We start from the raw sequence: 57,671 nt of genomic DNA on the forward strand, positions 1-57,671 counted from the left end.
GCCGCGTTGTCCGGGCTGCCGCACGTCGGCTCGGTGGCGAGCCGTCACGACGCGGATCGGGTGCGGCGCACCGTCGCCGAGCTGACGGCATTGATTCAGCGCCGGGAGGAACTCTTCGCGCAGCTCGGCATCTCGATGAACGAATTCCGGAGGCGCAAGGCGCAACTGGTGGATGCCGGCCCGGAACAGCGGGCTGCCGACCCGCTCGGTGGTGATCGGTTCGGTGACGCGTTCCTGGTGATCGATGGGTACGAGGCCGTCCGTCAGGACTACGAGGCGATCGAGCCGGGCATCACCGAGATCGCCGCTCGGGGATTGGCCTTCGGCGTGCATATCGTGCTGGCGGCAAGCCGCTGGACGACCTTCCGGCCCGCGCTGAAGGATCAGTTGGGCTGCTGTGTCGAACTCCGGCTCGGTGAGCCCGCCGATTCGATCCTGGGACGTCGCCAGGCGCTCGCGGTGCCGGCGGGTTCGCCCGGCCGAGGATTGACGCCGGACGGGTTGCACATGCTCATCGCTCTACCGCGCCTCGACACCGGTGCCGACCCGGCGGGATTGGCCGAGGGCATTGCCGCGGCGATCCGTGAGATCGGCGCTCGGTCGGGAGATCTGCGTGCCCCCGAGGTGCGCATGCTGCCCGTGTGGGTGACTCGCGAGGAGATGTTGCTCCGGGCCGGCGACAGGGTTCGGCGGGGCGATCCTGGCAAGGCGTGCCTGAGTTTCCCGATCGGTCTCGACGAGTCCGATCTGGCCCCGGTTCTCGTCGATTTCTCCGCGTCCCCGCACATGCTCGTCTTCGGCGATGTCGAATCGGGCAAGACGAATCTGCTGCGACTGCTCGTGCGAGGAATCTGCGGGTCGAACACCCCTGATCAGGCGAAGATCGTGCTGGTGGATCTGAGGCGGACCATGCTCGGAGAGGTGCAGTCGGAACATCTGTCCGGCTATGTGACGAGCGCACCGAACCTCGCCAAGATGCTGAACGAGCTGGTCTCGTTGCTCGGCAAGCGGTTCCCCGGAGAGAATGTGACACCGCAACAACTGCGTGACCGTTCCTGGTGGACCGGACCGGAGGTGTATGTGGTCATCGATGACTACGACCTGGTCGTCACCACCTCGGAGAATCCGGTGGCAGCGGTCCGAGAGCTGCTGCCGCACGGACGCGATATCGGCTTCCATCTGATCATCGCCCGGCGCAGCGGGGGAGCGGGCCGAGCCCTGTACGAACCGGTGCTCGCCTCGCTGCGGGACCTCGGCTCGACCGGCCTGATCATGAGTGGGAGCCGCGACGAAGGTGCGCTGCTCGCGTCGATCAAACCCACGCCCATGCCTCCTGGACGCGGCATGCTCATCGACCGCAGGCGTGTGGAACTCGTCCAGACCGCCTGGACACCACCATCCGAATAACGGGATGTGGCGGAACGGCTCTCAGAATCCTCGCCGCTCACGTGGTGCGAGCAGGCACAGCAGGGCGACGACCAATCCGCCACCCACCGCGTACAACCCCCAGGTACCGCTGAACAGGGTGTGGTAGTCGTTGCGGATCCGGCTGTCGAACGAGCTGTCCAGACGCCAGGCCAGCACACCGAGGGAGGCCAGGCCGACCAGGACACCCAGCCAGCCCAGCAGACGTGAGCCGAACAGGGTGGCCAGCAGGAGCACCGCGGCGACCGCCAGCAGAACCACCGCGAGCGAGGTCTGCAGGCTGACCGACTGGGCCTGGATCTGCTCGAGGCTGCGACCGGCGGGGAACCCGTCGCGTAGTTCGGTGAGTGGCACATGCCGGGCCTCGACCGTGCCGATGAGCGGCCCGAAGGTTCCCACCGCCACCGCGACAGCACAAACCAGCAGCAGGAGATGGACGAAAGTGCGCATACTCCAGGGTATTGCGAACCGGGTGATTTCGCCGCCAACTCGAGCAGGTCGACTCGGCGAGCAGCACGTGAACAGATGACGGATACGCCTGCTGCCCGACCGACAGCGCGTGCGGTGATCCCGTGAAATCCGACGCGCCCCGCCGGATGATCCGGCGGGGCGCGGCTCGTATTCGGTTGTGCGACAGTCTCAGCCGACGCCCACCGGCGACCGCAGCGCATGCGGTTCGATCGCGCCGCGAATCAATGCGCGCGCGTCGACCGTCTCGGCGCGGTACGGCAGTCGCGGCAGGGTCTCGGTCATCTTCGCCACCGGATCATCGATCATCTTCGGCGTGCCGAACAGGAAGGTCCACTCGTGCTCGTCGCTGACGTACGGCACGACCGTGGGGAACAGGTCGTGGAACCGGGCCCAGGAACGCTCGAGCGTCTCGTTGCGCCACATGGTCTGACAACCCGCCTGGACGGCCAGTACACCCCCCTCGGACAGCAGCGCGCGACATCGCTGGAGGAACTCGTCCTCGTACAACCGGTTGTGCTGTGCTTCCTCGACCCGCTCGTCGGGCAGATCGATGCAGATCAGGTCGTATCGCACACCCGCCGCCTCGGCCTCGGCCAGGAAGTCCCAGCCATCGGCGAAGTGCATCTTGATCGGGCCCGACCGCGCGACCGCCTCGGCCAGATCCGCCGGAGAATATCCGTACGGGAGGTGCTCGGCGCACAACTCCACCTCTTGCCGGTCGATATCGACGTGATCCACGATCGACGCGCCCGCGGCCACCGACATCTGCGAGGCGACGCCCTCGCCGGAACCGACGATCAGCACCCGATCCAGCTTCTCGGCCAGCGCGTACCCCGGGACCAGCATGGCCTCGTGATAGGTCAGCTGGGAGAACTCGGTGGATTGGCGGTCGTCGTCGGAGAACAGGCTCACGCCCTGCTCGGTGCGCGCGATCACCATGTGCTGGAACGGAGTTCGGGTGTCGACGATCACGTCGTGCAGATTCCACACCCGGGTCGTGCCGGGGCCGACCGGCTCATGGATACGCCGACCGCCGCGCCCGCGCCGGATCACCTCGGTGTGCACCGATGCGGGGGAAAGTTCCTGTTGCAGCAACTCCACCGCCGCGGTCGCGCCCGCCCCGATACTTCCGCAGGTGAACACGTCGACGAAGATGTCGCCGGATTCCGGATAGGTGTGAATGGACGCATGGGATTCGGACAGCAGCGCCAGCACCGTGACCCCCTGCGGGTCGAACTTCTTGTGCACCACTTCGCAGATGGTCACCCCCGCGGCGACCAACGATTTTCGAAGGGCTGCCTCGAGGCGTTCGAGATCGTCACAAAGGGCCGTGTCGACACCACCGAACTCGGCCAGCACATGCCAGCCGGTGAATTCTGCCGTCATTGCTGAACTCACTCTCGCTCAGCGCCCATGACATGAACAGTCAAAGGCGGAAAACCGTTGAAGGACACCGACGAATAGCTCGCCGTATATGCGCCGGCATCGAGGATCCGAACGGGATCGCCGGCTCGCAGCGTGGTCGGGAGAAGGACCCGCGTGCGTTGATAGAGTACGTCGTCCCCGTCGCAGGTCGGACCGGCAATCACCGCCTCGTCCGCTGCGTCTCCGTCTCGTGAGGTCACGATCCGGTAGGCGATGTACTCGTTCTCGGTCTCGGCCATTCCGTTGTAGCGGCCGATGTCGAGGTATACCCAGCGCCGCCCGTCCGGCGCGATGCGCACGTTGACGACCTCGGCGTGGATCACTCCGGCGCTGCCCACCAGGGCGCGGCCGGGCTCCACGACGACGTCGGTGTGCTCGGGAAGGTGGCGCGCGGCCGTCTCGGCGATCACCGCACCCAGCTCGGACAGCTCCGGCGCCGGATCGGCGTACGAAATCGGCAGTCCGCCACCGATGTTGACCGATCGCACCGGAATGTCCTTGACCGCCAACGCTTCCGTGATCGCGGCGGCCTGTTCGATGCCGATCCGCCAGGCGGACGGATCGAGCTGCTGCGAGCCGACGTGGAAGTAGGGGCCCACCGGCACGAGCCCGAGATCGCGGGCGCGTACCAGCAGTCGCACCGCTTCACCCGGTGCGCAGCCGAATTTCGTGCCGAACGGCGTGCGTGACTGCGGCGTCGAGGCCAGGAATCGGCACTCCACCTCCGCGCCCGGCGCGTACTCGCTGATCCGGGTCAGATCGTCCTCGGTGTCGAAGGCGTAGCGGCGCACGCCCGCGGCATAGGCCGCCGCGATATGGGCGGCCTTCTTGATCGGGTTGCCGTAGTTCAGCACCGCGGGATCCACGCCGAGCTCGAGGCACTGCTCGATCTCACCGATACTGGCGACATCGAACTCCGCGCCTTCGGCGGCGAGCAGCCGGATGATCTCCGGCATGGGAGATGCCTTGACCGCGAACCGAATTCGCGTCGGATGACGGTCCCCCAGGCCGCTCAGCGCGGATCGCAGCGCGCGGAAATTGTCGCGTACGCGGGAGAGGTCGATGACGAGGCAGGGCGACTCGGGCACGTGTGGACCGAACAATCTGAGGGAACTCTCTTTCTTCCGGGCAGCCTCCCACGGCGGACAGCGAGCGAGAGCGTATCAGCGGGAGGCGGTAGAAAACGAACTGGAGCGAGGACGCCTCGATCACCTGCGCGCGGGCGCGGCGGCGGGCTGTGCGGTACTCATCCCGCACTCACCGTGACCTCGTCGAACACCACCTCGCCGGCGGCATCGGAGGCGGGCAGATCGACCACGGCATCGATCGACCAGCCGTGGTCGCCGGCCGGGTCGGCGAGCACTTGGCGCACCCGCCACAGATCCGGCCGCTGTTCGATCTGGAACAGCCGCGGCCCGCGGGCTTCCGGACCGGTGCCGATCTCGTCGTACTCGGCGAAATAGGGGTCCAGCTCGGCTTCCCAGTCCGGGCCGTCGTCCAGGTCGTCCAGTGCCGCCCAACGGCCCAGGGCCGCGAGTTCCACGCGGCGGAACATGGCGTTGCGCACCAGAACCCGGAAGGCGCGCTCGTTCGCGGAGATCGGCCGGACCGTCTCCGAACCGAACGCCAGCTGCTCGGAATCGTTCTCCGCACCCGGGTTGGTGAGCTGCTCCCACTCGTCCAGCAGACTCGAATCGACCTGGCGCACAAGCTCACCCAGCCATTCGGTGAGATCCTCGAGCTCCTCGGTACGGGCGGATTCGGGTACCGTGCGGCGCAGCGCGCGATAGGCGTCGGCCAGATAGCGCAGTACCACGCCCTCGGAGCGAGCCAGCTCGTAGTTGCTCACCAGTTCGGCGAAAGTCAGTGAGCGCTCGATCATTTCGCGCACCACGGACTTGGGTGAGGGGGTGAACTCCGATACCCACGGATGGCCGCCGCGGTAGGTCTTGAAGGCGGGCTCGATCAGGTCGGCCAGCGGTTTGGGCCAGGTGACCTCTTCGAGCAGTTCCATCCGTTCGTCGTATTCGATGCCGTCGGCCTTCATCTCCGCGATGGCCTCGCCGCGCGCCTTGTGTTGCTGGGCCATCAGCAGCTGGCGCGGATCCTCGAGTGTCGACTCGATGATCGAGACCACGTCGAGGGTGTAGGTGGGCGAGGCGTCGTCCAGCAGATCCAGTGCGGCCAGGGCGAACGGCGAGAGCGGCTGATCGAGGGCGAAATCACGCTGCAGATCGACGGTCAGGCGTGCGCGCCGGCCGAGGGCATCGGGTTCGTCGAGTTGCTGCACGACTCCAGCATCGCGCAGGGCGCGGTACAGGCGAATGGCCTTGACGATATGTTTGCGCTGCGCCGGGCGGGGCTCGTGATTGTCCTCGAGCAGATGCCGCATCGCGTCGAAGCAGTTGCCGGGCCGGGCGATGACGTTGAGCAGCATCGCATTGGTGACCTGGAACCGCGACACCATCGGTTCGGGCTGGGCGGCGACCAATCGATCGAAGGTCTCCTCCGACCAGGACACGAAGCCCTCCGGCGGTTTGCGCAGCTGTACCCGGCGCTGTTTCTTGGGATCGTCGCCGGCCTTGGCGCGCAGACGCGCGTTCTCCACCTCGTGCTCGGGGGCCTGCACCACGACCGTGCCCATGGTGTCGTATCCGGCGCGGCCGGCGCGTCCGGCGATCTGATGGAACTCGCGGGATTTGAGCCGGCGCGTGCGCACCCCGTCGAATTTGGTCAGGCCGGTCAGCAGGACGGTGCGGATCGGCACGTTGATGCCGACGCCGAGAGTGTCGGTGCCGCACACCACTTTCAGCAGACCCTCCTGGGCCAGCCGCTCCACCAGGCGCCGATATTTCGGCAGCATTCCGGCGTGATGTACGCCGATCCCGTGCCGGATCAGCCGCGAGAGGGTTTTACCGAACCCGGTGGCGAACCGGAATCCGCCCAGCGCCTCGGCGATCGCCTCCTTCTCCGCCTTCGAGGCGAAGTTGACGCTGGTGAGCGCCTGGGCGCGTTCCAGAGCGGCGGCCTGGGTGAAGTGCACGACGTACACCGGCGCCTGACTCGTGGTGACCAGATCCTCCAGAGTTTCGGTGATCGGCGTGCGCACATACGAGAACATCAGGGGCACAGGGCGTTCCGTGCCGCTGACGATCGCGGTCGGGCGTCCGGTGCGGCGGTGCAGATCGTTCGCGAAGAAGTCGACCTCGCCCAGAGTGGCCGACATGAGCAGGAATTGAGCCCGCGGCAGTTCGAGTAGCGGCACCTGCCACGCCCAGCCGCGATCCGGATCGGCGTAGAAATGGAACTCGTCCATCACCACCTGGCCGACGTCGGCATTCGCACCCTCGCGCAGGGCCAGATTCGCCAAGATCTCCGCGGTCGCGCAGATGATCGGCGCATCCGGATTCACCGCGGCGTCACCGGTGACCATGCCGACCCGATCCGCGCCGAACACCTCGCACAGGGCGAAGAATTTCTCGCTGACCAGTGCCTTGATCGGCGCGGTGTAGTAGCTGCGCTGCCCGGTGTTCAACGCCGCGAAGTGCGCGCCGATGGCAACCATGGATTTACCGGAGCCGGTCGGGGTCGACAGGATCACGTTGGCCCCGGTCATCAACTCCAGCAGCGCCTCCTCCTGCGCCGGATACAGCGTCAGGCCCTGGTCGGAGGCCCAGCCGGAGAACGACTCGAACAGCCAATCGGGATCCACGTCGGGCACGGCACGGTCGGGGATCAGTTCGGACAGCTGCACTGTGCCCATTCTGCCTCCGCCCGCGTCCGCCACGCGCACGGCCCCCGAGGCGTGCCGTCGGGCCAGGACGCGGCGGTTATCCGCTCAGCGCAGGTCGCCGTTCTCGGGGGTGTCCGAATCGCCGAATCCGGACTGCTCGGCCAGGAAACGCTCGAATTCCGCGCCCAGTTCCTCACCGGTCGGCAGATCGGCATCGCTGGCCAGCAGGCTGGACTGCCGCTCCTGCGCGGTGACGAAACTGTCGTACTGCCGCTCGAGCGCCTGAACGACCGTCTCCACCTCGGTATTACCCGCGATGTGCTCGTTCACCTGCTCGCGCACCCGCGCCGCGGACTCGCCCAGCGCCGCCAGCGGCAGATCCAGGCCGGCGTTGTCGGCGACGTTCTCCAGCAGGGTCTGCGCGGCCTCGGGATAGGCGGTCTGCGCCAGATAGTGCGGGACGTGCACCGAGAATCCGATCGATTCGTGGCCGTGCTGGGCCATCCGGAACTCCAGCAGCGACGAGGCGCTGCCCGGCACCTGCAACTCGCCCGGCCAGCGCTGATGCTCACCGATCAGGTCGCGGTCGCTGGCATGTGCGGTGACGCCGAGCGGGCGGGTGTGCGGGATCGCCATCGGGATCGCGCTCAGCCCGATCGTGCGGCGCACGCCGAGCTGCTCGGCCAGCAACCGCACCGCGGTCACGAACTTCTCCCAGCGCAGGTCCGGTTCCAGCCCGGCCAGCAGCAGGAACGGGGTGCCCGCGGTGTCCTTCACGGCCCACAGCGTCAGCTCCGGCTCGGCGTAATCGGAGAAGTGGTCGGTCTTGAACGTCATCAGCGGACGGCGCGAGCGATAGTCCAGCAGCTCGTCCACATCGAAGGAGGCCACCAGTTCCGCCTCGAGACTCTCCCGCAGATGGGTGGTCGCCAGGCGTACCGCATGCCCCGCGTCGGTGAAGCCTTCCAAGCCGTGTACCAGCACCGGACCCGCGCCGTCGTCGGAAGACAGCTGCGGAGCGGGGAACTCCAGTTCGTACATTCGCGACTCGTAGTCCTCCATCGCTTACTCCTTCCTGGGTGGTCCGCCACAACCGGTCGGCGGCGGGGCGGTGGCGAACCGTGCGCCGCCTGCCGATGTGGTCTCCATCGGACCACCTTCCATTGTCCCTCATACCGTTCCGGGGCGACGCCGTCGGTCTCGCTTCGCGAGGCCATGCCTGCCTGACAACATGCCGCCGGGCGATCTCATTCCGCGATCGTGCGCCGGATCTCGGTTTCGTCGGATCGATCCGGCCGGGCTGCGTCACGATCGCGCACGCCCTCGGCGCGCCCCCGGCGTGGCGGCAGAGACCGGGTGCGAGCATTGGGCATAGTGTGCCGAGTGAACGTGCCGGAGGCTCCGGATCCGCGACCGCGCCGATTCGGGCGCGGCGGCGTCGCCGGGTGCGCGGCGCTGGGGTTGCTGCTGACCGCGTGCGGCTCGACGGTGTCCGGCCATCCCGATGTCGAATCGCCGCAGGCCACGGTGATCCGGCATATCTCCGCCGATCTCGGAGCGATGCTGCCGACCGCCGCACAGTTTCCCGACACGTACCCGCCCGTGGTGCTGTCCGGCCCGGATGCCCTCGGCGCCGATGCGGATCTGCGCGGCATTCCCTCCGGTGCGACGGTCGATCCGCCGGGCTGTGCGGACTCGGCCCCGTCCGATCCGCAGCGGATCGCGGCGACGGTCGGCACCGACGACGACACCCGCGCGAGCATCACCGTGGAGCTGATCCGTACCACCGACCCGCTCGAGCGTCTGCGCACCTTGCTGCAGCAGTGCGGGACGGTGCGCGCGCAGCACGGGCCGGTCACCAATACCGTTGTCACCCAACTGGATCCGGCCGCGCCGGTGAATGCCGACGATTCGCTCGCCTGGAGTCGCACGGTGAGTGGTCAACGGGGCGGTCCGGGACTGACCCGCTCGATGCGCACCCTCGCGGCGCAGATCGGCGATGTCCGAATCATCGCGACCTACCTGACCTTCGGCGACGACAAACCCGATATGACGGCGCTGGACCAGGTGTTCACCGCGACGGTGCAGGACGTCGGCCAGCGCTGACACGGCACGCGCCCAGCCTGCCCGTTCGGGACCGTAGCAGAAGGCTCCGACAGGAAATGGGTTCCGGGCGACCCCGCCGACGGTGTGGTGCACAGGTTCGGCAGTTCTCCCCAGGCCTGGTGAACGCCCAGGTCGCCGACGTTTCGCGGAACCGGCCGTAGGTCATCGTCGGATGCATGACGACCGCCATCGAACCCACACCGGCCGACGACGAGTTCGCCGGGACCCCGGCCGAACCACCCGCTGATCCCGCCCGGGGCGCGAATCGCGAGCGGCCCGCCCTGCGGGCCGACGATCCGTGCGAATGCATTGCCGCGGTACCCGCTCTGCTCGGATTCGTCCCGCGCCGATCGCTTGTGGTGTATCTGCTGCGCCGGCCGCCGGGCGGGGCCGGTCCGGCAGCGCTGAGTGCGGTGGCGCGCCACGACTTGGAGCCGCCCGGCCGTGGCGGCTGGGCGCGGCTGGCCACCCAGCTGACCGCACTGTGCGTGCGGGAGAACACCATCGCCGTGCTGGCGCTGATCGTCGACGATCGCGCCGGAGCACCCCATTCGGGCAAGCCGGGTGTGCGGTCGGGCCGACATCGCTACCTGGTGCGTGCCCTCGAACGGGCATTGGCCGCCGAGCACATCGCACTGGACGAGGTGTGGGCGGTTCGCGAACTCGCTGCCGGACAGCCGTGGTGGGCCGTTGTGGATCCCGAGGTCGGCGGGGTGCAATCCGATCCGGCCGCCTCGCCGATCGCCCTGGCCGAGGCGGTGGACGGCTATCGGATCAAGGCCTCGCGCGAGGATCTGGAAAGCCTGGTCGCCGTGGACGCACAGCTGTGCGAGGAAGTTCGGCCGGAGGTGGACCGGGCCGGAATACTGGCGGGGCAACGATTCCGGACCGCGATCTTCCGCGACGAGCTGGATCGCTACCGGCGGTCCCTGCTGAACCGGGTTCTCGATCGGGTGGCGGCACTGGCCTCCGAGGGCACCGTGGATGCCCGCGCTCTCGCGGAAACGGCTGTCGCACTGCGAGATCCGACCGTGCGTGACGCGGCGTTCGCGCTGGCGGGCGGCCATCGGGCCGAGGCCGCCGCGCGACTGTGGGCACAACTGTGCCGGGTGCTGACCGGGTCGGATCGAGCCGAGGCGGCCACCCTCTTCGGCTACAGCGCCTACACCCGGGGCGACGGCGTGCTCGCCGGAATCGCCCTGCGAGCAGCGCTGGAATCGGATCCCGACCACACCGTCGCCCGGTTGCTCGATACCGCGCTGGGTACGGGCATGCCGCCGCGCGAGGTTCGCAAACTGGCCTACAGCGGCCGCGCCAAGGCCGCCGAACTGGGGGTCGAGTTCGACCTGCGGGCCGATTGGCTACAGCCGTGAGGGGCGCGGGCGGGTCGGGTGCGGTGCTATCGGGCGCTGTGTGCGCGGTCGCCCAGCGACTGCAGGAAAGCCCAAGCGTCGGTGACGATCTCGTCGAGATCGTTGTGCTCCGGCTGCCAGCCCAACTCGGCGATGGCGCGCTCGCTCGACGCGATCAGGACCGCGGGATCACCCGCGCGACGCGCGGTGTCGACCGAGGCGATCTCCCGCCCGGTGACCCGCTCGCAGGCCGAGATGACCTGGCGCACAGAGAAACCCGTCCCGCTGCCGAGGTTGAAGATGCGATGCTCGCCCGGCTGGGACTGCGCGAGCGCCAGCAGATGGGCCTGCGCCAGATCCCGGATGTGGATGTAATCGCGCACCGCGGTGCCGTCGTCGGTCGGGTAGTCGGTGCCGAAGACCGAGATCGACTTCCGGTGGCCCAGCGCGGTCTGCAGTACGAGAGGGATGAGATGCGTTTCCACGACACGGTTCTCGCCGAGCCCGCCGTAGGCGCCGGCGACGTTGAAATAGCGCAGACTCGTCGCGGCGAGTCCGTGCGCCACCGCGTAGGAGGTGATGGCGTGGTCGATCGCGAGCTTGGACGCACCGTAGGGGTTGGTCGGCCGAGCCGGGGCGGCTTCGGTGATCGGCACCTGCTCGGGCTCGCCGTACACCGCTGCGGTGGAGGAGAACACCAGCCGTGGGGTTTCGGACCGGCGGATCGCCTCGAGCAGGGCGAGTGTCTTGACGACATTGCCGTGCCAGTACTTCTCCGGTTTCTGCACCGACTCACCGACCAGCGATTGCGCGGCGAAATGCAGGACACCGTCGAAGGATTCGGATTCGACGAGTTCCACGCCGACGGTGGCGATATCACCGTCGACGAATTTCGCACCGCTGGGCACGCCCTCGGCATTGCCGGTGGACAGATCGTCGACCACGACCACGTCGTGACCGTCCTCGATCAGGACCTGGGCGCAGACGCCGCCGACATAGCCCGCGCCTCCGGTGACCAGAAGTTTCATATTTCAGACCAGCCTCACCTGGATGGCATGCGCCATCTCGTCCGACAATTCGAATCCACCATGACCCGGCACCGAGATGACCACCACGCCCGGCCGGGTCTCGACGGTGACGCGGGCATCGGGCACCACGCCCACCTCGCGGAGCTGCCCGATGACCTCCGGATCGGTCTGGATGTGCTCGGACAGGCGCCGAACCACCACCGCGACGATCTGTCCGGGCGGCAGATCCGACAGCCGGATCAGCTTCTCCTCGGACGAACCCGCGGCGAGCACGCCCAACTCGTCCAGGCCCGGAATCGGGTTGCCGTACGGGGAAGTGGTGGGGTTGTCGAGTACCTCGACCAGACGGCGCTCGACGTCCTCGCTCATCACGTGTTCCCAGCGGCACGCTTCGGCGTGCACGTTCTGCCAGTCCAGTCCGATGACGTCCACCAGAAGCCGCTCGGCCAAGCGGTGCTTGCGCATCACCGCGACCGCCATGGACCGGCCCTTGTCGGTCAGCTCGAGGTGGCGGTCACCCGCGACCAGCAGCAGCCCGTCGCGTTCCATGCGGGCAACTGTCTGGCTCACCGTCGGGCCGCTCTGCTCGAGGCGTTCGGCGATGCGTGCGCGCAGCGGTGTGACACCCTCCTCCTCGAGGTCGTAAATGGTACGGAGATACATCTCCGTGGTGTCGACCAGATCCTTCACCTGTTACCCCTTCGTCGGCAAAGATTCTACCCACGCGCGGTCGCGGATTGGTGCGCGAGGATATTCGGCTTGTGCTGCGGAAACGCCGGGCTACCCGGGCACGGCCCGACAGCGGCGGAACCCGGCGCGCCGCACTGCCTAGCATTTGTACTGCATAGCAACGACAAAAAGGGGCCGTCCCTTCCCGTGTTCGGTTGTGGGTCACAGCACGGCGACCCGGCGCAGAGGTGCATTAGCGTGACATTCATGGCAAGCGCACTGCCCGACGACCCGGCGGTCGTGTGGACCGATCGGTTCCTGGATTACACCTGGACTCCGGAACATCCGATGAAACCAGCTCGGCTGCAATTCACCATGGCGCTCGCGCGCGGCCTCGGTCTGCTGGAGGGCGTCGAGACGCTCGCGCCCTCGACCGCGGACGAGACGGATCTGTTGCGGATCCACACACCCGCCTACCTGGACGCGGTCCGCCGCGCCGTGCCCGCCGCGCCGGGCGTCCCACCCCCGAGCACCGCACCGTACGGGTTGGGGACACAGGACAATCCGGTGTTCCCGCACATGCACGAGGCGGCGTCGGTGATCGTCGGCGGCACACTGGCCGCGGCGGGTGAGATCGCCGCGGGCCGCACCCGCCGGGCGGTGAGCATCGGCGGTGGTATGCATCACGCGATGGCCGACTCGGCCGCGGGGTTCTGCGTCTACAACGATGTGGCCGTGGCCATCTCGTGGTTGCTGGACCACGGTTTCGATCGCATCGCCTATGTCGATGTCGACGTCCATCACGGCGACGGCGTGCAGCGTGCCTTCTACGGCGATCCGCGGGTGCTGACCATCTCGATCCACCAGCATCCGGCGACCCTGTGGCCCAATACCGGCTGGCCCGACGAGACCGGCGCGGGTGCGGCCGAGGGCTCGGCGGTCAACCTCGCTCTGCTGCCCGGCACTCGGGACGCTCAGTGGCTACGTGGATTTCACGCCGTCGTGCCCGGCGCGCTGGCCGCCTTCCGGCCGCAGTTGTTGATCAGCCAATGCGGTGTCGACACCCACCGCGAGGACCCGCTGGCGGATCTGGAGCTCAGCGTCGACGGGCAGCGCGCGGCGTTCCGGGCGATGCGCGGGTGGGCCGACGAATATGCGCAGGGGCGCTGGCTCGCTGTCGGCGGTGGGGGGTACGGCCTGGTCCGGGTGGTGCCGCGGGCCTGGACCCATCTGTTGGCCGCGGTGCTGGACCGCGATATCGATCCGGCGACCGAGATCCCCGCGGACTGGTTCGCCCAGGTGCGCGCCTACGCGCCCGCGGTGGAACCGCCGCGCACCATGGGCGACGGGATCGCGCCGGACTTCACCCGTTGGGACGGTCCGGGCGGTGCACCCGATTCCGGTGACGCGCGCGCCGACCGGGCGCAGCGCGCGGTGGACACCGCCGTACTGGCCACGCGCCGGGCAGCGTTCCCGCTGCTGGGCCTGGATCCGGAGGACCCTCGTGACTGACACCGAGCACACCCCGCCCCCGCCCGCCTGGCTCGCCGAATTCGGGCCCGACACACCAGAGAGTCCGCCGCCCCCGCCGCAACACTGGCTCGCCGATGTGCTCGCCTCGGACGGCGGCGTGGTGCGGCTGCGCCCGATCACCCCCGACGATGCCGCGGCGATGGAGGAATTCCACGCGCGCCTGTCCGACCGGACCCGCTATCTGCGCTACTTCGGCCCTTATCCGCGGATGACACCCAAGGATCTTTACCGGACCACCCATGTGGACTATCACGATCGGGTCGGTCTGGCGATCGAGCTGGGTGAGGTGATCATCGCGGTCGGCCGCTACGAACTGCTCTCCGATCGGGAGGGGCCGCGCGCGGCGGAGGTGGCGTTCGTGGTCGCCGACGCACATCAGGGCCGCGGTCTGGGCTCGATTCTGCTCGAACATCTCGCGGGTGCGGCAGCGGAGAACGATATCGAGACCTTCGTCGCGGAAGTCCTCGCCGAGAACAACACGATGGTGACGGTCTTCCGGGACGCCGGATATCAGATGCAACGCAGCCGGGACGGGTCGGTCCTGCATCTGGAATTCGCCATCGATCCCACCGAAGCGCTGCTGTCGGTGCGCGATTCGCGCGAACGGGCCTCGGAGGCCCGCAGTGTCGGCAATCTGCTGCACCCGAAGTCGATCGCGGTCATCGGCGCCACGCCGTCCGCGGGCCGGGTCGGTGGTGCGGTGCTGGCGAATCTGCTGTCCGGGGTGTTCCAGGGCCCGGTCTTCCCGGTGAACCCGAATCGCAGCTCGGTGCGCGGCGTGCGGGCGTACAACACCGTGCGCGACATCCCGGACGAGGTGGATCTGGCCGTGGTCGCGGTGCCGTCCGCGGAGATCTCCGCCGTGCTCGACGACTGTATGGCCAAGGGAGTCAAGGGACTCGTGGTGCTGACCGCGGGTTTCTCCGAGACCGGTCCGGCGGGTTATGCCGCCGAACGCGATCTGGTTGCCGCGGCCCGCGGACACGGTATGCGGGTGGTGGGCCCGAGCGCGCTCGGCATCGCCAACACCGATCCGGCTGTTTCGCTGAACGCCACGCTGGCCTCGGTCATGCCGGGGCGCGGGCGGGTCGGATTCTTCTGCCAGTCCGGGCCGCTGGGCGCCGCGATCCTCGGTGAGGCCGCCGCGCGACGGCTCGGGTTGTCCACCTTCGTCTCGGCGGGTAACCGGGCCGATGTTTCCGGCAACGATCTGCTGCAGTACTGGGACAGCGACCCGGATACCGATGTGGTGCTGCTGTATCTGGAGACGTTCGGCAACCCGCGCAAGTTCTCCCGGATCGCGCGGCGGGTCGCGCGCACGAAACCCATCGTGGCCGTGAGCAGCGGCCGCAATGCCACCCGCACCACGCCGCCCTCCTCGCTGGAACGCTCGGTGGAGCGAGATCTGTTCGCGCAGGCGGGAATCGTGCAGGTCGATACGATCTCCGAACTGTTCGACTGCGCGATGCTGCTGGCCTATCAGCCGCTGCCCGCCGGGCCGCGACTCGCGGTGATCGGCAACAGCGCCGCCCTGGGTTGGCTGGCGGTGGACGCGGCCCGTGGCGCGGAGCTCGAGGTGCGTGATCCGGTGGATCTCGGGCCGCAGGCCGGACCCGAGGACTTCCTCACGGCTGTGGCGGCTGCCGTGGCCTCGGAACAAGTCGACGCGGTGATCGTGATCTTCGCACCGCCCGTGCCGACGGCAGTGCCCGCCTACGCCGAAGCGATTCGATCCGGTGCCGAATCCGCCGTCGCCAAGCCGGTGCTGACCACGTTCGTCGCCGATCACGGAATGCCGAATCTGCTCGCCACCAGAGGGACCGGAGGTGTGGTCAGGAGCGGGTCCATCCCGTCCTATCCGGACCCCGAGCGCGCGGCGCGGGCGCTGGGCCGCGTGCAGCGCTATGCCGAGTGGCGCAACACGCCCGTCTCGACGACCCGGCGGCCCGCGGGGCTGGATACCGAACGGGCGCGAAATCTGGTGGAGCAGTGGATGGTCCGCTCCCCCGAGGGGGACTGGCTCGGTGATCTCGAGGCGGTGCAGCTGCTGGACTGCTACGGCATCGGAATCGTCGAGTTCCGTGAGGTTCGCGATGCCGCGGCGGCGGAGGCGGCGGCCGAGGAACTCGGCTATCCGGTCGCGGCGAAGGCCACCGGTGAACTGTGGCGCAACCGTTCGGATCTCAACGGTGTGCGATTGGATCTGTGGCGGCCCTCGGCGGTGCAGCGTGCCTACGCCGACCTGGCCGAGGTGTCGAGCAATGCGGTCGTGCACATTCAGCGGATGGCCACCAAGGGAGTCGGCTGTGTGTTGCGCGTCCAGGACGATCCGTCATTCGGATCGGTGATCAGCTTCGGATTGTCCGGCACGATCATCGATCTGCTGGGCGACCGCGTCTATCGTGCCCTTCCGTTGTCGGAGGGGGAATCGATCGCACTCATCGATGCCCCGCGCGCCGCCCCGCTGCTGGAAGGCAGAACCGGAGTGTCGGGCAGGACCATCGGCGAACCGGTGGACAAGAGCGCACTATCCGAACTGGCGCAACGTATTTCGGCGATGTGCGACGATCTGCCGGAGGTACGCGAGCTGGCGGTCGAGCCGATTTTGGCCTCACCGGAGGGGGCCGCGGTGCTGTACGGCCGCGTCCGCATCGGGCCCGAGCCCAACCACTTCGATATCGGTCCGCGCCGCCTGGGATGAGTGCGGCGCCGACCGGGTGCCGGTGTGGTGATCAGGCCGGGCAGGTCAGGTCCTGACCGGCCTGCCGGATATCCGACGTCGAAGGTTCCGTCGCCGAGGGGGACGGAAACGAGCTGCGGAAGGTGAAGGCGTATTCGGTCGGGCCGTGCGCACGCAGGTGGGTGATGCGCTGCTCGGCCTCGGCCACGGTCGGCAGGTGGCCGGCCGGCACCCACCACAGTGCCTGATACGCCTCGGACATGGTCTCGAACCAGGTGCGGCGCTGACGCATGATCCGCACGTGGTCGCTGTGGTAGACGAATTCGGTCAGCGATGTCATCGAGGACCAGACGCTCATATTGACGATCAGCCGGTCGTCGTCGAGGAGCCGGATGGCGGTCGCGTCACCGTCCTCGGTCTGCAATCGCCAGACGAAACCGGGTGCGGCATCGGCGAGCGCGTTGATCTCGTCCAGAGCGGCGACGAAACCGGACAGGCGCGCGGAGGTGAGTGGTTCGAGCGGCAGGGCGATGTTCACTTGGGCGAGGTGATGGCCGGACATGACACGAGCGTAACTCGGAAGTGAGGATATCTTCTCAGTAATGGTGATTGTTCGATGCTCGGGGCCCGGCGACGTGGCGACGGTCGGGCAGTGGTCGATACTGGAGCGCATGCGCGAAGATCAGATCGAAACTGCCACTGCGCCGCTGCGGGACGATATCCGCTTCCTGGGAGCGATCCTGGGGGAGACGATCAGAGGTCACGAAGGGCCCGAGGTTTTCGATCTCATCGAACGGGTCCGGGTCGAGGCGTTCCGGGTCCGGCGATCGGAGGTGGAACGCAGCGCGGTCGCGGATATGGTGCGCGACACCGATATTCGTACCGCGCTTCCGTTGATCCGGGCGTTCAGCCACTTCCTGCTGCTGGCCAATCTGGCCGAGGATCTGCAACGCGACCGGCGTCGCGCGGTGCACGTGGCGGCCGGGGAGCCGCCGCAGGAGTCCAGCCTCGCGGCCACCTATCGCAAACTCGACGCCGCGCGCCCCGACGGCGCGCTGGTCGCCGATCTGCTCGACGATGCGGTGATGTCACCGGTCATCACCGCGCATCCGACCGAGACCCGCCGCCGGACCGTGTTCGACGTGCAGTCCCGCATCACCGATCTGATGCGGCAGCGACAGCGCTACACCGAGAGCGAACCGCAGTACGCGGAACTGGAGACCGGACTGCGCCGCCAGGTGCTCACCCTGTGGCGCAGCGCGCTGATTCGTCTGGCGCGCTTGCGGATCCAGGACGAGATCGAGGTCGGCCTGCGCTACTACGATCTGACGCTGCTCGAGGTGATGCCGCGGATCAACGCCGATGTGCGCGCCGCACTGCGCACCCGCTGGCCCGAGTATTCGCTGCTACGCCGCCCGATCCTGCGTCCGGGCTCGTGGATCGGCGGCGATCGGGACGGCAATCCGAACGTCACCGGCGAGGTGGTGCACCGCGCCACCCATCGTGCCGGCGCGGTTGCCCTCGGGCACTATCTGACCGAATTGGTCGGTCTGGAGAAGACGCTGTCGTTGTCGGCACGCCTGGCGGCGGTGACCGATGATCTCGCCCGCCTGGCCGAGACATCGTTCGACGATTCGCCGCAGCGCGCGGACGAGCCGTATCGCCGCGCCGTGCGCGGCATCCGAATTCGGCTGACCGCCACCGCACGTCGCGCTCTGGGCGAGATCCCCGCCGACGGCGTCGACCTCGACGTACTCGGCGTCGAGGTGGAGCCCTATGCCACCGCTCAGGATCTGCTGGACGATCTGGCCGTTGTGGACGTTTCGCTGCGCGCCTCCGGTGACGGCCTGCTCGCCGACGACCGGCTGGCCGCGCTGCGCGGTGCGGTCGAGACGTTCGGATTCCATCTGCAGGGCCTGGATATGCGGCAGAACTCCGAGACGCACGAGCAGGTGGTCGCCGAATTGCTGGCCTGGGCCGGAGTTCACGCCGATTATGCGAGCTTGCCCGAGGATCGTCGCGTGGAGTTGCTGGCGGCGGAACTCGGCACCCGCCGCCCGTTGCTGGGGCCGGGTGCACGGCTGAGCGATCTGGCCGCCAAGGAGCTGGGCGTGCTGCGCGCGGCCAAGGCCGCTCTGGACGATCTGGGACCGGACACCGTGCCCAACTACATCATCAGCATGTGCACCTCGGTCAGCGACCTGCTCGAGGCCGCGTTGCTGTTGAAGGAGGCAGGAATCCTCGATCCCGGCGATGCGAACTCCCCGCCGAGCAGTCCGGCGGGAGTGGTGCCGCTGTTCGAGACCATCGAGGATCTGCGTCAGGGTGCGCAGACCCTGGTCGCGGCGCTCGAGGTTCCGGCTTATCACCGGCTGGTGGCCGCCCGGGGTATGCGGCAGGAGGTCATGCTCGGTTACTCCGATTCCAACAAGGACGGCGGATATCTGGCCGCGAACTGGGCACTGTACCGGGCCGAGCTGGATCTGGTGGAGGCCGCGCGCAAGACCGGAATTCGGTTGCGGCTGTTCCACGGTCGTGGCGGCACGGTCGGTCGTGGCGGCGGTCGCAGCTACGACGCCATCCTCGCGCAGCCGGCCGGGGCGGTGCGCGGTTCGCTGCGGCTCACCGAACAGGGGGAGGTGATTTCCACCAAGTACGCCGAGCAGGGCGCGGCCTACCGCAACCTGGAAGCGCTGGTCGCGGGCACGTTGGAGTCGACGCTGCTGGATGTGGAGGGCTTGGGGGCCGACGCCGAACCGGCCTACGAGCTGTTCGACGAACTCGCCGAGCTGGCCCGGCAGGCGTATGCGCGGCTGGTGCACGAGACGCCCGGTTTCGTGGAGTACTTCCGCGCCTCGACGCCGATCGCCGAGGTCGGAGATCTCAATCTGGGCAGTCGCCCCGCCTCGCGCAAGCCGACCAGCTCGGTCGGCGATCTGCGGGCGATCCCGTGGGTGATGGCGTGGAGTCAGTCGCGGGTGATGCTGCCGGGCTGGTACGGCACCGGCACCGCGATCGAGCAGTGGGCGGGCGAGGACCCCGAGCGGATGGCGGTCCTGGCCGATCTGTACCGCCGCTGGCCGTTCTTCCGGACGGTCATGTCGAACCTCGCCCAGGTGATGGCCAAGGCCGATCTGGACATCGCCGCCCACTATGCCGAACTGGTCGAGGACGAGGCGTTGCGCGAGAACATCTTCGGCATGATCCGGGACGAATTCGACCGCACCGTTCGCATGCACGCGGCCGTCACCGGCAGCGACCACCTGCTGGCCGACAACCCCGCCCTGGCCGAATCCATCCGCAACCGTTTCCCCTATCTCGAACCGCTCAACCAGATGCAGGTCGAACTGCTGCGCCGCCGTCGCGCCGGAGACGATTCCGAACTCGTCGAACGCGGCATCCTGCTCACGATGAACGGCCTCGCCACAGCGCTGCGTAATTCGGGGTAGTGGCTCGTCGCGGGCGGCCACCCTCGGCTCGCCCGCGATATGCGTGATGGACGTGCCGAGGATCATCGCGCGATCAGCCGATGTCGGCGTAATCCCTTGCCGCGCTGCAAAGTACGGACTTCGGTGCTGATCCGCATCGGAATCCTGTGCCGCACTGCGTGATCCGTGGTGTCGGCGACGTTTGCGGATGCTTCGTCGGTCAGTGGCTCGAACCGTGTTACATGGATGCCGATAGGTAGGTTATTTCCTATGTTTGACAGGTAGGAAATAACCTACCTATAGTGGCGAGCATGGCTCAGCAGGTCGATTATGCGAATGCGGATCGGGTGTTCGCGGCGCTGGCGAACCCCACCCGGCGGGAGATTCTGGAAATGCTGCTCGACGGTGAACGGACCGTGCAGATCATCGCCGAGCGGTTCGAGATGACCCGGCCGAGCGTGTCCGAGCATCTGCGGGTGCTGCGTGAGTGCGGGCTCGTCGGTGAGGACAAGCGCGGTCGCTATCGCTACTACCGCGTCGAACCCGAACCATTGCACGAGTTGCAGACCTGGCTGAGCCCGTTCGAGCGCTACTGGCGTGCGCGGCTGAGTGCCCTGGGTGATGTGCTCGACGCCATGCCCGACGACCCCGATGACACCGAGGAGTGACCGTGAGCGACACCGCCACCGCGATAGAACTGGACCACTACTACCCGCACCCGCCCGAGAAGGTGTGGCGCGCGCTCACCACGCCGAAACTGATGGCGCGGTGGATGATGGAACCGATCGGCTTCGAGCCGGTGGCGGGCAACATCTTCGAGATGAAGACCCGCCCGATGCCCGGCCAGAACTTTTCCGGCCACATTCGTGGCGAGGTGCTCGAGGCCGCCGCGCCCGAACTGCTCCGCATGACCTGGAACGACGCGCAGATGGACACCCCGACCGGCTGGATCATCAGCTGGCAATTGCGCCCGGAAGGTCACGGCACCCGAATCCTGTTCAGCCACAGCGGCTTCGACCCCGACAACCCGCTCATGCAACGCGCCCGCTCCATCATGAGCCCAGGCTGGGCCGCCATGCTCGACAGCCTGGAAACCGTGCTCGCCGAAGCGAATTGAGTACCGGAGCCGAGCGATGACGATGGCCCGGGATCGTCCTGTCCGCTCGCGCGCATGTGCGAGCGCGCGGTCTCGGTGCGCCGCATCCTCGCGATCGGACGATCCTCGGCCGCGGCGGCACTTCACCTGCGCGATTTGTCGTGCCCGGGAGCGGTTGCGGGTGAGGCAGGGCTAAGCGTTCAGGACCCCGACACCGGGACGATATCGGCAACGATGCGGTGGATCGTTCCGTCCGGGATATCGAAGGTCTCGGTAATGTCGACCGTGACCAGGCGCTGCCCGGCCAGACCCGAATCCAGGTGGTATCGCGCGGTCACCACATTGCCCGCAGTGCTCAGCCGGACGTCGTAGATGCGCTGAACGAGCTGATACTGCGGGCCGCTGTCCAGATCGTGCGTGAGTTGCGGGCCGGAGTAGCCGGTCTGGATACCGGCCTCCACCCGCGTGCAGTCGGGTGCGAACGGCACGTCGGCGGCATTGTGCGAGGTCAGCGCGTCGAGGTAGGCCATCGCGATCGTCTCGCGCTGGTTGGCAGGTGCGGCGGTGGCGCTCGGCGCGGTGGCCAGTGCGGCCAGCAGCGGCAGCGCCAGAATTGAAACCCGTTTCAATTGCATGGAGTGATCGTAGGAGATCGTGCCGCGCTGGAACAGCCGAGATCGCTCAGCTCTCGCGCACCTCGACACCGCGCCAGAATGCGACGTAGTTTTTGATGTTCTCGGCTGCGGGGAGTGGCTCGGGGTAGTACCAGGCCGCGTCGGGGTTCTTCGTGCCATCGACCGCGACCGTGTAGTAGCTGGCCTCGCCCTTCCATCCGCAGATGGTGTGCTTCTCGGATGCCTCGAAGAACTGCCGATCGATCGAATCGGGCGGGAAGTAGTGGTTGCCCTCGACCACGATGGTGGCGTCGCTGTCGGCGAGTTGCTGTCCGTTCCAGATGGCTTTGGTCATGGAACCCATTGTGCCGCAACCGATCATCAATTCAACCGATCTTTTGTTTCAACCGATCGGCGATTACAGCGCCGGCCGGTTCGCGCAAGTACCCGGAGGGGTGGGACGCGCGTCGCCGACCGGCGCTTCGGGTGACCGGATCGGGGCCGGTCACCGCGGTGGAGCTGGGCCGGATTCCGGACGGCCCAGCGTCTGGGGGGATCTAGCTGGCGTAGGCGCGCAGGCGGTCGGCCCGCTCACCCTTGCGGAGCTTGGCCATCACCTCGCGCTCGATCTGCCGAACGCGCTCGCGGGACAGGCCGAACAACTTGCCGATCTGGTCCAGGGTGCGGGGCTGACCGTCGTCCAGGCCGAAGCGCAGACGGATGACCTGCTGCTCACGCTCGTCCAGGGTGGCCAGCACGCTGCGGACGTCGTTGTGCATGATCCCGGCGATGACGGCGCTCTCGGCGGAGGTGGCCTCGGAATCCTCGATGAAATCACCGAGGGGAGCCTCCTCGTCGTTGCCGACGGGCATGTCCAGGCTTACCGGATCGCGGCTGTGGTCCAGCAGATCGGCGATCTTCTCGACCGGAATGCCCGATTCGTTGGCCAGTTCCTCGTCGGTGGCCTCGCGGCCGAGCTGCTGATGCAGTTCGCGCTTGATCCGAGCGAGCTTGTTGACCTGCTCGACCAGGTGGACGGGCAGCCGGATGGTGCGGCTCTGATCGGCCATACCGCGGGTGATGGCCTGCCGGATCCACCAGGTGGCGTAGGTGGAGAACTTGAATCCCTTGGCGTAGTCGAACTTCTCCATCGCCCGGATGAGACCCAGGTTGCCCTCCTGGATCAGGTCCAGCAGCGGCATGCCGCGACCGGTGTAGCGCTTGGCCAGCGAAACCACCAGGCGCAGGTTGGCCTCGAGCAGGTGCTGGCGGGCGGCCTGGCCGTCCCGGACCAGAACCGCGAGGTCGCGCTTGCGGGTGGCGGCCATCCGCTTACCGGTCTCCAACAGGTGTTGGGCGTAGAGGCCCGCCTCGATGCGCTTGGCCAGCTCGACCTCGTCGGCGGCCGTGAGCAGCGCAGTCTTGCCGATCCCATTCAGGTACACGCGTACCAGGTCGGCTGCGGGGCTCGTGGCGTCGAGGTCCTGATCGCTGGCGCGCAGCCCAGTGGTGGCGGGGCTTGTCATGACTTGCCTCCTGTCGGTGGTGTCTCACTCCGATCAACGGACCCGACACTGGGAAAGTTCCCCGCCACCCCTGCGATAAACCGTGCTGAGCTGCGGCTTTCTCCGTACCCATCTGAGAAGTTCCTAAGAAGGAACCAGCCGGGGAACGCCGCGGGGGTGACGGATCACGCCGGGAAGATCAGGCCGTGCCGAACCAATCCGGTGACGATCGTCAGTGCGGTGGCACGGAATTCGGCTGTCGCCTCCGCGCCGGTGTGACCGACCGCTAGCAGATCGATCAGTTCGTGTAACGGCAGGCCGTCGACCCGCATTCCCGCGAGCAGGGCGGCGGTGGAGTCGTCCACCTCGTGCTGCCAGCGCGGACCGTTCCCGCGATGCAGCCGCGCGACCTGCTGCTCCCAGCCGTCCGGCCCGGCGAGGTAGACCCGCTCGAGCGCGGTCGCCGCATCCACCCCGAAACGCGCGGACCAGGCCAGATCCGGATCCGCCGCCACCGCACGCAACCACGCCGAACGTTCGAAGTAGGCGCTGGCCTCGGGGCCGAGCGGATCGTCGAAACCGTGCGTGAGGTCCTCGGCGAGCAGTTCGGTCGGTCCGTCGATCGCGCGCAGATAGACGAAGCCGAACCCGATGCCCTCGACGTCGGCGTCCTCGAAGGCGTCCAGCCATGCCTGGGCACGTTCCTGGGCGTCGCGATCGCGCGGATCCAGACCGGCGTCGCGCAGCCAGGTCCCCACGTAGAGGGCGGGATCGGCGACGTCGCGCTGCACGATCCAGGCGTCCACGCCGTGATCGGGCAGCCACGAGGACACCCGGGCGCGCCAGTCCGCACCACTGCGATGCACCCAGGAGGCCAGCATGGCCGCGGTGCCGCCCGGTGCGAGCAGTTCGGGCGCTCGCGAGACGACCAGTTCGCTGGCGCCGTCCAGGGCCAGACCCGAATCGCGATAGGTGTGTTCCACCCGGGCGGGACCGACCACGAACGGGGGATTGGCGACCACCTGGTCGAAGCGGCGTCCGGCGACCGGTTCGAACCAGCTGCCCTGCAGCAGTTCGATATCCAGTCCGTCGAGCGCGGCCGTGGCCTGGGCCAGCCACAGCGCTCGCGCGCTGACGTCGGTACCGGTCACCGTGCGCGCGTATCCGGCCGCGTGCACCGCCTGCACGCCGCATCCGGTGCCCAGATCCAGGACCGAGTCGACCGGATCGGTCGGGGTGGCGCGCAGCAGCGACAGCGACGCCTGGCCGACGCCCAGGACGTGATCGGCGCTCAGGGTGCGGCGCCGGACCGAATCGTCCAGATCCGAGAGCACCCAGCGGGTTCCGCCGCCGAGGTCCAGCGGGCGCAGGTCGAGGGCGGCCCGCACGTTGTCGCCGTCCCGCTCGAGCAGTCCGGCGGCCACCGCGCGGTCCAGATCCAGCGGTGCGAGCGCGGCCGCGACCTCGCGTTCGGGTTCCGGATCGCCGAGCAACAGCAGACGGACCAGCGTGCCCAGCTCGCCCGCATCGCGGACCGCGCGGCGCACCGGCACCGGCTCCGACCGGCCCAGGGCGGTGTGCGCGTCGTCGCCGAGCACCTCGAGCAGGGTGTCCGCGTCGTAGCGGGCGCGAGTGAGCGCGGTGCGCAGATCGGGTGCCAGCGCGGCCAGCGGTGAGACGACGGTCGTCGGGTTCGGGGGCATGACTGGCAACTCTGCCAGGATCGCCGTCGAACACCTGGTGGTGGGGCCGAGTGACCAGCGGGTTCACGGTGGGTGATGTATGTCACGACCGAGGCCCATCACAGATCTGCGCCGACCGGCATCTCATCTACGACCCGTCGATGACAGGAGGCTGGAGATGAAGGTCCTGGTGATAGGTGCCGGATATGCGGGCACGATCGCGGCGAATCGGCTCGCGCGCAAGGTCGCCGACGCCGAGATCACGGTGATCAATCCGCGGCCGGAATTCGTCGAGCGGGTGCGGCTGCATCAGCAGATCGCCGGTTCGGGAGCGGCCGCGACGCCGCTCACCGAGATGCTGCGCCCCGAAATCGAGACCCGGATCGGCACCGTCGACAAGATCGGCGACGGCAGCGTGCGACTGGACGACGGCGCGGATATCGCCTTCGACCATCTGTTCCTGGCCGTCGGCAGCACCGTCGAACCGCCGCCTGGCGCGATCGCGGTGGGGACGTGGGAGGGCGCGCGGACCGCGCGGACGAGACTGATCGGGCTCACCGCCGGAGGATCGGTGACCGTCGTCGGCGGCGGGCTGACCGGTATCGAGACCGCCGCCGAGGTCGCCGAGGCCCGGCCCGATCTGCGTGTGCGCCTGGTGGGACCGACGATCGGGGCGAGTCTGTCCGAAGGCGCGCGACGTCGGGTGCGTACGGGGTTGGCACGCCTCGGCGTGGACATCGTCGAGGACGCCGTCGAGAAGGTTCGCGAGGACGCCGTCGCGCTGCGCTCGGGCGTGGAACTCGCCTCGGCTCTGACGCTGTGGGCGATCGTGGCCGATGTGCCCGATCTGGCGGCGCGCAGCGGGTTGACCGTCCGCCCGGACGGCCGCGCGGTCGTGGACGACTACCTTCGAAGCGTGGACGATTCGCGCATCTTCGTGATCGGTGACTGTGCGGCGGTTCCGGGTGCGCGATTGGCCTGTGCCACAGCCGAACCGCAGGGCGCACACGCCGCGAACACGCTGGCCCGACTGGTGGCCGGACGCGCACCGCGGCCGTATTCCATGGGCTACAGCGGTCAGGGCCTGAGCCTGGGTCGCCGCGACGCGGTGATCCAGGTCGGCCGCCGCGACGATTCGCCGCGCCGGATGTTCCTGGCCGGACGAACCGGCGCGGTCATCAAGGAGAGCATCTGCCGTTTCGCGAAATACGGTTCGCGGACGGCGAATTACGCATGGCTGCCGGGACCGAAGTGAGTTCGCCGCTGGATGCGGACGCGGAGTTCACCGCGCATCGCCCCCTGCTGTTCTCGATCGCCTACGAGATCCTCGGCTCGGTCGGCGACGCGGAGGACGTCCTGCAGGACAGCTATCTGCGCTGGCGCACGGCCGATCTCACCGGGATCGGCAATCCGCGGGCCTATCTCGCGCAGGTCGTCACCCGGCAGGCGATGACGGCGTTGCGTTCCGCGGCTCGCCGCCGGGAGAGCTATGTGGGCCCGTGGCTGCCCGAACCGCTGGCCGCGGGCGGGCAGGATCCGCCCGAGGGCATCCGGCACGTGCTCAGCGGTGAGGCGGTCACCACCGCGATGCTGCTGATCCTCGAGACGCTCACCCCACTGCAACGCGCGGTGTTCGTCCTGCGGGAGGTGTTCGAATTCGGCTATGCCGAAATCGCTTCCGCGGTCGGCAGATCCGAACCCGCTGTGCGGCAGGTGAATCAGCGTGCCCGCGAGCACGTTCGCGCCCGGCGCGAATCGGTGTACGGCGCGGTCGCGGTCCCCGCCGACGCCGCCTCGGTCGCCGAACGGTTCTCGATCGCCGCCGCCACCGGCAACGTGCAGTCCCTGATGGACGTCCTCGCACCCGACGTGGTCTTCCTCGCCGACGGTGGCGGCGTCGTCAACGCGGCGCGGTGCCCGGTGCACGGTCCGGACAAGGTGGCTCGCCTGTTGATCGGGCTGATGACCAAGGGGCAGCGGATGGGCGAATTGGACATCCGCTTCGCGGTCTACAACGGGATGCCGGCCGTGGCTGCCTCGATCGACGGCGTACTGGACCAGGTGACCTCCATCGAGGTGCGCGGCGGTCTCGTCACGGCGGTCTACTGCGTCCGTAATCCGGAGAAGCTGGGAATGATCGTGAACTCGTAGGCACGGAGACCAAACCGGGGCGGGGACCTGTGCGAACTCCGGGTGTCCCCATCCTCGCGATGGGGTGCTCGGAGCGGCACCCAGCCGCGCCGTTTTCCGTGTCACCGGCCGAGATCCACACCCTCGAACCCCTCGGCCGGTGACCGGAAAAAATTCTCTCGCAAGGCCAAACTGGATCCGGTCGCATGTCGAACTCGAGGTATGCGACCGACTTGTGATACCGCGTCACCTGCAGAGACATTCACGCCCTCGGGACCGGCGTGCTGCCCGGAACGGGGCCGTGGTGCCTGAATACCCGAGCCGTCGCGATATCGCGGTGATCGGCAGTGGGGTCGCGGGTCTGACCGCGGCCCATGTGCTCGCCCGCCGCGACCGGGTGACCCTGTACGAGCGGGACGATCGACTCGGCGGCCATGCGCACACCCACGAGGTGGACCTCGCGCCCGGACAGCGGGTGTGCGTCGACTCCGGGTTCATCGTGCACAACGACCGCACCTATCCGACACTGCTGCGGCTGTTCGAGGAACTGGGTGTGCAGACCCGCGAGACGGATATGTCGATGTCGGTGCGCGCGGACGACGCCGGGCTGGAATACGCCGGGGCCAAAGGGCTTGCGGGACTGTTCGCCCGACCTCGCACGGTCGCCGACCCGCGCTATCTGCACATGCTGCGGGAGGTGCCCCGGTTTCATCGGGCCGCACGGGAGCTGTTGCAGCGCAACGATGCCGAGCTCACGCTTGCGGAATTCCTGCGGCGGCACGGGTTCGGCCGATACTTCACCGAATACTTCCTGACGCCGCTGGTGGCCGCGGTCTGGTCGTGTGATCCGCGGTTGTGTGCGCAGTACCCGGCGCAGTATCTGTTCCGTTTCCTCGAGCATCACGGCATGCTGACTGTGTACGGCTCGCCGGTCTGGCGCACCGTGGTGGGCGGATCCGCACGGTATGTGGCGAAGGTCGCTGCTCGGCTCGAAGAGATCCGCACCGGCACTCCGGTATTCACGGTAGCCGAGCAGCCCGACGGGGTGATCGTGACCGATTCCGCGGGCGCGCGTCGTTTCGACGCGGTCGTCGTCGCCACCCACCCCCGGCAGGCGCTGGCGATGCTGGATGCGCCGAGTCCTGCGGCCCGCTCGGTACTCGGCGCCATGCCGTACTCGGTGAATCACGCACAGTTGCACACCGACGAGTCCCTGCTGCCTCGCGCGCGGCGGGCCCGCGCGTCCTGGAACTATCTGGTGCCGCGCGGGAACGCGGGCGCAGCGGGGGTGATCGTCACCTACGACATCACCCGGTTGATGCGGCTGGACGATGTCGCCGACCGCAGATTCCTGGTCACCCTGGGCGGGGCGGGACTGGTCGATCCCGGCCGGGTGATCGCCGAGATGACCTACGAGCATCCGATCTACACCCCCGAATCCGTTGCGGCACAACGCCGTCTCCCGGAGCTGGACACCGACCGACTGGCCTTTGCCGGGGCATATCACGGGTGGGGGTTCCACGAGGACGGCGCCCGCTCGGGCCTGCGCGCCGCCGAGCGCATCGGCGGACGGTGGACGCGGCCGGGAGAGTCCGAATCGCAGCGGGTGGGCGTGCGATGACAACCTTCGGACCGCAGCTGTACTTCACGCGGATACATCACGCGCGCAGGGCGCCCGTACGCCACGAATTCGGCTATCGCGGGTACAGCTGGTTCTTCGATCTGGACGACCCGCCGCGTCTGCCGATTCCACTGCGGCCCTTCGCATATTTCCGCGCCGCGGATCACCTGCGAGGTCCTGGCGCGACACTGCGCGCTCGCGTCGAGGATCTCCTGGCCGAGCACGGCATCGACTGCGCGGGTGGGCCGATCACCGCGCTGATGAACGCCCGGGTGCTCGGGTATGTCTTCGATCCGCTGACCGTGTTCTGGTGTCACGGGCCGGATCGGCGGCTGCGGTGTGTGATCGCCGAGGTGCACAACACCTACGGCGAACGGCACGCCTACGTTCTGGAGGCCGACGACCGCGCCCGTGCCGAGATCGACAAACAGTTCCACGTCTCGCCGTTCAATCGGGTCGAGGGCCGCTATTCGGTGCGGCTGCCCGAACCCGACGAGGCGTTGTCGCTGCGGATCGTGCTGTCGCGGGACGGGCAACCACCGTTCCTGGCCTCGGTGACCGGCCATCGCGTGCCGGTGACGACCGGCACGGTACTGCGCGCGCACCTGCGCACCCCGTTCTCGCCGTGGCTGACCGCGATTCGCATCCGGCGCCAGGGCATCGCGTTGTGGCTTCGGGGAGTGCCGGTCCTGCCACGGCCGCACACCCCTTCGTATCGGAGGAATCTCTCGTGACCAGTCCCTGCCTCGACACTCCCGGCGCGGATCTGCTGCCTGCCGTGCCCACCGGGCGGCATTCGCGGCTGCGGGCCCGGGTGGCGGCACAACTGTTCCGGCGCGCGGTGGCCGGACTGCCGCTGCGGGTCGAATTCCCGGACGGTGTCGTGCTCGGCGCCGACTCCGACGGAGAACCGGTGCCGCGCATGATCATTCGCGATCCGGCGGCCTTCTTCGCGCGGTTGGGCGGCCAGGGCCTGATCGGATTCGGCGAGTCCTACACCGCGGGGGAGTGGACCGCCCCGGAGCCCGCGGCGGTTCTCACGGTGCTCGCCGTCCGTTTGACCCGGCTGATTCCCGCTGTGCTGCAACGTTTCCGGCGTGTGCTGCCCCGTCCGCCCGCGGCCGAGCTCGGTACGACGGCCAATGCGCGCGGCAATATCGAACATCACTATGACCTGTCCAACGACCTGTTCCGCCTCTTCCTCGACGAGACGATGACGTACTCCGCGGCACTGTTCGAGGACCCGGACGCCGCATCCTGGGATCTGCTGGCCGCCGCGCAACGCCGCAAGATCGATCGGCTGCTCGACGCCGCCGGGGTGCGCGCGGGTAGCCGGGTGCTCGAAATCGGTACCGGCTGGGGCGAATTGTGCCTGCGCGCCGCCGCGCGCGGCGCCGATGTGCATTCGGTGACGTTGTCGACCCGGCAACTGGACCTGGCCCGCAGGCGCGTCGCGGAGGCGGGATTCGCCGACTCGGTCCGCATCGACCTGTGCGACTACCGGGAGGTGGGCGGTGAATACGACGCGATCGTCTCGGTGGAGATGATCGAGGCCGTCGGATACCGGTACTGGCCGGTGTATTTCGACACCCTGTACGAGCGGCTGACCCCGGGCGGGCGAATCGGCCTGCAGGCCATCACCATGCCGCACGATCGCATGCTCGCGACCCGCACCACCTACACGTGGATTCAGAAGTACATCTTCCCCGGGGGGTTCCTGCCGTCGGTCGAGGCGATCGAGCGCCTCGCCCGCCGATCCGGCTTGCGGGTATGTGCGCGGGACGAGTTCGGCGCGCACTACGCGCAGACGCTGCGACTGTGGCGCGAGCGTTTCGACGCACACGCCACCGAGGCGACCGCACTCGGATTCGACAGCACGTTCCGGCGCGTGTGGCACTTCTATCTCGCCTATTCCGAGGCCGGATTCCGTTCCGGATACCTCGACGTCCAGCAGATCGTTCTCGACCGGCCCGAGGAGCAACCGTGACCGTCGCCGCTCATCTCGAATCCGCCCTGCGCCCGCTGCTGCGCGGCCCACTGCCGGTGCGTCTGCACGCCTGGGACGGCAGTGTCGCCGGGCCCGTCGACGCACCCCGCGTGATGCTGGAGAGTCCGCGAGCGTTGCGCCGAATCCTGTGGCACCCGGGCGAACTCGGCGCTGCCCAGGCGTATGTGACCGGCGAGCTCGACGTCGAGGGGGATCTGACCGAGGCGTTGAGCATCGCTTGGCGAACCGTGGCCGAACGCCGGATTCCGGGCGTGCGCGTGCGCGATGTGCTGCGCCTGGCCGTGGTGGTCGCGCGGGCCGGCGCGCTCGGCGCACCGCTGCCCGCACCCGCCACCCAGGCCCGGCTGCGTGGCCGCCGCAACGTGCCGGAGCGTGATCGAGCCGCGATCAGCCACCACTACGACAGCTCGAACGAATTCTATTCGCTGCTACTGGATCCCGCGATGGCGTACTCCTGCGCCTACTTCACCCGCGGTGTCCCGGGCACGCCGGACGATCCGGATTACGGCCTCGTCGAGGCGCAGCGGGACAAACTCGACCTGGTCTGCGACAAGCTCGAATTACGGCCCGGCGCACGGCTTCTGGACGTGGGCTGCGGCTGGGGTTCGCTGAGCCTGCACGCAGCCGAGAACTACGGGGCGCAGGTGCTGGCCGTCACGATCGCGCAGGCGCAGCGGGACTACCTCGAGGCCCGCATCGCCGATCGCGGACTGGGAGATCTGGTCCGGGTGCGCCTGCTGGACTACCGCGACCTCACCGAAACCGGCTTCGACGCGGTGGCCTCGCTGGAGATGGGCGAGCATGTGGGAGAACGCAATTACCCGCGCTACGCCCACGCGCTGCACGATGCCGCCGCGCCCGGCGCGCCGGTCCTGATCCAGCAGATGTCGCGGCGTGGCCGTCATCGCGGCGGTGGGCCGTTCATCGAATCCTTCATCGCACCCGATATGGCCATGCGACCGGTCGGCGACACCGTCGCCCGGCTGGAGGACGCCGGGCTGGAAGTGCGTGGGGTCCAGGCGATGCGCGAGCACTACGTGTGGACCGCGCACGCCTGGATGCGGCGGCTCGAGGAGCGCTGGGACGAGGCCGAGGCGCTGCTGGGTCCCGAGGGCGCGCGGACGTGGCGGTTGTATCTGGCAGGTGGCGCCCTCGCATTCGAACAGGGCCGCATGGGCGTGGATCAGATTCTCGCGCAACGTCCGGCGACGGTGCGCGCGGTGTGCGACGCGCCGGATCGGGCGGTGCTCGCGCCATGAGTTCGCTACCCGAAGTTCTGTTGTGGTCGGCGATCGCGCTGGCAGTTCTGCAAGGCACGACGTTCGCCGTGGCTCGCCGGGTGCGGCGGTACAACGTCGTGGACGTGGTGTGGGGTCCGGGTTTCGTGCTCGTCGCGGCGGTCGCCGCGCTGCTCGGTGACGGTCCGCTCGCGCGGCGGGTGCTGATGCTGGTGCTTGTGGCGGTGTGGGGACTGCGCCTGGGCTGGTACATCCAGCGCCGCACCGCCGGGCACGGCGAGGATCCCCGGTATGCGCAGCTGCTCGACCGGCACGGCCGCTCGACGTGGGCGGTGATCTCGCGGATCTTCCTGACTCAGGGTGTGGCGCAATGGATCGTGTCGCTGCCGGTCCAGGTCGCGGCCGCGTCCGGACCGGTGCGGGGCGCGGGGTGGATCGCGCTCGCGGCGGGCGTGCCGGTGTGGGCGGTCGGGCTGTTCTTCGAAGCGGTGGGCGACCGGCAGATGGCCCGCTTCCGGGCGGATCCGGACCGTCGCGGCGTCATGGACCATGGGCTGTGGGCGTGGACGCGGCATCCGAACTACTTCGGTGACTTCTGTGTGTGGTGGGGGTTGTGGCTGATCGGGGCCGCCGCGTGGCCGGGTGTGCTCACCGTGTTCGCGCCGCTGATCATGTCGTATCTGCTGATCTTCGGCACCGGCGCCCGGCTGCTCGAGCAGGCGATGGGGGACCGGCCCGGATATCGCGAATATCAGCGACGCACCGCCTATTTCTTTCCGCGCCCGCCCCGGCGAGATCCCGGGTCGGGTGGAGCGGCCCGCGCGGACGGCTCGACGTTCGGATGACAGTCCCGCGAACTCGGTTACGTCAGGGAGTAGTGTTCGACCTCGGGATGGATCGGCGCACCGGTCCGTCTGCGCTGTCCGGACCTGAGCCGTCACCGGGGTACCTCTACGTATGGAGACACATCGCTATGGCGGATGAACGTCGCATCTCTTCGGTCGGTGACGACCGCGGGAATGCGGACGACACCCGGTCGGCGAGTTGCCCGGTGAACCGGCCGGCCGCGGATCCGGAGATCGCGCGTCGGCTCGCCGAGTTGCTGCGGGGCATCGCGGGTGGCGACCGGGACGCGTTCACCCAGCTCTATCGTTCGACGCACGATCGCGTGTTCGGGCTGGCGCTGCGAATCCTGCGGCGGCCCACCGCCGCGGAGGAGATCACCCAGGAGATCTACCTGTACGTGTGGAACGACGCCGCGCGGTACGACCCCGCGCTGTCCAGTCCGATCGGATGGCTGATGATGCTCACCCATCGACGCGCGGTCGATCGGGTGCGGGTCGAATCCTCGGCTACCACAAGGGATCTCGCCTATGGACAGCGTGCGCTGGGTCGCGATCACGATATCGTCGCCGAGACGGTCGGTCAGCGCTCGGACGAGCGGGCGGTCGTGGAATGTCTCGGTACGCTCACCGACACCCAGCGTGAGACGGTCGCCCTGGCCTACTACGGCGGGCGGACCTACGCGGAGGTCGCCGACCATCTGGGTATTCCGTTGAATACCGTGAAAACCCGTATCCGGGACGGTCTGAAGCGGTTGCGCACCTGTTTGACAGGATCGGTGGCCGATGCCTGAGAGCCGACCCGACGACGATCTGCTGGATCTCGCCCACCCGTACGCATTGGACGCGCTGTCCGACGAGGACCGCATCGCGGTGGAGCGTCGGCTCGAACACGCCGACGAGGCCGGCGCCGCGGCGTTCCGGGCCGAGGTGCACGAGTTGCGCGAGACGTTGGCGGCGCTGACGATCGTCGACGCGGTTCCCGCGCCGCCCGATCTTGAGGCGAAGCTGCAGGCCGCTCTCGACGCCGGGGCCGATTCGAAGCGCCCGGAGAACCCAGCACCGGCCCGGCCGGTCACGCCGCTTCGTCCCCGCGGCTCCCGGCGGGTCCGGTGGCTCGCTGCGGCCGCCGCGGCCGTGGTGGTCCTCGCGGGTGTCGGGGCGGGAATCGCGGTGTACCGCAGCCACTCCCACGGTACCGGCGAGATCACCGCGGAGCAGGTCATGCAGCACGCGGACGCCCGCGCGAGCACGGTCGCGGTGGCGGGCGGCGGCACCATCACCGTCAGTGCGTCCCATGAGCTGGACGCGGCGGCGGTGTCCTTCGCCGCTGTGCCGCCCGCGCCCAGCAACCACACCTACCAACTCTGGTTGATCTCCCCGGCGGGCCGGATCAGTTCGGGCGGTGTCCTGGGAACGCTGCCGACGAACAGCGCACCCCTGCTCGTCCGGTACGGGGACGCCGGGAAGCTGGCCGTATCGGTCGAACCGGCCGGTGGGTCGCCCGCGCCGACGACCCAGCCGATCGTCGGAGTACCTCTCACCTGATCGCCGGGCACGGCGACCAAACCCGGCCGGGCTGCTGCACGAACCCCCGTGCGATGCCGTTCGCGAATGTCGGGTGCGTCCCGAACATTTCGTGGCGCATCCGAATTGGCCGATACGGAGCGTACGAGAGGGTCCGCACAGTGAGAGCACCGCGAATGATCTCCACGACACCGATGCGATGGTTGCTCGCCGTCGTACTGGCCGCCGCGGTACCGGCAGCGACGGCCGGTACCGCGAGCGCGTCACCCGGGCAGGCCCGCATCGTCTCGGTGCAGGACGTGGGCGACCGGGTACAGAACGTCACCGTCTTCTCCCCGGCGATGGACAAACCCGTCGTGTTGCAGGTGATCCGTGCCGCGGACACCGGTCGGCCGCGGCCGACGATGTACCTGCTGAACGGGTCCCAGGGCGGTCCGAACGGGAGCGGGTGGGACACCGAGACCGACGAGGTGAACTTCCTGCGCGGCAAGGACGTCAACGTGGTGAACCCGATCGGTGGCGCCAGCTCCTACTACACCGACTGGGTGCGCGATGATCCGGTCCTGGGCCGCAACAAGTGGCAGACCTTCCTGAACGACGAACTGCCGCCGGTCATCGAGCACTTCCTCGGCGCCGACGGCAACCGCACCCTGGCCGGGGTGTCGATGAGCGGCACGTCGGTGCTGAACCTGGCCATCGCCAAACCGGGCTTCTGGCGGAGTGTGGCCTCCTACAGCGGCTGCGCGCAGACCTCCGATCCAGTGGGGCAGGCGGCTGTGAAGGTCACGGTGGAGAACTGGGGTGGCGGACGCAGCGTGGAGAACATGTGGGGTCCGCTCGGCGGACCGCTGTGGCGGGCGAACGATCCGCTGCTGAACGCCGATCGGCTGCGCGGAACCGCCATCTATCTGAGCTCGGGCAACGGCGTTCCGGCCGCGCCGCACGACACCCCGGACGATCGCCGGGTACGCGAGGGCCGGATTCCGCTGCCGGTGCAGATCGCCTTCGGCGGGCCGATCGAGGCGACGATCCACTACTGCACGGTGAATCTGACCAACCGACTGCACCAGCTGAACATCCCTGTGACAGTGGATGATCGGCCCAACGGCACGCATTCCTGGGGCTACTGGGAGGACGAACTGCACCGCTCCTGGCCGTTCCTGGCGCAGACCATCGGCAGCCGGATCAGCTGACATCCACCAGAAACGGACTGCTCCGACCGATTCGTATCGGTCGGAGCAGTCCGTTCGGTCGATTCGGTCGAGCTAGGCTGCGGGAGTTTTCTCCGGTGCGGGACTTTCCCCGGCTGTCCGGCGGCCGAAGACGGCACGGAAATCGGTGCGCACCATCGGACGTCCGTTGAGCCAGATGCTGCCGGGCACCCGGCGGGTGACCTCTGCCCCGAACAGCGACATCGCCATGACCGCCACGTACACCACCACCGTGCACCACAGCGTGCCGATCGCATTGCCCATCGGGATGATCCACGGAGCGAGCAGCTGCAACGCGAACGGATGCAACAGGAAAACCCCGAACGACCGATCCGAGCCGTAGGACAGCATCCTGGCCTTGAGTGAGCCGGGTTGTTGATTCGCGGTTCCCCATGTGCCCAGCGTGTAGAGGGTCGCGATGATCAGGATGAAGAAGACGATCAGATGCGGCATGAAGATGTTGCTGGCTTGCCAGGGTGGCATCCCGCGCGTGGTGGAGCGCAGGAAGTCCCAGACCGAGAGAACTCCGGCAACGACCGCGCCGAGGACCAGCAGCGGTCCGAACCGTTTCACGGCTCGGTCGACAGCGGCCAGATGCCAGGCCGCGACCGCGCCGAGTACCACGTAGAACTGGTACGCGAACACCACGGCGTAGATGTGCGCCCAGATCGTGCCGGCGAATCCGGTGAACGTAGGGGGATGCATGGCCAGGTACAGGAAGCCCAGTTGCAGGGCCCCGCTGACCGCCAGCACCCAGCGGTGGTGCCCCTCGGTCGCGCGCAGCAGCTTCAGCAGCAGCGGGAACAGCAGATATACCTGCATGGTGACCAGCAGGAAGTACATCTGATACCACGCCTCGCCGGTCGCGATATCGATGACCAGGCGCCACAGCGCGTGCAGGACCGGTTCCTGGAAATTTCCCAGGAAGATCGAATAGGCCCAGTAGAACACCGACCAGACGACGTACGGGATACCGATCAGCATGAATCGCCGACGCCAGAAGGTGCGCGCGGAGAACGGTTTGTGAGCGGACTGATAGACCAGCACGAAGGCGGTCAGTGCGAAGAACGCCAGGCGGGTGAAGTGCAACAGCGTCTGCACCGCGTTGGACGCGACATTGTCCGGGACGGTCGCCCCGCTGGTCACGTGATCCAACACGACGCACGCGAAGGTCATGATCCGGAACAGGTCTACCTGATACAGGTACGGCCGCTTGGTTTTTCGAGGCTGTGCCGATTCCGGATCTTCCGGACTCGGATCGGCGATCGTGAGCGTCGCAGTGTTCACGGTGCCGCGATCGTCCTGCGTCATCTGCCTCCTCGTCTCCTCGCCGACCCTTGTTCGGCCGCGATTCATGCTGTCACTCGACGCTGTGAATCGCCTTCACGCAATCTCCGAAACACCTGCGCCGATTACGGTGTGGCCCAGTGGACTCCGGATGCGCCCCCGTCTCGCGCCATCGACGACTCGACCGGATACGGCATCCGGGAGATTGTCGGGATTTACCGTCGGTTCCGGCCGGAAGCGTAGCAGGTCATCAGGCGATCGGACACGTGTCGCGGTGACGATGGACACCACGATCGTTGCTCGGGCTAACTTTCGATAGCACCGGAAAATAGGTTTAGACGCACTTCACAGCGCATGTTCGCGGTGATCGGCCGATGCGACTCGCCCGGCGTGAATTCGGTCGGCGGAGGCGAGCGGGATGGGCTCGAACATGGCCGGTTCGTCCTCGGGGAACAGCGCGGTCGGGCCGTAGATCCAGTCGATGAACGAGTAGTCGTGTACCGCGCGGGCGCGAAGCAGGACGTTGCGACGCTCTCGCTGAATGCCGTCCAGATGCCACAGTTCACCCCAGGCGCGGGCGGTCAGTACCACCCGGCGGCAGTGTTCGGGACGGACCGCCGCATAGGCCGCGAGCGTGCGGGACCAGTCGACTGTGTGATCCGCCGCGCGCAGGCGTTTCGCGTGCTCGGCGAGCACCCAGCCGTCCTCGATCGCCATGATCGCGCCCTGGGCCATGTACTGCAGCGGGGGGTGGGCGGCGTCACCGAGCAGGGCGATCCGGCCCTGGACCCAGGTGCTGATCGGGTCGCGGTCGTACATCCGCCACCACTTGTCCCGCCACATGTGCGGCAACCCCTGCTGCACCGTGTCGCAGGTTCCCTCGAAGGCGGTGTCGAGTTCGTCCGGAGTGCCCCAGTCGTCGAGTCCGGCTCGCGCCCTGGGGGATTCGAAGACGGCGACCTGATTCAGCAGATCTCCGCCGCGCAGTCCGTAGTGCACGAAATGGCACCCCGGACCCACGTGCACGACCACCTCGGACAGGTCGACCGGGCGGCCCGCCTGCGCGACCGGCAGCGTCCCGCGGTAGGCGACGTACGCCGAGGACACCGGCCGATCGTCGAGGAACATCGCGCGGGCCACGGAGTGCAGTCCGTCGGCGGCGATGACGACGGGCGCCCTGTGCTCGACGCCGTCCTGCGTCGTTGCGGTGGCTGTGTCGGCGTCCTGGGTGTACGAGATGACCCGCTGCTCGGTCAGCAGTTCTACGCCTGTGTTCCGGCAGGCGTCCAGGAACAGCGCGTGCAGATCGCTGCGGTGGATGACCAGATACGGGAAGCCGTAGCGTCGTTCGAGGTCACGCAGATCCAGCGCGGTCAGCTCCCGCCCGTCGACCGCGTCGCGCATCACCATCCGGTCCGGTACGACGCCCAGGGTCTTCGCCGCATCCAGCAGGCCGTAGTCGTGCAGGATGCGCGTGCAGTTGGGTGCGAGCTGAATTCCCGCGCCGACCTCGCCGAATTCCTTGGCCTGCTCCAGAACTCGGATTCGAAGACCGAGCCGGGCCAGCGCGAAGGCGGTGCTCAGGCCGCCGATTCCGCCACCGATGATGACGACGTCGGGTGTGCTCGCGATGTCCGGGGTGCGCATGCGGTGGTCTCCTTACAACCAGGGGCCGAGGTCGGGGACCTCGGCGAGAGAGTGGGAACGTCCGGCGAGGTAGGCGGCGACCTCGGGCAGCGGCCCGTCCGGGATCGCGCGCAGTTCGCGTTTGGCGCTGATATCCGCCACCAGCGCGGTCAGGAACTCCTCGGGCAGATCGGCGAACCGCACGCCGGTGCCGAGGTCGACGGCGTGCACGCACACCTCGCGCGCCCGCAGCCACGGAATCTCGGTGGCCGGCACCGCACGGCCCTGCGCGGTGCGGACCTCGGTGTGCCATTGCGGCTCGGTGAGGGCGGCCATGGCGTCGGTCAGGCGCTGTGCCGACCGGGGCACCCAGGTTCGGAGTTCGGACGCGGAAAGTGTTGCGCCCGACTCGATATCGGCGGAGCGCTGGGCGGGGGAGGAGTACATCGGGGTCGGCTCGCCGGTCGCGGCCCAGTGCACCAGGTGGCCGAGCGCGTCCGCATTCGCGGCGACGTGCGCGAGGAGATGTTTGCGAGTCCAGCCGGGCAGGCCGCACGGCAGCGTCATCTCCCGCTCGTCCAGTGCGGCGAGCTGTTCGGTGAACAGCGCCGTCCCGAATGCGACCCAGCGCAGCGCATCCGCGTGCGTGCACATGGTCATGACTCCGCGACGATCCGGTTGGTGCACCGGCCCAGGCCCGCGATCTGCGTCACGACGGTCTCGCCGCCGGTGAGATACACCTTGGGATCGCGGGCGTGGCCCACCCCGGCGGGGGTGCCGGTGGCGATCAGATCGCCCGGATTCAGCCGGATGACCGTGGAGATGTACCGGACGAGGTGGACCGGGTCGAACAGCAGGGCGCCGGTGTCGTCGCGCTGCATGACCCGGTCGTCGACGAGGGTGGTCACCTCGAGCGCCGGGCGGACGCCGCCGACCTCGTCGGGTGTCACGAGGTAGGGCCCGACCGGGGTGGAGGAGTCCCAGATCTTGCCCTGGGACCATTCGACGGTGCGGAACTGCCAGTCCCGCACGGAGATGTCGTTCATCACGGTGAATCCCGCGATGGCCGCGGCGGCCTCGTCCTGGCTCGCCCGGCGCACCGGCTTGCCGATGACGACCACCAGTTCGACCTCCCAGTCCAGGGCGTCGGTCTCGGCGGGTTTGGCGATCGGGTCGTTCGGGCCGACGAGGGTGTCCGCGAACTTCGTGAACAGCGTCGGGTACTCGGGAAGCTCGCGGCCCATCTCGGCGATGTGGTTGGTGTAGTTGTGCCCGACGCAGATCACCTTGGACGGATCGGGTACGACCGGGGCGAGGTCGGCGTCCTGGACCGGCCAGGTCGTGCCGGTGGCCGCGGCGGCGACCGCGGCCCAGTCCTGCCGGGCCAGCAGCGCGCCGAGGTCCGGGTAGCCGAGATCGACCAGGACGTCGCCGTCGAGGCGGACCGCGCGGGTGCCGCCGTCAACGCGAAGGGTGGCGAGTTTCATCGGGTGATCTCCTGACGGTCGAGCCGGAGCGCCTCGAAGACGGGCGCGTCCGAGAAACGGAACAGATCCAGTGCGCCGGAATCGGAGTCGGTGCGGCCCGCTTCCGAGGTGGCGGAGAAGGGTTCCCACGAGGGGACGACGAACAGATCACCGCGGGTGACCGACCAGCTCGCATCGCCGACGCGGATCGTGCCCGAGCCGTCGAAGACTTGGTAGACCGACGATCCGGTCTCGCGAACCGGAGCGGTCTGCGCGCCGCGGGCGACCCGGTGGAACTCCGCGCGCAGGGTCGGCAGAACGTCGGAACCGTTGTGCGGGTTGGAGAATCGCACCGCGGCATGGCCGGGCTCGACGGTGCCGCCGTAGCCCTGCCGTTCGAGCAGCAGCTGATCGCTCAGCGCGGCATCGGTGTGCTCCCACTTGTAGGCCAGCAGCGGCGAGCCGGGGCCGACGGTGCCCACCGACAGCGGCCGCAGGCCCGGATGACCCCAGAGTCGTTCGGAGCGTGAGCGTTCCGGCGTGATCCGCTCGGCATCGCCGATCTGTTCGCGGCCGAACTGGAAGAACTGCGATTCGACGAGGTACTGGAACGGGATATCCAGCCCGTCGATCCAGGCCATCGGCTCGGTGGTCGCGTTGTGGTGCGCGTGCCAGTTCCAGCCCGCCTGCGGCAGGAAGTCGCCGCGACGCATCGGGACCGCGTCGCCCACGGGCGTATCGCCGGTGCCGCCGACGACGGTCCACACGCCCGAGCCCTCGACCACGAAGCGGAACGCGTGCTGGGTGTGCCGGTGTTCGGGGGCGTCCTCGCCGGGCATCAGGTACTGGATCGCGGCCCACAGCGTCGGCGTGGCGAACGGCCGCCCGCCCAGGCCCGGATTCGCCAGCGCGATCGCGCGACGTTCACCGCCGCGGCCCACCGGGACGATCTCACCGGCCTGTTCGGCCAGGCGCCGCAGGTTCTGCCATCGCCACACGTGCGGCGCCGCATGCGAATTCGGCCGTTCCGGCATCAGGTCGCCGATCTGCGTCCACAGCGGGACGAGCAGCTCCTGTTCGAAGCCGCGGTACAGCTCCTCGAGGGCGGGAGTCACCTCCGGCTGGTTCGGTGCTGCGACCGCCGGTACATGGACGGGGGTGTCGGTCGTGCTCATATTCCCACCCTGATCCTCGTAGCATCAGCAGAACACGAAATTCTGCACAACGGAACGGGGTGTCATGAGCACGGAACCGAAGACCCCACCGGCGTACGTGGTGACCAGTGCCGATCACGCCTTGCGGGCGGCGGTGATGCTCCAGCTGGAGGGCGGGCTGACGGTGAGCCGGGTCGCCGAGCGCCTGGGCGTCGCGCGTTCCACGGCGCACCGGCTGTTGCAGACGCTCGTCTACCGCGACTTCGCGGTCCAGGACGACCAGCGCGTCTATCACCCCGGGCCGGTGCTCCAGCTCGCCACGCACTCGCAGTCGCGGACCTCTCGGTTGCGGACCGCGGCCCTGCCGCATCTGCAGCGACTGGTCGACGTCGTGGGGGAGTCGGCGAATCTGACCATCCGCACCGGGGATACCACGCGATTCATCGCGAGTGTCGAATGCGCGCAGGCGCTGCGGGTGGGCTCGCGCGAGGGGATGGTGTTCCCGGCCCATCGCACCACCGCCGGTCTGGTGCTGCTCGCCGCCCTCGACCCGGCCGAGGTGGACGAGCTGTACGCCGGGCAGCGCTATGTCGAGCATCCGGACGAACAGCCCGACCTGCCGAGTCTGCGGGCCCAGCTCGCCCGGGTTCGCCGGGCCGGATTCGCGCTCAACAACGGGCTGTCCGAGCGCGGCGTGGTCGCGATCGGCGTGCCGGTCCGGGATGCCGACGGCACCGCGCTGGCCGGTCTATCGATCTCGATGCCGACCGTCCGCTACGACCGGCATCGGCTGCCGTCGCTCGTGGCCACGCTGCATCGGGCGGCCGGGGCCATCGAGGCGAGCGGCGGCCGAGAGAATATGCACTGAGTGCATGTACAGGCATGCAAAACATGTGTTTGATCGATGTGAATGCGGTCACTTCAATGGGCTTACCGATTGCCGACCCGAGGTGAACCCATGACCGTCTCGACCCCGCCCGTCTCCGATCTCGACCTGTTCGACGACGACGTGCTCATCGATCCGTACCCGTCGTACGCCGCATTGCGCGAGCTCGGACCCGTCGTCCATCTCCCGGCGAACGACGTGTACGCGCTCACCCGGTACCGGGTCATCCGCAGTGCCCTGATCGACTGGGAGAGTTTCTCCTCGGTCGGCGCGATCGGCTTCAACCCGACGGTCAACGAGGCGCTGTCCGGAACCTCCCTCGCCTCGGATCCGCCGGATCACACGCGATTGCGGGCCACCCTCACGGCGAATCTGTCGCCGCGGGCACTGCGCGGGTTGAAGAAGACCATCGACGCCAAGGCCGATGCGCTGGTCGCGGACCTGGCCGCCCGCGGATCCTTCGATGCCGTCGACGCCCTGGCTCGCGCGTTCCCGTTGCAGGTCGTCGCCGATCTGATCGGCTTCACCGGCCACGTTCGCGACAACATGCTGCGCTGGGGTCAGGCCGCGATGCAGGTCATCGGACCGATGAATCACCGTACGGCGGAAAGCTTCCCGATCGCGGGCGAGTTGTACGAGTGGTGCTCGACGGTCACCGCCGAGGATCTGACGCCCGGCTCGGTGGGTCGCGGCATCTTCGAGGCGCAGGAGCGCGGCGCGATCCCGCCCGGCGCCGCCGGATACATCATCCATCAGTATCTGGGCGCCGGCGTCGACACCACGATCGCGGCGATCGGCAATATCGTCGCCCTGTTCGCGGCGCATCCCGGGCAGCTCGCCCTGGTCCGGGCGAACCCGAAGCTCGTGCCCGGGGCGTTCAACGAGGCGCTGCGGTACTGGGCGCCGGTCCACGCCTGGGGGCGTCGCGCCACCGAGGACGTGGTGATCGACGACCTCGTGATTCCGGCGGGGGCGAAGGTCGCGATCCTGTTCGGCGCGGGAAACCGCGATCCGCGGCACTACGAGAATCCCGACGCGTTCCTGGTCGAGCGGGCGCCGACCGACCACCTGTCCTTCGGTTACGGTCCGCACGGCTGCGCCGGACAGGGGCTGGCCCGTCTCGAAGGACATGCCGTCGTCGAGGCGCTGGCCCGCCACGTCGGGCGGCTCGTCGTCGGCGACGAGGTGCGGATCCCGAGCAACATCACCCGCAGCATCGAGCAGTTGCCCGTGCGGGAGGTGCTGCCGGTATGAGGCTGGAGGTGGATCGATCACGTTGCGAGGGACACGGGCTGTGTGCGGGAGCAGCGCCGTCCCTGCTCGACCTCGACGACGACGGTGAGCCGGCCTTCCTTCGCGACGAAGGGGCGGACAGTGATGCGGAACAGGCCCGTGCCGCGGTCCGGGTCTGCCCGGTCGCGGCCCTGCGCCTGGTCTGAGCCGCACGGGTCGCCGCGTAGGGTTCGACGCGATGAGCGAAGCGGAAGCGGACCTCGCGCGGTCCGGGCTGGATCGGCTGGCCTCGGTCAACCTCAACCTGCTGGTGCCACTGCTCGCGGTGCTGGAGGAACGATCGGTGACCAGGGCTGCCGAGCGTGTCGGGCTGACCCAGTCCGCGATGAGTCACGCGGTGGGCCGGATGCGTCGCCTGTTCGATGACGACCTGCTCGTCCGGCAGGGCAACGGGTCCACGCTGACCCCGCGCGCGCTCGAGCTGATCGCACCGCTGCGGGCGGTGTTGCAGCAGACCGCCGACCTGGTCGATTTCCCCGGTTTCGATCCGGCGACCGATCGCCGCGTCATCACCGTCGCGATGACGACCAGTACGGCCTTCGTTCTGGGGCCGCGGCTGGGAACCCTGGTGGCCGAGCGTGCTCCGAACGCGACTCTGCGCCTGCGCACGATCGCCGTGCCGACCGAGTCCACTTTCACCGAACACGGCGTCGATGTCGTCCTGCTCTCCGAGGGATTCGCCGCACCCCATCCGCGCGAGCGGCTGTACGACGACCGGTGCGTGGTGGTGGCGTCGCCGCGGACATCCCCGGACGTGAGTGCGCTGGAACTGCTGACCACCGAGCCGCATATCGTCGTGGACAGCGAACGCCGCGTGTTCCCGTACGGTGTGCTCGACGAGCAGGGCGTCACTTACCGTGTCGGACAGCGGATCTCGGATTTCCTGCTGGTGCCGTACCTGGTCGCGCGAGTGGGCGGGGTAGCGCTGCTGCGTTTCCGGGTCGCGGCCGCGATGCGGACACTGCTCGAGTTGCGGATCGAGGAGTTCCCGTTCCCGATCCCCGGGCTCGGCATCGATATGGTCTGGAATCCGAATCTCGGTGACCAGCACTTCATCGCCTGGCTGCGCCAACTGCTGTTCGACGCGGCCAGGCCCTGACCGGGGAGTCAGTGCTGCCCGATCGAGCCGATCCAACTCTCGGTGAGCACATCCAGCATCTGTTCGCGCTCGACGCCCCAGTGTCCCGGAGTCCAGTGCCGCGCAACGTGATCCAGCTCGGTGATCGCGATGACGCTGCGGAAGTGGCGGGTTCCGGCGGGGAACCGGTCCGCCCGGTCCAGGCCGTCCTCGATATCGCCGATGGCCTCGTTCAGCCACTCGTCCAACAGTGCGCGGATCTCCGGATCGACGGCGGCCGCCTCGAAAGCCGTTGTGGTGTAAGGGCGGATCGCATCCCATCGCGCCGAGGTCGCGGTGAGCCAGGCGCGGATCCGCTCGGGTGAGCCGTCCTGCACCACGGCGACCAGTTCGCGTTCGGTCGATCCGTGCTCGGCGGAGGGGACCCGGTCGAGTTCGCGATTGAGCCGCTCGGCGATCAACGCCTTCATCAGATCGACCTTCGAGGGAAAGTACGCGTAGAAGGTCACCCGGGTCGTGCCCGCCGCGGAGGCGATGTCATCGACCGTCGTCGTCGCATATCCCTTGGACACGAACAGTTCCAGCCCGGCGTCGAGCAGGAGTTTGCGCGTCATCTCCTTCTGCGCTTCACGAAGCGTCGCCATCTCGCCAGGGTAGAGCACCTGGTCGGGATCTGTGCTCACCGGTCGTTCTGGATACTCCCCGATCGTACTCTTGACATGACGTTAAGAAATGTGACACCTTGCACATTCGAGCGGTGTCCGCTCTCACAACGGACCGGAGGATTCCGGGCAGTCGAACCGATCGCCCCCGGCTCATCGAAGAAAGAAAATCCGCAATGACGCAGATCAGTGCCCGTAAGCAGGGCTACACCGCCACGGTGGTCGCCGGCTGTTTCGCTGTACTACTCGCACAGGTGGCGTACTCGCTGCCCGGCGCGCTCAATGGCACTTTCCAACAGGAGTTCGGGACCACCGGCGCACAGCTGACCTGGGTCACGGCCGCCTTCGCGATCCCGATGGTCGTGCTCGAACTGACCACCGGCGTGATCGGCGATCTGTTCGGCCGCAAGCGACTACTGCAGGCAGGGGCTCTGCTGACCGTCGCCGGATCGGTGGTGAGCTACTTCGCCGGGACGGTCCAGGTGCTGTGGATCGGCCAGGTCGTGGCCGGGGTGGGCGCCGCGATCCTCTACCCGATCTCGCTGGCGATGCTGGCCGCGGTGAGCCCCTCGCCGCAGGCGCGCGCCAAGGTGATCGCCGTGTGGGCCGGATTCCTGTCGATCGGCGCCGCGATCTCCCCGCTGCTGGGCGGCTGGCTCGCCGGGGAGGGGAGTTGGCGGACGTCGTACCTGATAGTGGTCGCGGCGGCCGTGGTGTCGATCGTGCTGACCCAGCCGGCCGCCGATTCCGCTGCGCCGCAAGGCCGCAAGCTGGACATCCCCGGTCAGCTCACCCTCGCCCTCGGACTGGTGGCGATCCTGTTCGCCGCCACTCAGGGCTCCGAGGGCGGCTTTCTCCGGCCCGAGATCATCGGCGCGTTCGTCGCGGGCATCGTGCTGCTGGGTGCGTTCGTCGTCGTCGAGCTGCGGTCCGAGGCGCCGCTGTTGCATCTGCACATCTTCGCCAACCGCGCCTACGCCGTCGTCGCGATCGCCACGGTCGGGGGCATGTTCGCCTTCCTGGCGATCTGCTATTCGATGAGCATCCGGCTCGGCGCGGTCCAGCATCAGAGTGCGCTGAAGGTGGGGGTGTTGTTCCTGTTCATCCAGGGTCCGGCCTTTCTGCTGGCTCCGCTGGTATCGCAGCTGATCCGGAACTTCTCCCCGCGCTGGGTGCTGACCGTCGGATTCGCCCTGATCGCCGTCAGCGGCATCTGGAGTGCGAGTGTCGACATCCACGACATGAACTGGACGCGGTTCATCGCGCCGATGCTGGTGCTGGGCGTCGGCTTCGCGCTCACCGTCGGCTCGATCACGGCCGTCGCGATCAACTCCGTTCCGCTGCGGCTGGCCGGAATGGCCAGCGCCACCACGAATCTGTTGCGCGACTTCGGCTTCGCGCTCGGTCCGGTGCTCATCGCCGCATTCGCGGTGAGCCGTGCGAACGGCGAGATGACCGGCGGCCTGGGCCGGGCATTGGGCGCGTCCGGGCTTCCGCCGTCCTATACCGGCGTCGCCGGGGGCATCGCCCACGACGGCGGCGCGATGGCGATCAACTCCGTGCCGGTCGTTGCGGGCGCGCACCTGCCGCCGCTGCCCATGCCCGCGAGCCTGCGCGCGCTGGCGTTCGAATCCCTCGGCAGCGCATATAGTTTCGCGTTCCTGATCGCCGGACTGTGTGGCGCGGGAGCGGCTGTGCTCACCCTGGTCGGGCTGTTCGGCTCACACCGCGCGGAGGCTGACGAGCCGTCACCGCCCGACGCGGAGTTCGCGGCCACTCGCTGATCGGTGTACGTAAGTGCAGTTCAGTTTACGTCGCTTTGATTCACTTGACATGATGTAAGCTAATATGACACCGTTCACATCAGCGGCGTGACCGCATGACTTGCCCGGATTCGCCTGGAGGCCGACTGCGCCGGAGGGCGCGGGCAGCACAGCCACTCAGCAGGACGACGCGAGGTGTCGCGTCGGCATCGAAAGGAAGTAGCCAGTGGAGGACGTGAATGCCAACGGCGGCGTCGTGAACACCGTCCTGGGACCGGTTCCCGCGGGGGAAATCGGCGCCGTCGCGGTGCACGAGGCGCTGCTGTCGGTGGTGCCCGGGGCGGAGTACGCCTTCGACGTCACCATCGACCGCGCCGGGATCTTCGAGATCCTGGCGGCGAAACTGCGGGACTTCCGCGACTGCGGCGGCGGGACGATCGTCGATGTCACCGGCATGTTCCACGGCCGGGACGTGCGGCTGTACGAAACCCTCTCACGCGCCACCGGAGTACACATCGTGGCGTCGACGGGAATGGGTCCGGAGGCGATGCTCGGCGGGTATTTCCTGACGCCGCAGACGAATCCGCCGACGCCGTGGCCGGCCGAGAAGTTCGCCGACCTTTTCGGCGGGGAGGTCGCCGAGGGGATGGTGGTGCCTCGCGTCGAACGCCGCGGCGCGGCGGGGCTGGTGGCCACCGTGGCGACGCGCGCGGGGATGACCGCGACCGACGAGAGCCTGTTCCGCGGTGCGGCCCGCGCCGCGCGCGCCACCGGCGTCCCGGTGTCGATCCGTTTCGGGGCCGAGGCCACGCACGATCTCGCGGTCGTCCTGGACGAGGGGCTCGCGGCCGACCGCGTCGTGGTCGGCGGGCTCGACCGCAAGGACGCGGTCGCCGCGGGCGCGCCGCTCGAGATCGCGCGCCGCGGAGCCTACGTCGCCGTGGCCGACATCGGCACGCAGACCGGCGAATACATCACCGACCAGGAGCGCGCCACGGTGGTGCGCGAACTCGTGGACGCGGGTTTCGGCGATCGGATCCTGTTGTCCACCAACGCAATCGGCGTAGCCAAGGGCGGCCCCGGCCGTGACCTGCCGTACGGCCACGTCCTGACGGCGTTCGTCCCCCTGCTCACCGCGCAGGGGCTGTCCGCGCAGGACGTGCAGCAGATCCTCGTGGACAACCCGCGCGAACTGCTGACGGTGCGGTGACGCCGATGTCCATCGAATCCCGAATTTCCCGAAGGTGAGTGTCGTGTCGAGAGTGAACACCGTCCTGGGGCCGATCCCGCCCGAAGCGCTGGGGATCGTGGCCGTACACGAGCACATCGGATACGGCATGCCCGGTTCCGAACTGGACACCAAGTGGTGGAAGACGCCCGAACAGCGCTACGCGGAGACCGTGCCGAAACTGCGCGCGTTCCACGAGTACGGCGGCGGAACCTTCGTCGATGTCACCGGCATCTGCAACGGCCGCGACGTGGACTACTACAAATCGCTGTCCGCGAAGACCGGCGTGCACATCGTGGCCTGCACCGGCTTCGTCGGCGGTGACACCGCCCTGCCGTACTTCGCCGAGGCGAGCGTGGAATATCTGGCCGAGCACTTCGTGCACGAGATCACCGTCGGCATCGGCGATACCGGCAGCCGCGCCGGAGTGATCAAGGTCGGGGTGAGTCGCGGCGGCCGGATGACCGAGTTGGACAAGCGCATCTACCGCGCGGCTGCCCGTGCCGCGTTGAGCACCGGCGTGCCGATCCTGACCCATCTGGCCATCGACGCGGAGAATGCCATCGCGATCTTCCACGAGGAGGGGCTGCCGTTGGGGCGTGTGCTGTTCGGGCACGCCGACGACGGCGTCAACGCGGAGCAGACCCGCGACACCTGGATCGCCGAACAGGGCGGCCGGGTCGGCTTCGACACCTTCGGCTACGAGACCGAACTCGAGGATCCGCCGTTCTGGGCCCGCCCCCGCAAGGAACGTCTGGATCATTTCCTGCGCTTCATCGGGCAGCACCTGGACAAGGCACTCGCCTCGGCCGACGCCAATTGCAGTCCGCTCGGTTGGCCCGGGGTCAAGGGGCACACCGTGAACTACCTCTTCGAGGACCTCATCCCGGACCTGCGCGCGGCCGGTGTGGACCAATCCACCATCACCACGCTGTTCGTCGACAATCCCGCGGACTTCCTGACCATCCGGAACTGAATCGGAAAGAACAAGCCCCATGAAGACTTCAGAGCTGAAGGATCTCACCATCGCGATCGTCGGCGGCGGTTACGCCGGTGCGGCGGCCGCCAAGGCGCTCACCCTGCTCGGCGCCGATGTGCACGTCTACGAGCAGGCCACCCGGATCCGGGAGGTCGGCGCGGGGATCGGCCTGCGCCCGCCGACGCTGAACCTGTTCCGCGAATGGGGCATCTTCGAGGCGATGGCCGCGGTGAGCTCACCCAGCGACTACTTCGAAATCCTCAGCGGCACCGGCGAATCCATCATGCAGGAGGAATGGCCCGGCATTCACGACTACGCCGAGGAGACCAGGACCCGGCTGATCCACCGGGGCGATTTCATCGAGACGTTCCTGAACGTCCTGCCCGCGGACCGGGTGCATCTGGGCTACCGGATGGAGACGATCACCGACGAGGGCAGCCGGGCGCGCGTGGGTTTCGCCAATGGCGAGCAGGTGAGCGCCGATCTGGTGATCGGCGCGGACGGTATCCGCTCGGCGGTGCGCAAACAGCTGTTCAGCGATGCCGAACCGGTGTTCTCCGGCGAACACGCCTACCGCATCGTGATTTCCGCCGACGACGCGTACGGCCTGGTCGTGGACGACAACCTGCGGATGTACCTCGACGACAAGGGCACCAAGATCTATCTGCTGCCGCTGCGTCATCGCAATCAACTCTCCTACGACATCACCTGTCTGTCCGAGGACGATTCGTGGGCGCCGCGGATCACCCGGGAGTTCCTCGACGGGCTGATGGACGGTTTCGACGAGCGCTTGGGCAGGATCACGCACGAACTGGACCTGGATGCCCTGACCTGTCGCGCGGTGTTCGACATCGATCCGGTCGACGCCTGGCATTCGGATTCGGTCACGCTGCTCGGCGACGCCGCGCACGCGATGCTGCATCATCAGGGGCAGGGCGCGAACCAGGCCATCCAGGACGCCGGTGGTCTGACCGACGCACTGCGACAAGCGGATTCGGTCGCCGGTGCGCTGGAATTGTTCCAGGACAAGCGAAAACCGGTCACCGACGAATTGCAGCGCATCTCCCGGCAGTCGTGGGACGCGAGCAAGGTCGAGGACGTCTTCCCGGGGCAGAAGCCCGCGGTGCAGGAGGTGCGGTCGTGACGCTGCATCCCGAGATCGCGAAGGCGCTCGCGACCATGCCCGCCCCGCCCGAGGGCCCGCTCGACCCGGTCGCCATGCGCGCGGGCGAGGAAGCCGAGGTTCCGCCCCTGGCCGAACGCCTGCCACTGCACGAGGTCCGGGACCTGACCGCGGGCACCCGCGCGGGCGATGTTCCGGTGCGCATCTACACACCCGTCGAGGCCGAAACATACGGGCTGCTGGTGTATTTCCACGGCGGCGCGTTCTTCCTGGGCAGCCTCGAAACGCACGATCACGTGGCGCGGTCGCTGGCGGCCGCGACAGGTCTGCGGGTCGTGTCCGTCGGGTATCGGCGAGCACCCGAGGCCGCCTTCCCCGCCGGACTCGCGGACTGCCACGCGGTGGTGCGCTGGGCCGCGGACAACGCGGAAAGCCTTGCCTGGGACGGCAATACCCTCGCGATCGCGGGTGACAGCTCCGGCGGCACCTTCACCGCCGCGGTCGCCGCGATGGCGCACGACGACGGCTTCGACCGCATCACCCACCAGATCCTGTACTACCCGTCCCTGGACCTGGATTTCGACGTCGACCGCTACGCTTCGCTGCGCGAGAACGCCGAAGGCTACGGACTCGGCACTGCCGTGCTGAAACCGTTCAACGCCTTCTACTTCGACAGCGGGGCGGATCCGGCCGATCCGCTCGTCTCACCGATCAAGCGCGCCGATCTGACCGGCTTGCCGCCCGCACTGATCGTCACCGCCGAACACGACCCGATGCGCGACGAGGGCGAACTCTACGGCCGCAGGCTGCGTGAGGCCGGAGTGGATGCCGTGGTCGACCGGTACGCGGGTGCGAATCACGGTTTCGTGCAGCACTTCTCGTGGATTCCCGAGTACCAGCGGGTCTTCGCCGAGACCGCCGAATTCGTGCGGCGGCACTGAGCCACGAGGAGAAGGACGACCATGACGCATGAGGTGCGGATCCACCCGCTGTTCTCACCTTGGGGCCGGTTCGGGCTCTACAGCTTCTTCATCGATGGTCCGGAACCGGCCATCGTCGACACCGGCATCGCGTCCTCACCCGCCGAGGGGATGGCTTCGGCGCTGGCGAAGCTGGGGCGCAGGATCGAGGACGTTCGCTGGATCCTGTTGACCCACGGGCATATCGACCACATCGGCGGGGCCCACGAACTGTGGGAACGCACCGACCGCCGCGCCGAGGTGGTGATCCACGAAGCCGATGCGCCGATGCTGCGCTCGCGCCGCGCGCACGTGGAGAACTACCTGAGCGTGCGGCAGCAGTATCTGAACGATCCCGCGGGTGAGGCGTCGCAGACCGCGGCGGCCGAGGCGGTCATCTCCGGGGAGATGGAACCGACGATGCTGGTGCGCGGCGGTGAAACCCTTTCTCTCGGTGGCGATGTCACCGTCTCGGTGCATTCGGTGCCCGGCCACACCGCCGGATCGGTCGCCTACGCGGTGAACGGCCGCGAGGCGGTCTTCGTCGGTGACGCGGTGCAGATCCACGGCGCCGCGAACGGATTCCCCGGCTTCGAGGATCCGGATGCCTACCGGGCCAGCGTGCGGTATCTGCGCGACGAGATCCGGCCCCGGCGACTGTATCTCGGACATCCGTTCCGGCATGCGGACGGCGTGGCCTACGAGGTGGAACTCGACGCCGAACAGGCCCGCGAGGCATTGCAGGAGAGCCTGGACATCGAAGGCCGGGTCGACACCGCGGCGCACGGATGCCTGTGCGCGGGAGTGTATTCGACCGATTCGGTGTATTCGCCGTTCGCGCCCGTCGCTGACGAACTCGGTTATCGCGGGGATCCGACCCTCGAACCGTCCCCGTTCTTCACCACGATGCACGGCTACCGCACGCGGTTCGACCGGACCTCCTGACCGACCGGGCACCGCTACCAACCGGACGTTGCTACGACCGGAAGTTCTACAGGACAAGGAGTTTCGCACTCATGGCCGATTTCGCCACAGTGGATGCGGGCGGGCGCCGGATCGCCGTGCGCACCGATCTCGAAGTGCCGATGCGCGATGGGGTCACCCTCGTCGCCGACACGTACAGCGATGTCGCGGACATCCCGCGGCCCGCGCTGGTCGCGTTGAGCCCGTACGGAAAAGAGTTGCAGGCGTTGGCGTTGACCATGCCGCCGCAGCGCAGGCCCAGCCCCATGTGGGACGGATGTATCGAGGCCGGTGACATCGCACGCGTCGTCGAGGAGGGCTACGTGCACGTCATCGGGGACCTGCGTGGCTCGGGCGGCTCGGGCGGCGAGATGATCGGCAACTACAACGCCGGTGGCGTCCCGCTGGGACAGGACGCCTACGACTTCATCGAGTGGGTCGCCGAACAGCCCTGGTGCAACGGCAAAGTCGGCATGATCGGCATCTCCTACTTCGGGTCCATGCAGGTGCTCGCCGCCGCCGAACGCCCGCCGCATCTCGCGGCCATCTTCGTCAGCGGCGGTCACTACGACTTCTACGAGACCACCTACCACGGCGGCATCATGTGGTTCATGCCGCGCGCGGCGCGCGAGGGGCGTGGCGGCGACTCCGGCATCGCGCATACGAATGTGAAATCCCGTATGCAGCAGGTTCATTCGCCCGAGGAGCTGCGAAAGCTGGTCGACGAGCGGCTGCGGGATCCGGACGTGGCCGCATGGCCGAATCTCGTGCACGTGCTGAGATACCCGAAGAACCGCGAGTTCTGGTTCGACATCGTGATGAACAATCTCGACGGGGACTGGTACTGCGAACGCAATCCGGTCACGCTCGCGCCGAACATCGATATCCCGGTCTATCTGCAGATCGACCAGGGACGCGGCTGGACGCTGGACGGCACCCTCGAGGTGTTCGACGCGCTGCGCGGGCCCAGGAAACTGGATATCGGCCCGTACCCGCCGATGCAGTCGCGCCCCTTCGTGGAGGAGCACGACAAGATGTTCCGCTGGTACGAGTACTGGCTCAAGGGCATCGACAACGGGATCATGGACGAACCGGCGGTGTCGGTCTTCGTCGAGGGCACGCGCGAACGAGTGACCGCAGACCAGTGGCCGCCACGGGGCGTGGCGTACCGCCCGCTGTATCTGCGTCCGCGGCACAAACTTTCGCCCGATCCCGAGCCGATGGGTGCGCAGTACGCCGCGCCCGACGGCTTCTATCAGGCGCCGCTCACGGTCACCGACGAGGTGACGATCCTGAGTTGGAGTACCGCGCCGTTCGAGGAGCCCACCGAACTGATCGGCACCGGCGCGGCGCACCTGTTCGCCGAAATCGACCAGGACGATACGAATTTCATTCTGCGCCTGTGGGATGCCGCGCCGGACGGCGGCCGTCAGCTGATCACCACCGGCTATCTGAAGGCCTCGCATCGCGAACTCGACGATCGCACCACCGAGGGCAACCCGTATCACCCACACACGCGCAGCGTGCCGGTCCAGCCGGGCGTGATCGAGGAATACGTGCTCCGGCTGTACCCCTTCGCGGCGACGTTCCGGCCCGGTCACCGGTTGGTGGCGGAATTGTCCAACGACGAGCCGCTGGCCGACGACCACAACGCGCTGCTGCCGCCGGACGCGTTCCACCTGCCCGTCGGACGTGCGGTCACGCACAAGATCTACCGTGACGCCGCACATCCGTCGCGGCTGGTGCTGCCGTTCACCACTCGAACCGCCGGCGAATGACCGGATCCGCTGGCGCGACGTTCAGGAGTGTGTGCCGGTGAAATAGTCGCCGTGTTCGAGGTCCTCCAGCAGACCGGGGTGGGTGGGTTCCCAGTCGAGCAGCTTGCGGGTGTATTCGCTGGAGACGGGTGCGTCGGCGGCGTAGACCGAGGCCATGAAGGGGTTCTCGAAGTGCGGGACGGCCTCCTCGGGTGTCAGGGATCGAGTCGGGATGCCGAGCGCGTCGGCGATCGTCTCGGCGATGTCCCGGAACACGATCGCCTCCTGTCCGGTCCCGTGCAGTACGGCTCCCGCCGGGGCATGCTCGACCGCGAGGCGGTAGAGCACGGCGGCGTCGAGTCGGTGCACCGCGGGCCAGCGATTGCTTCCGTCGCCGATGTACGCCGAGACGCCCGTCTTCCGTGCGGCGGCGATGAGCATGGGAATGAAGCCGTAGTCGTTGGGGCCGTGCACGGTCGGGGCGAGGCGCAGCACGCTCGCGCGCACCCCGCGTTCGGCGAATTCGAGACAGGCGTCCTCGCCGCGGATGCGGAATCCCGCGGTCGAATCACGGTCGGGGGCATCGGTTTCCGTGGTCACCCGCCCGCGCGGCAGGACCAGGGTGCCCGATGTGGAGATCAGCGGTTTGCCGGAACCCTCCAGTGGCTCACCGAGCGCTCGGATCGCCGCGCAGTCGCGGCGCATCATGGCGTCGGTATCGGAGAAGTCGCCGCCGAAGGCCATGTGCACGACGGCGTCGGCCTGGGCGGCACCGGTCCGTAGGCTGTCGAGATCGTCGAGCGAGCCGGGGTGCGCCGTGGCTCCCAGACCTTCGAGCCGCTGTGCGGAGGCGTCCGATCGTGCCAGGCCGGTGACGGTGTGACCGGCGGCGATGAGTTCGGAGACGATGGCGGGGCCGGTGAGTCCGGAACCGCCGGTGACGAAGATGCGCATGAATCCTCCCGATGAGCTGCGCGACTGGTAGCGTCAGTCACTGACGCTACCATGTTGCGTCAGTGACTGACACTTGTAGACTGCCGCTGTGCCACGCAGCGGAGAACAAGCGCGCAGTCGCCTGCAGGAGGCGGCGATCGTCCTGTACGGCCGCAACGGCTACGACGCGACTACCACGGCCGAGATCGCCGCCGCGGCGGGCGTCACCGAACGCACTTTCTTCCGTCACTTCGCGGACAAGCGCGAGGTGCTGTTCGGCGGCGAGAGCGTCATGCGCGAGTCGCTCACCGCCGCGATCGCCGAGGTGTCCGGAACCCCTGCGTCACTGGCGATTCTGCGCGCGGCGTTCCGGACCGTGGTGCCCTATCTGGAGAGCCACCGCCCGCTGTCCGAACCGCGGTCGCGCATCATCGCCGAGACACCGGCACTGCGCGAACGGGAGCTCGCCAAGGCCGCGAACATGGTCGAGGTGGTGGCCGATGCGTTGACCGCGCGCGGCATTCCGGCGCGCCGGGCGCGGCTGACCGCGGAGGTCGGCATGGCGACGATCGGGGAGGCGATTCGCCTGTGGCGCAACGATTCCGCTGGTGATCTCGACGAGTACATCACCCGATCGTTCGACGACCTGAAGGCGCTGTGCACGGAGCCGGACGCGTTCGGCGAGGCGCTATAGCGGCATCAGGTGGTGCTTGCGGGGTCCGTGCCGAAGTGTCTTGTCGCGCAGTAGATTCAGGGCCTTGCGGAGCTCGAGCCGGGTGTGCGCGGGTTCGATGACCGCGTCGATGTAACCGCGTTCGGCGGCGGTCCACGGCGTGGCGATGGTGTCGTTGTAGAAATCGACCATCTGCTGACGCAGAATCGGGCGCTGTTCGTCCGAGGCGGCCTCGAGCCGGCGGCGCTGGATCAGCCCGACCGCGGCCTCGGCGCCCATGACCGCGATGCGTGCGGTGGGCCAGGCGAAATTCAGGTCGCCGCCGAGCTGTTTGGAGCCCATCACCGCGTAGCCGCCCCCGTACGCCTTGCGCACGACGACGGTGACGATCGGCACCGTGGCCTCCACGACCGCGTAGAAGAATCGACCGCCGCGCTTGATGACGCCGATCTTCTCCTCCTCCACGCCGGGCAGGACGCCGGGGGTGTCGACGACGAAGACCAGCGGCAGCCCGAACGCATCGCACAGCCGGATGAAATGCGCCGCCTTGTCCGAACAACGCGCGTCGATCGCACCGCTGGACACCAGCGGCTGATTCGCCACCACGCCGACGCTGCGGCCGTCCACCCGGGCGAATCCGGTGATCATGTTGCGGGCCGCGGTATCGCCGACCTCCAGGAAGTCCCCGTCGTCGAAGATCCGCAGCAGGATGTCGTACATGTCGTAGCCGCTGCGATCCGAGTCGGGGATGATCACGTTCAATTCCCGGTCGCTGTCGGTGATCTCGGGTTCCAGACCGGCATTGACCACCGGCGCGGTATCGAAACAGGTCGCGGGCATGAAGCTCAGATACCTTCGCGCCCAGTCGAATGCGGCCTGCTCATCGGCCGCGACGTGGTGGATGTTGCCGTTGTGGGCCTGATTGAACGCGCCGCCGAGTTCCTCGAGAGTGACCTCCTCGCCGGTGGTCTCGCGGATGATGTCCGGACCGGTGACGAACATGTAGGCGGCCTCGGTCGCGATCAGCACATCGGTGTTGATCGGCGAATAGACCGCGCCCGCAGCGCATTTGCCCAGCATCAGGGAGATCTGCGGCACCACCCCGGACAGGCGCTGCTGGCGTCGGCCCATGGCCGCGTACCAGGCAAGCGAGGTCACCGCATCCTGCACGCGCGCGCCGCCGGAGTCGTTGATGGCGATGAACGGGCAGCCCACATCGGCCGCGGAATCCATTGCCAGCGCGACCTTCCGGCCGAACATCTCACCCACCGAACCGCCGTAGACGGTCTGATCGTGCGAGATGATCACCACCGGCCGCCCGTGGATGCGGGCGCGTCCGGTGACCACGCCGTCGCCGTACAGCGCGTCGGCGGAGCCGGGTTGGCGCATCAGTGCGCCGAATTCCAGGAAGCTGCCCGGATCCACCAGCATGTCGATCCGCTGGCGGGGGCTGGGAATTCCCTTCGCCGCGCGCTTGGTGAGTCCCGCCGCTCCGGCCGGTTCCCTGGCGTCCGCAAGGTTCCGGTGCAGTTGCTCGAGTTTGGCGGCGGTTGTCTCCACAGATTCCTCCCAACCTGGAACCGACCGATTGCCGGTTTGTGACTGGCTCGACCCTAGCTGGAATAGACGAGTTCATTGCTCTGTGCACTGCAATAGACTCATCGACGTGTCGTCCATGGCAATGCATTCCGGTCCACCCAGCTATCAGGCGCGAACAGGGCGGTCGGTCGAGGAACGAACGCGGGCGATGATCGTCGCAGCGGCCGAGCAGGTGATGCTCGCGCGGATCGCCGTACCCGGTTCGGGCGCTTCGATCGAACGCCTGAGCACCGCCGGCGTCTGCGCCGAGGCGCGCGGATACCTCCGGCGCGACGGCAGCGAGGGGCCGATTCCCAAGGCCACCATGTGGAAACACTTCAAGACCGTCGAAGCGCTCGCCGCCGCGGTCGTGGAGAACATCACCGCCGAGAATCGTCCGGTGCCCGAGCCGATCGCGGAATTGGCCGCTCGCGGTGGACGTTCCGAGGACACCGCCCGGGGCAGTGTCGATGCCGAACGGCTGGAGGCGCGTTTCTCCGCACGCCACTTCGATATCGGTGGTCTGCGTGAGCGGTTCGCGGAGGCGGCGGCGCGTGAGGATCGGCCCGACATGGTGTTCTGGTCCGCCGAACTCGCCGAACGGTATCTGCAACGTCATCGCCGCGGTGATCGGCATCCCGCGACCACCGCCAGTGAATGGGCTCGCCGCGGCATGAGCCTGGTCGATCCGCGCTCGCGCCTGGACTGCATGATGGGCATCCGCTGCACTCGCGCGGCCGCCGAGGCCGAGGCCGTGTTGTCCCGGAGCGCGGAGTACGAGCCCACCGGGTTGAGCCGGGTTCGGTCGATCAAGGAGACCGAGGCGGCGTTCGCCGATGCGCTGGGCTGGGTGCTGCATCGCGAGCTCGCCCGATTCCACGCCGACCATGCCCGCGCGCTGTGTGAGGAGGATGCCGAGCGGGAGATGCGATCGTTGCG

General features: G+C 68.1%; 51 protein-coding genes (2 of these 51 cut by a window edge). 31 read left to right on the forward strand and 20 right to left on the reverse strand.

Annotated features, from left to right (window positions below; translation table 11 throughout):
• Positions 1-1,407 carry the end of a type VII secretion protein EccCb gene (eccCb, locus tag K7711_RS35720; RefSeq protein WP_222975284.1) on the forward strand. It extends 2,958 nt beyond the left edge of the window, so the window shows 1,407 of its 4,365 coding nt (coding positions 2,959-4,365); its start codon lies off the left edge, out of view; the stop codon is at positions 1,405-1,407.
• 21 nt (positions 1,408-1,428) lie between these two features.
• Here eccCb and K7711_RS35725 read toward each other — a convergent pair whose 3' ends face one another.
• The 5 genes from K7711_RS35725 to K7711_RS35745 all read right to left on the reverse strand — a co-directional run bounded on the left by K7711_RS35725 (position 1,429) and on the right by K7711_RS35745 (position 8,116).
• Complete coding sequence (locus tag K7711_RS35725; RefSeq protein ID WP_222975286.1) at positions 1,429-1,875, reverse strand: hypothetical protein; 447 nt, start codon at positions 1,873-1,875, stop codon at positions 1,429-1,431.
• A 189-nt stretch (positions 1,876-2,064) separates the two neighbouring features.
• Entirely contained in the window at positions 2,065-3,282 is a 1,218-nt protein-coding gene (gene speD / locus K7711_RS35730) for an adenosylmethionine decarboxylase (protein WP_222975288.1), read from the reverse strand.
• Positions 3,283-3,290: 8 nt separating this feature from the next.
• The gene (locus tag K7711_RS35735; protein ID WP_222975290.1) at positions 3,291-4,409 is read right to left on the reverse strand and encodes a type III PLP-dependent enzyme; all 1,119 of its coding nucleotides are present in this window, start codon (positions 4,407-4,409) and stop codon (positions 3,291-3,293) included.
• 158 nt (positions 4,410-4,567) lie between these two features.
• Positions 4,568-7,075 (reverse strand): DEAD/DEAH box helicase, encoded by a 2,508-nt coding sequence (locus tag K7711_RS35740; RefSeq protein WP_222975545.1) that lies wholly within the window; start codon positions 7,073-7,075, stop codon positions 4,568-4,570.
• 84 nt (positions 7,076-7,159) lie between these two features.
• On the reverse strand, positions 7,160-8,116 hold the full coding sequence (locus K7711_RS35745) for a proteasome assembly chaperone family protein (protein WP_222975292.1): 957 nt from the start codon (positions 8,114-8,116) through the stop codon (positions 7,160-7,162).
• Positions 8,117-8,437: 321 nt separating this feature from the next.
• On the opposite strand from K7711_RS35745, the gene K7711_RS35750 reads away from it, so the two are divergent.
• Both K7711_RS35750 and K7711_RS35755 read left to right on the forward strand, forming a co-directional pair.
• Positions 8,438-9,160 carry a DUF5642 family protein gene (locus tag K7711_RS35750; RefSeq protein WP_308015102.1) on the forward strand — a complete coding sequence of 241 codons (723 nt, stop codon included), beginning with the start codon at positions 8,438-8,440 and terminating at the stop codon, positions 9,158-9,160.
• A gap of 176 nt (positions 9,161-9,336) precedes the next feature.
• Positions 9,337-10,533, forward strand: a complete 1,197-nt coding sequence (locus tag K7711_RS35755) for a DUF4192 domain-containing protein (protein WP_222975294.1) — start codon at positions 9,337-9,339, stop codon at positions 10,531-10,533.
• Positions 10,534-10,559: 26 nt separating this feature from the next.
• Here K7711_RS35755 and galE read toward each other — a convergent pair whose 3' ends face one another.
• Together galE and K7711_RS35765 are read right to left on the reverse strand one after the other, a co-directional pair.
• Positions 10,560-11,540: a UDP-glucose 4-epimerase GalE gene (gene galE / locus K7711_RS35760; protein ID WP_222975296.1), complete on the reverse strand. Its 981-nt coding sequence runs from the start codon at positions 11,538-11,540 to the stop codon at positions 10,560-10,562.
• Between the two features lie 3 nt (positions 11,541-11,543).
• Complete coding sequence (locus K7711_RS35765; protein ID WP_040823761.1) at positions 11,544-12,230, reverse strand: iron-dependent transcriptional repressor DtxR; 687 nt, start codon at positions 12,228-12,230, stop codon at positions 11,544-11,546.
• 246 nt (positions 12,231-12,476) lie between these two features.
• On the opposite strand from K7711_RS35765, the gene K7711_RS35770 reads away from it, so the two are divergent.
• Together K7711_RS35770 and K7711_RS35775 are read left to right on the forward strand one after the other, a co-directional pair.
• Positions 12,477-13,721, forward strand: a complete 1,245-nt coding sequence (locus K7711_RS35770) for an acetoin utilization protein AcuC (protein ID WP_222975297.1) — start codon at positions 12,477-12,479, stop codon at positions 13,719-13,721.
• 97 nt (positions 13,722-13,818) lie between these two features.
• Complete coding sequence (locus tag K7711_RS35775; protein ID WP_308015113.1) at positions 13,819-16,443, forward strand: bifunctional acetate--CoA ligase family protein/GNAT family N-acetyltransferase; 2,625 nt, start codon at positions 13,819-13,821, stop codon at positions 16,441-16,443.
• 31 nt (positions 16,444-16,474) lie between these two features.
• Here the strand turns inward: K7711_RS35775 and K7711_RS35780 are convergent, their stop codons facing one another.
• On the reverse strand, positions 16,475-16,984 hold the full coding sequence (locus K7711_RS35780) for a DUF3291 domain-containing protein (RefSeq protein ID WP_222975299.1): 510 nt from the start codon (positions 16,982-16,984) through the stop codon (positions 16,475-16,477).
• A gap of 109 nt (positions 16,985-17,093) precedes the next feature.
• Here K7711_RS35780 and ppc point away from each other — a divergent pair, with 109 nt between their 5' ends.
• The 3 genes from ppc to K7711_RS35795 all read left to right on the forward strand — a co-directional run bounded on the left by ppc (position 17,094) and on the right by K7711_RS35795 (position 20,967).
• Positions 17,094-19,871, forward strand: coding sequence for a phosphoenolpyruvate carboxylase (gene ppc, locus K7711_RS35785; RefSeq protein ID WP_222975549.1), 2,778 nt, complete (start codon positions 17,094-17,096; stop codon positions 19,869-19,871).
• 290 nt (positions 19,872-20,161) lie between these two features.
• Positions 20,162-20,518, forward strand: coding sequence for an ArsR/SmtB family transcription factor (locus K7711_RS35790; RefSeq protein WP_222975300.1), 357 nt, complete (start codon positions 20,162-20,164; stop codon positions 20,516-20,518).
• 2 nt (positions 20,519-20,520) lie between these two features.
• A complete protein-coding gene (locus K7711_RS35795) occupies positions 20,521-20,967 on the forward strand; it encodes an SRPBCC family protein (RefSeq protein WP_222975301.1) in 447 nt (148 codons plus the stop codon).
• Between the two features lie 179 nt (positions 20,968-21,146).
• Here the strand turns inward: K7711_RS35795 and K7711_RS35800 are convergent, their stop codons facing one another.
• The 4 genes from K7711_RS35800 to K7711_RS35815 all read right to left on the reverse strand — a co-directional run bounded on the left by K7711_RS35800 (position 21,147) and on the right by K7711_RS35815 (position 24,768).
• A complete protein-coding gene (locus K7711_RS35800; RefSeq protein ID WP_222975302.1) occupies positions 21,147-21,581 on the reverse strand; it encodes a DUF8021 domain-containing protein in 435 nt (144 codons plus the stop codon).
• Positions 21,582-21,627: 46 nt separating this feature from the next.
• Positions 21,628-21,915 (reverse strand): DUF427 domain-containing protein, encoded by a 288-nt coding sequence (locus K7711_RS35805; protein WP_222975303.1) that lies wholly within the window; start codon positions 21,913-21,915, stop codon positions 21,628-21,630.
• A 202-nt stretch (positions 21,916-22,117) separates the two neighbouring features.
• Positions 22,118-23,086 carry a sigma-70 family RNA polymerase sigma factor gene (locus tag K7711_RS35810; RefSeq protein ID WP_040823752.1) on the reverse strand — a complete coding sequence of 323 codons (969 nt, stop codon included), beginning with the start codon at positions 23,084-23,086 and terminating at the stop codon, positions 22,118-22,120.
• 164 nt (positions 23,087-23,250) lie between these two features.
• Positions 23,251-24,768, reverse strand: a complete 1,518-nt coding sequence (locus K7711_RS35815) for a DUF7782 domain-containing protein (protein WP_222975304.1) — start codon at positions 24,766-24,768, stop codon at positions 23,251-23,253.
• Between the two features lie 157 nt (positions 24,769-24,925).
• On the opposite strand from K7711_RS35815, the gene K7711_RS35820 reads away from it, so the two are divergent.
• The 10 genes from K7711_RS35820 (at position 24,926) to K7711_RS35865 (ending at position 35,306) form a co-directional block, all read left to right on the forward strand.
• Positions 24,926-26,002 carry an NAD(P)/FAD-dependent oxidoreductase gene (locus tag K7711_RS35820; protein WP_222975305.1) on the forward strand — a complete coding sequence of 359 codons (1,077 nt, stop codon included), beginning with the start codon at positions 24,926-24,928 and terminating at the stop codon, positions 26,000-26,002.
• On the forward strand, positions 25,981-26,898 hold the full coding sequence (locus K7711_RS35825; protein WP_222975306.1) for an RNA polymerase sigma-70 factor: 918 nt from the start codon (positions 25,981-25,983) through the stop codon (positions 26,896-26,898). Before K7711_RS35820 ends, K7711_RS35825 begins: the two co-directional genes overlap by 22 nt.
• 283 nt (positions 26,899-27,181) lie before the next feature.
• A complete protein-coding gene (locus K7711_RS35830; RefSeq protein WP_308015103.1) occupies positions 27,182-28,498 on the forward strand; it encodes an NAD(P)/FAD-dependent oxidoreductase in 1,317 nt (438 codons plus the stop codon).
• Positions 28,495-29,232 carry a DUF1365 domain-containing protein gene (locus K7711_RS35835; protein ID WP_222975308.1) on the forward strand — a complete coding sequence of 246 codons (738 nt, stop codon included), beginning with the start codon at positions 28,495-28,497 and terminating at the stop codon, positions 29,230-29,232. The genes K7711_RS35830 and K7711_RS35835 overlap by 4 nt, the downstream gene beginning before the upstream one ends.
• Complete coding sequence (locus K7711_RS35840; RefSeq protein ID WP_222975310.1) at positions 29,229-30,485, forward strand: SAM-dependent methyltransferase; 1,257 nt, start codon at positions 29,229-29,231, stop codon at positions 30,483-30,485. Before K7711_RS35835 ends, K7711_RS35840 begins: the two co-directional genes overlap by 4 nt.
• On the forward strand, positions 30,482-31,765 hold the full coding sequence (locus tag K7711_RS35845) for a class I SAM-dependent methyltransferase (RefSeq protein WP_222975312.1): 1,284 nt from the start codon (positions 30,482-30,484) through the stop codon (positions 31,763-31,765). The genes K7711_RS35840 and K7711_RS35845 overlap by 4 nt, the downstream gene beginning before the upstream one ends.
• Positions 31,762-32,589, forward strand: a complete 828-nt coding sequence (locus K7711_RS35850; RefSeq protein ID WP_222975314.1) for a DUF1295 domain-containing protein — start codon at positions 31,762-31,764, stop codon at positions 32,587-32,589. The genes K7711_RS35845 and K7711_RS35850 overlap by 4 nt, the downstream gene beginning before the upstream one ends.
• A gap of 128 nt (positions 32,590-32,717) precedes the next feature.
• Positions 32,718-33,380, forward strand: coding sequence for an ECF RNA polymerase sigma factor SigK (sigK, locus tag K7711_RS35855; RefSeq protein WP_222975316.1), 663 nt, complete (start codon positions 32,718-32,720; stop codon positions 33,378-33,380).
• Positions 33,373-34,134, forward strand: a complete 762-nt coding sequence (locus K7711_RS35860) for an anti-sigma factor (RefSeq protein WP_222975318.1) — start codon at positions 33,373-33,375, stop codon at positions 34,132-34,134. Before sigK ends, K7711_RS35860 begins: the two co-directional genes overlap by 8 nt.
• Before the next feature lie 173 nt (positions 34,135-34,307).
• On the forward strand, positions 34,308-35,306 hold the full coding sequence (locus K7711_RS35865; RefSeq protein WP_222975553.1) for an alpha/beta hydrolase: 999 nt from the start codon (positions 34,308-34,310) through the stop codon (positions 35,304-35,306).
• Between the two features lie 72 nt (positions 35,307-35,378).
• Here the strand turns inward: K7711_RS35865 and K7711_RS35870 are convergent, their stop codons facing one another.
• The 5 genes from K7711_RS35870 to K7711_RS35890 form a co-directional block, all read right to left on the reverse strand.
• Positions 35,379-36,635, reverse strand: a complete 1,257-nt coding sequence (locus tag K7711_RS35870; RefSeq protein WP_222975320.1) for an acyltransferase — start codon at positions 36,633-36,635, stop codon at positions 35,379-35,381.
• 321 nt (positions 36,636-36,956) lie between these two features.
• Positions 36,957-38,258 (reverse strand): FAD-dependent oxidoreductase, encoded by a 1,302-nt coding sequence (locus K7711_RS35875; protein ID WP_222975321.1) that lies wholly within the window; start codon positions 38,256-38,258, stop codon positions 36,957-36,959.
• Between the two features lie 12 nt (positions 38,259-38,270).
• Positions 38,271-38,897, reverse strand: coding sequence for a maleylpyruvate isomerase N-terminal domain-containing protein (locus K7711_RS35880; protein WP_222975323.1), 627 nt, complete (start codon positions 38,895-38,897; stop codon positions 38,271-38,273).
• A complete protein-coding gene (locus K7711_RS35885; RefSeq protein WP_222975325.1) occupies positions 38,894-39,724 on the reverse strand; it encodes a fumarylacetoacetate hydrolase family protein in 831 nt (276 codons plus the stop codon). Before K7711_RS35885 ends, K7711_RS35880 begins: the two co-directional genes overlap by 4 nt.
• A complete protein-coding gene (locus tag K7711_RS35890) occupies positions 39,721-40,878 on the reverse strand; it encodes a cupin domain-containing protein (protein WP_222975327.1) in 1,158 nt (385 codons plus the stop codon). Before K7711_RS35890 ends, K7711_RS35885 begins: the two co-directional genes overlap by 4 nt.
• A gap of 64 nt (positions 40,879-40,942) precedes the next feature.
• Between K7711_RS35890 and K7711_RS35895 the strand changes: the two genes are divergently transcribed.
• From K7711_RS35895 to K7711_RS35910, 4 genes are all read left to right on the forward strand, one after another.
• On the forward strand, positions 40,943-41,725 hold the full coding sequence (locus K7711_RS35895; protein ID WP_222975331.1) for an IclR family transcriptional regulator: 783 nt from the start codon (positions 40,943-40,945) through the stop codon (positions 41,723-41,725).
• Between the two features lie 90 nt (positions 41,726-41,815).
• Positions 41,816-42,997 (forward strand): cytochrome P450, encoded by a 1,182-nt coding sequence (locus K7711_RS35900; protein WP_222975333.1) that lies wholly within the window; start codon positions 41,816-41,818, stop codon positions 42,995-42,997.
• Positions 42,994-43,182, forward strand: coding sequence for a ferredoxin (locus K7711_RS35905; RefSeq protein ID WP_222975335.1), 189 nt, complete (start codon positions 42,994-42,996; stop codon positions 43,180-43,182). The genes K7711_RS35900 and K7711_RS35905 overlap by 4 nt, the downstream gene beginning before the upstream one ends.
• A 32-nt stretch (positions 43,183-43,214) precedes the next feature.
• Positions 43,215-44,135, forward strand: coding sequence for a LysR family transcriptional regulator (locus K7711_RS35910; protein WP_222975337.1), 921 nt, complete (start codon positions 43,215-43,217; stop codon positions 44,133-44,135).
• 8 nt (positions 44,136-44,143) lie between these two features.
• On the opposite strand, the gene K7711_RS35915 is transcribed toward K7711_RS35910, so the two are convergent.
• Positions 44,144-44,758: a TetR/AcrR family transcriptional regulator gene (locus K7711_RS35915; RefSeq protein ID WP_222975339.1), complete on the reverse strand. Its 615-nt coding sequence runs from the start codon at positions 44,756-44,758 to the stop codon at positions 44,144-44,146.
• A gap of 194 nt (positions 44,759-44,952) precedes the next feature.
• Between K7711_RS35915 and K7711_RS35920 the strand changes: the two genes are divergently transcribed.
• The 7 genes from K7711_RS35920 (at position 44,953) to K7711_RS35950 (ending at position 53,569) form a co-directional block, all read left to right on the forward strand.
• A complete protein-coding gene (locus tag K7711_RS35920) occupies positions 44,953-46,560 on the forward strand; it encodes an MFS transporter (RefSeq protein ID WP_222975341.1) in 1,608 nt (535 codons plus the stop codon).
• 205 nt (positions 46,561-46,765) lie between these two features.
• Positions 46,766-47,749 (forward strand): phosphotriesterase family protein, encoded by a 984-nt coding sequence (locus K7711_RS35925; protein WP_308015105.1) that lies wholly within the window; start codon positions 46,766-46,768, stop codon positions 47,747-47,749.
• A gap of 43 nt (positions 47,750-47,792) precedes the next feature.
• The gene (locus K7711_RS35930; protein WP_222975343.1) at positions 47,793-48,743 is read left to right on the forward strand and encodes a phosphotriesterase family protein; all 951 of its coding nucleotides are present in this window, start codon (positions 47,793-47,795) and stop codon (positions 48,741-48,743) included.
• A gap of 19 nt (positions 48,744-48,762) precedes the next feature.
• Positions 48,763-49,890 carry an FAD-dependent oxidoreductase gene (locus K7711_RS35935; RefSeq protein ID WP_222975345.1) on the forward strand — a complete coding sequence of 376 codons (1,128 nt, stop codon included), beginning with the start codon at positions 48,763-48,765 and terminating at the stop codon, positions 49,888-49,890.
• A complete protein-coding gene (locus K7711_RS35940; protein ID WP_222975347.1) occupies positions 49,887-50,810 on the forward strand; it encodes an alpha/beta hydrolase in 924 nt (307 codons plus the stop codon). Before K7711_RS35935 ends, K7711_RS35940 begins: the two co-directional genes overlap by 4 nt.
• A gap of 21 nt (positions 50,811-50,831) precedes the next feature.
• Complete coding sequence (locus K7711_RS35945; RefSeq protein WP_222975349.1) at positions 50,832-51,773, forward strand: MBL fold metallo-hydrolase; 942 nt, start codon at positions 50,832-50,834, stop codon at positions 51,771-51,773.
• 71 nt (positions 51,774-51,844) lie between these two features.
• Positions 51,845-53,569 carry a CocE/NonD family hydrolase gene (locus K7711_RS35950; RefSeq protein ID WP_222975352.1) on the forward strand — a complete coding sequence of 575 codons (1,725 nt, stop codon included), beginning with the start codon at positions 51,845-51,847 and terminating at the stop codon, positions 53,567-53,569.
• Positions 53,570-53,590: 21 nt separating this feature from the next.
• On the opposite strand, the gene K7711_RS35955 is transcribed toward K7711_RS35950, so the two are convergent.
• Positions 53,591-54,502 carry an SDR family oxidoreductase gene (locus tag K7711_RS35955; RefSeq protein WP_222975354.1) on the reverse strand — a complete coding sequence of 304 codons (912 nt, stop codon included), beginning with the start codon at positions 54,500-54,502 and terminating at the stop codon, positions 53,591-53,593.
• A gap of 88 nt (positions 54,503-54,590) precedes the next feature.
• Here K7711_RS35955 and K7711_RS35960 point away from each other — a divergent pair, with 88 nt between their 5' ends.
• Entirely contained in the window at positions 54,591-55,175 is a 585-nt protein-coding gene (locus K7711_RS35960; RefSeq protein WP_222975356.1) for a TetR/AcrR family transcriptional regulator, read from the forward strand.
• On the opposite strand, the gene K7711_RS35965 is transcribed toward K7711_RS35960, so the two are convergent.
• Complete coding sequence (locus K7711_RS35965) at positions 55,170-56,714, reverse strand: acyl-CoA carboxylase subunit beta (protein ID WP_222975357.1); 1,545 nt, start codon at positions 56,712-56,714, stop codon at positions 55,170-55,172. The genes K7711_RS35960 and K7711_RS35965 overlap by 6 nt on opposite strands.
• A gap of 187 nt (positions 56,715-56,901) precedes the next feature.
• Here K7711_RS35965 and K7711_RS35970 point away from each other — a divergent pair, with 187 nt between their 5' ends.
• Positions 56,902-57,671: the 5' portion of a hypothetical protein gene (locus K7711_RS35970; RefSeq protein WP_222975359.1), read on the forward strand. Its footprint extends 847 nt past the window's final position; only the first 770 of its 1,617 coding nucleotides appear in the window; its start codon is at positions 56,902-56,904; its stop codon lies beyond the right edge, outside the window.

Origin of the sequence: Nocardia coffeae, assembly GCF_019890715.1 — a bacterium.
In the GTDB taxonomy this organism is placed as follows: Bacteria; Actinomycetota; Actinomycetes; order Mycobacteriales; family Mycobacteriaceae; genus Nocardia; species Nocardia jiangxiensis.

Coding starts and splice junctions, on each gene's coding strand:
- K7711_RS35725 (WP_222975286.1), bottom strand. CDS start 1,875: ATGCGCACTTTCGTCCATCTCCTGCTGCTGGTTTGTGCTGTCGCGGTG.
- speD (WP_222975288.1), bottom strand. CDS start 3,282: ATGACGGCAGAATTCACCGGCTGGCATGTGCTGGCCGAGTTCGGTGGT.
- K7711_RS35745 (WP_222975292.1), bottom strand. CDS start 8,116: ATGGAGGACTACGAGTCGCGAATGTACGAACTGGAGTTCCCCGCTCCG.
- K7711_RS35755 (WP_222975294.1), top strand. CDS start 9,337: ATGACGACCGCCATCGAACCCACACCGGCCGACGACGAGTTCGCCGGG.
- galE (WP_222975296.1), bottom strand. CDS start 11,540: ATGAAACTTCTGGTCACCGGAGGCGCGGGCTATGTCGGCGGCGTCTGC.
- K7711_RS35770 (WP_222975297.1), top strand. CDS start 12,477: ATGGCAAGCGCACTGCCCGACGACCCGGCGGTCGTGTGGACCGATCGG.
- K7711_RS35780 (WP_222975299.1), bottom strand. CDS start 16,984: ATGTCCGGCCATCACCTCGCCCAAGTGAACATCGCCCTGCCGCTCGAA.
- ppc (WP_222975549.1), top strand. CDS start 17,094: ATGCGCGAAGATCAGATCGAAACTGCCACTGCGCCGCTGCGGGACGAT.
- K7711_RS35790 (WP_222975300.1), top strand. CDS start 20,162: ATGGCTCAGCAGGTCGATTATGCGAATGCGGATCGGGTGTTCGCGGCG.
- K7711_RS35800 (WP_222975302.1), bottom strand. CDS start 21,581: ATGCAATTGAAACGGGTTTCAATTCTGGCGCTGCCGCTGCTGGCCGCA.
- K7711_RS35805 (WP_222975303.1), bottom strand. CDS start 21,915: ATGACCAAAGCCATCTGGAACGGACAGCAACTCGCCGACAGCGACGCC.
- K7711_RS35810 (WP_040823752.1), bottom strand. CDS start 23,086: ATGACAAGCCCCGCCACCACTGGGCTGCGCGCCAGCGATCAGGACCTC.
- K7711_RS35815 (WP_222975304.1), bottom strand. CDS start 24,768: ATGCCCCCGAACCCGACGACCGTCGTCTCACCGCTGGCCGCGCTGGCA.
- K7711_RS35820 (WP_222975305.1), top strand. CDS start 24,926: ATGAAGGTCCTGGTGATAGGTGCCGGATATGCGGGCACGATCGCGGCG.
- K7711_RS35825 (WP_222975306.1), top strand. CDS start 25,981: ATGGCTGCCGGGACCGAAGTGAGTTCGCCGCTGGATGCGGACGCGGAG.
- K7711_RS35835 (WP_222975308.1), top strand. CDS start 28,495: ATGACAACCTTCGGACCGCAGCTGTACTTCACGCGGATACATCACGCG.
- K7711_RS35850 (WP_222975314.1), top strand. CDS start 31,762: ATGAGTTCGCTACCCGAAGTTCTGTTGTGGTCGGCGATCGCGCTGGCA.
- sigK (WP_222975316.1), top strand. CDS start 32,718: ATGGCGGATGAACGTCGCATCTCTTCGGTCGGTGACGACCGCGGGAAT.
- K7711_RS35860 (WP_222975318.1), top strand. CDS start 33,373: ATGCCTGAGAGCCGACCCGACGACGATCTGCTGGATCTCGCCCACCCG.
- K7711_RS35865 (WP_222975553.1), top strand. CDS start 34,308: ATGCGATGGTTGCTCGCCGTCGTACTGGCCGCCGCGGTACCGGCAGCG.
- K7711_RS35870 (WP_222975320.1), bottom strand. CDS start 36,635: ATGACGCAGGACGATCGCGGCACCGTGAACACTGCGACGCTCACGATC.
- K7711_RS35875 (WP_222975321.1), bottom strand. CDS start 38,258: ATGCGCACCCCGGACATCGCGAGCACACCCGACGTCGTCATCATCGGT.
- K7711_RS35880 (WP_222975323.1), bottom strand. CDS start 38,897: ATGACCATGTGCACGCACGCGGATGCGCTGCGCTGGGTCGCATTCGGG.
- K7711_RS35885 (WP_222975325.1), bottom strand. CDS start 39,724: ATGAAACTCGCCACCCTTCGCGTTGACGGCGGCACCCGCGCGGTCCGC.
- K7711_RS35890 (WP_222975327.1), bottom strand. CDS start 40,878: ATGAGCACGACCGACACCCCCGTCCATGTACCGGCGGTCGCAGCACCG.
- K7711_RS35895 (WP_222975331.1), top strand. CDS start 40,943: ATGAGCACGGAACCGAAGACCCCACCGGCGTACGTGGTGACCAGTGCC.
- K7711_RS35900 (WP_222975333.1), top strand. CDS start 41,816: ATGACCGTCTCGACCCCGCCCGTCTCCGATCTCGACCTGTTCGACGAC.
- K7711_RS35905 (WP_222975335.1), top strand. CDS start 42,994: ATGAGGCTGGAGGTGGATCGATCACGTTGCGAGGGACACGGGCTGTGT.
- K7711_RS35910 (WP_222975337.1), top strand. CDS start 43,215: ATGAGCGAAGCGGAAGCGGACCTCGCGCGGTCCGGGCTGGATCGGCTG.
- K7711_RS35915 (WP_222975339.1), bottom strand. CDS start 44,758: ATGGCGACGCTTCGTGAAGCGCAGAAGGAGATGACGCGCAAACTCCTG.
- K7711_RS35920 (WP_222975341.1), top strand. CDS start 44,953: ATGACGCAGATCAGTGCCCGTAAGCAGGGCTACACCGCCACGGTGGTC.
- K7711_RS35935 (WP_222975345.1), top strand. CDS start 48,763: ATGAAGACTTCAGAGCTGAAGGATCTCACCATCGCGATCGTCGGCGGC.
- K7711_RS35945 (WP_222975349.1), top strand. CDS start 50,832: ATGACGCATGAGGTGCGGATCCACCCGCTGTTCTCACCTTGGGGCCGG.
- K7711_RS35950 (WP_222975352.1), top strand. CDS start 51,845: ATGGCCGATTTCGCCACAGTGGATGCGGGCGGGCGCCGGATCGCCGTG.
- K7711_RS35955 (WP_222975354.1), bottom strand. CDS start 54,502: ATGCGCATCTTCGTCACCGGCGGTTCCGGACTCACCGGCCCCGCCATC.